Annotated in this window: 60 protein-coding genes (1 of these 60 running past the window's edge); 41 read left to right on the top strand and 19 right to left on the bottom strand. The window is 33.7% G+C overall.

All coding sequences use genetic code 11. The annotated features are described in order from the left end of the window. The 3 genes from EG242_RS08590 to EG242_RS08580 form a co-directional block, all read left to right on the top strand. A protein-coding gene (locus tag EG242_RS08590) for a hypothetical protein (RefSeq protein ID WP_124899483.1) crosses the window boundary here: on the top strand, positions 1 to 76 show its end. It extends 632 nt beyond the left edge of the window; the window shows 76 of its 708 coding nt (coding positions 633–708); the start codon falls outside the window, past its left edge; its stop codon occupies positions 74 to 76. A gap of 19 nt (positions 77 to 95) precedes the next feature. Continuing rightward, positions 96 to 419, top strand: a complete 324-nt coding sequence (locus tag EG242_RS08585) for a hypothetical protein (protein ID WP_124899482.1) — start codon at positions 96 to 98, stop codon at positions 417 to 419. Between the two features lie 550 nt (positions 420 to 969). After that, complete coding sequence (locus EG242_RS08580; protein ID WP_124899481.1) at positions 970 to 2,529, top strand: tetratricopeptide repeat-containing sensor histidine kinase; 1,560 nt, start codon at positions 970 to 972, stop codon at positions 2,527 to 2,529. A gap of 155 nt (positions 2,530 to 2,684) precedes the next feature. Here the strand turns inward: EG242_RS08580 and hflX are convergent, their stop codons facing one another. Further along, positions 2,685 to 3,911, bottom strand: a complete 1,227-nt coding sequence (gene hflX / locus EG242_RS08575) for a GTPase HflX (protein WP_124899480.1) — start codon at positions 3,909 to 3,911, stop codon at positions 2,685 to 2,687. Between the two features lie 244 nt (positions 3,912 to 4,155). Between hflX and EG242_RS08570 the strand changes: the two genes are divergently transcribed. From EG242_RS08570 to EG242_RS08560, 3 genes are all read left to right on the top strand, one after another. Then, positions 4,156 to 5,082: a PorP/SprF family type IX secretion system membrane protein gene (locus tag EG242_RS08570; RefSeq protein ID WP_124899479.1), complete on the top strand. Its 927-nt coding sequence runs from the start codon at positions 4,156 to 4,158 to the stop codon at positions 5,080 to 5,082. Positions 5,083 to 5,101: 19 nt separating this feature from the next. After that, on the top strand, positions 5,102 to 7,015 hold the full coding sequence (locus tag EG242_RS08565; protein WP_124899478.1) for an OmpA family protein: 1,914 nt from the start codon (positions 5,102 to 5,104) through the stop codon (positions 7,013 to 7,015). 114 nt (positions 7,016 to 7,129) lie between these two features. Beyond that, complete coding sequence (locus EG242_RS08560) at positions 7,130 to 8,383, top strand: hypothetical protein (RefSeq protein ID WP_124899477.1); 1,254 nt, start codon at positions 7,130 to 7,132, stop codon at positions 8,381 to 8,383. 54 nt (positions 8,384 to 8,437) lie between these two features. On the opposite strand, the gene EG242_RS08555 is transcribed toward EG242_RS08560, so the two are convergent. Continuing rightward, positions 8,438 to 8,947 carry an acyl-CoA thioesterase gene (locus tag EG242_RS08555; RefSeq protein ID WP_124899476.1) on the bottom strand — a complete coding sequence of 170 codons (510 nt, stop codon included), beginning with the start codon at positions 8,945 to 8,947 and terminating at the stop codon, positions 8,438 to 8,440. A gap of 75 nt (positions 8,948 to 9,022) precedes the next feature. Then, on the bottom strand, positions 9,023 to 9,949 hold the full coding sequence (locus EG242_RS08550) for an HU domain-containing protein (protein ID WP_124899475.1): 927 nt from the start codon (positions 9,947 to 9,949) through the stop codon (positions 9,023 to 9,025). 163 nt (positions 9,950 to 10,112) lie between these two features. On the opposite strand from EG242_RS08550, the gene dprA reads away from it, so the two are divergent. Then, complete coding sequence (dprA, locus tag EG242_RS08545) at positions 10,113 to 11,225, top strand: DNA-processing protein DprA (protein WP_124899474.1); 1,113 nt, start codon at positions 10,113 to 10,115, stop codon at positions 11,223 to 11,225. 111 nt (positions 11,226 to 11,336) lie between these two features. On the opposite strand, the gene trpS is transcribed toward dprA, so the two are convergent. Continuing rightward, complete coding sequence (gene trpS, locus EG242_RS08540; RefSeq protein ID WP_124899473.1) at positions 11,337 to 12,305, bottom strand: tryptophan--tRNA ligase; 969 nt, start codon at positions 12,303 to 12,305, stop codon at positions 11,337 to 11,339. Positions 12,306 to 12,398: 93 nt separating this feature from the next. On the opposite strand from trpS, the gene EG242_RS08535 reads away from it, so the two are divergent. Genes EG242_RS08535 through EG242_RS08525 form a run of 3 tightly spaced genes read left to right on the top strand, consistent with a single transcriptional unit; the run spans position 12,399 to position 13,747 of the window. Further along, entirely contained in the window at positions 12,399 to 13,151 is a 753-nt protein-coding gene (locus EG242_RS08535) for a lysophospholipid acyltransferase family protein (protein WP_124899472.1), read from the top strand. Beyond that, positions 13,129 to 13,443 (top strand): murein L,D-transpeptidase catalytic domain-containing protein, encoded by a 315-nt coding sequence (locus EG242_RS08530; RefSeq protein ID WP_124899471.1) that lies wholly within the window; start codon positions 13,129 to 13,131, stop codon positions 13,441 to 13,443. The genes EG242_RS08535 and EG242_RS08530 overlap by 23 nt, the downstream gene beginning before the upstream one ends. Further along, positions 13,409 to 13,747: a murein L,D-transpeptidase catalytic domain-containing protein gene (locus EG242_RS08525; RefSeq protein ID WP_124899470.1), complete on the top strand. Its 339-nt coding sequence runs from the start codon at positions 13,409 to 13,411 to the stop codon at positions 13,745 to 13,747. Before EG242_RS08530 ends, EG242_RS08525 begins: the two co-directional genes overlap by 35 nt. Before the next feature lie 118 nt (positions 13,748 to 13,865). Here EG242_RS08525 and EG242_RS08520 read toward each other — a convergent pair whose 3' ends face one another. The 3 genes from EG242_RS08520 to pnuC all read right to left on the bottom strand — a co-directional run bounded on the left by EG242_RS08520 (position 13,866) and on the right by pnuC (position 16,247). Next, positions 13,866 to 14,408, bottom strand: coding sequence for a hypothetical protein (locus tag EG242_RS08520; protein ID WP_124899469.1), 543 nt, complete (start codon positions 14,406 to 14,408; stop codon positions 13,866 to 13,868). Positions 14,409 to 14,656: 248 nt separating this feature from the next. Further along, complete coding sequence (locus EG242_RS08515; RefSeq protein WP_124899468.1) at positions 14,657 to 15,664, bottom strand: acyl-CoA dehydrogenase family protein; 1,008 nt, start codon at positions 15,662 to 15,664, stop codon at positions 14,657 to 14,659. Next, positions 15,657 to 16,247 (bottom strand): nicotinamide riboside transporter PnuC, encoded by a 591-nt coding sequence (gene pnuC / locus EG242_RS08510; protein WP_124899467.1) that lies wholly within the window; start codon positions 16,245 to 16,247, stop codon positions 15,657 to 15,659. The genes EG242_RS08515 and pnuC overlap by 8 nt, the downstream gene beginning before the upstream one ends. Before the next feature lie 195 nt (positions 16,248 to 16,442). On the opposite strand from pnuC, the gene EG242_RS08505 reads away from it, so the two are divergent. Then, complete coding sequence (locus EG242_RS08505) at positions 16,443 to 16,997, top strand: zinc ribbon domain-containing protein (RefSeq protein ID WP_124899466.1); 555 nt, start codon at positions 16,443 to 16,445, stop codon at positions 16,995 to 16,997. A 35-nt stretch (positions 16,998 to 17,032) separates the two neighbouring features. On the opposite strand, the gene recA is transcribed toward EG242_RS08505, so the two are convergent. Then, positions 17,033 to 18,040 carry a recombinase RecA gene (recA, locus tag EG242_RS08500; RefSeq protein WP_124899465.1) on the bottom strand — a complete coding sequence of 336 codons (1,008 nt, stop codon included), beginning with the start codon at positions 18,038 to 18,040 and terminating at the stop codon, positions 17,033 to 17,035. Positions 18,041 to 18,174: 134 nt separating this feature from the next. Here recA and EG242_RS08495 point away from each other — a divergent pair, with 134 nt between their 5' ends. The 9 genes from EG242_RS08495 to aqpZ all read left to right on the top strand — a co-directional run bounded on the left by EG242_RS08495 (position 18,175) and on the right by aqpZ (position 26,416). After that, positions 18,175 to 19,059 (top strand): L,D-transpeptidase, encoded by an 885-nt coding sequence (locus tag EG242_RS08495; RefSeq protein ID WP_124899464.1) that lies wholly within the window; start codon positions 18,175 to 18,177, stop codon positions 19,057 to 19,059. Positions 19,060 to 19,422: 363 nt separating this feature from the next. Further along, positions 19,423 to 20,475 carry a L,D-transpeptidase family protein gene (locus EG242_RS08490; RefSeq protein WP_124899463.1) on the top strand — a complete coding sequence of 351 codons (1,053 nt, stop codon included), beginning with the start codon at positions 19,423 to 19,425 and terminating at the stop codon, positions 20,473 to 20,475. 42 nt (positions 20,476 to 20,517) lie between these two features. Further along, positions 20,518 to 21,960 (top strand): T9SS type A sorting domain-containing protein, encoded by a 1,443-nt coding sequence (locus tag EG242_RS15050; RefSeq protein WP_235831891.1) that lies wholly within the window; start codon positions 20,518 to 20,520, stop codon positions 21,958 to 21,960. 89 nt (positions 21,961 to 22,049) lie between these two features. Beyond that, positions 22,050 to 22,463 carry a c-type cytochrome gene (locus EG242_RS08480; RefSeq protein WP_124899462.1) on the top strand — a complete coding sequence of 138 codons (414 nt, stop codon included), beginning with the start codon at positions 22,050 to 22,052 and terminating at the stop codon, positions 22,461 to 22,463. A gap of 129 nt (positions 22,464 to 22,592) precedes the next feature. Then, positions 22,593 to 23,048 (top strand): hypothetical protein, encoded by a 456-nt coding sequence (locus EG242_RS08470; protein ID WP_124899461.1) that lies wholly within the window; start codon positions 22,593 to 22,595, stop codon positions 23,046 to 23,048. Positions 23,049 to 23,165: 117 nt separating this feature from the next. Continuing rightward, complete coding sequence (gene trhO / locus EG242_RS08465) at positions 23,166 to 24,533, top strand: oxygen-dependent tRNA uridine(34) hydroxylase TrhO (protein WP_124899460.1); 1,368 nt, start codon at positions 23,166 to 23,168, stop codon at positions 24,531 to 24,533. A 134-nt stretch (positions 24,534 to 24,667) separates the two neighbouring features. After that, positions 24,668 to 25,249 (top strand): hypothetical protein, encoded by a 582-nt coding sequence (locus EG242_RS08460; protein WP_124899459.1) that lies wholly within the window; start codon positions 24,668 to 24,670, stop codon positions 25,247 to 25,249. 8 nt (positions 25,250 to 25,257) lie between these two features. After that, entirely contained in the window at positions 25,258 to 25,611 is a 354-nt protein-coding gene (locus EG242_RS08455) for an arsenate reductase family protein (protein WP_124899458.1), read from the top strand. Positions 25,612 to 25,684: 73 nt separating this feature from the next. After that, positions 25,685 to 26,416 (top strand): aquaporin Z, encoded by a 732-nt coding sequence (gene aqpZ, locus EG242_RS08450; protein WP_262673693.1) that lies wholly within the window; start codon positions 25,685 to 25,687, stop codon positions 26,414 to 26,416. A gap of 79 nt (positions 26,417 to 26,495) precedes the next feature. On the opposite strand, the gene EG242_RS08445 is transcribed toward aqpZ, so the two are convergent. Continuing rightward, the gene (locus EG242_RS08445) at positions 26,496 to 26,822 is read right to left on the bottom strand and encodes a hypothetical protein (RefSeq protein WP_124899456.1); all 327 of its coding nucleotides are present in this window, start codon (positions 26,820 to 26,822) and stop codon (positions 26,496 to 26,498) included. Between the two features lie 227 nt (positions 26,823 to 27,049). Continuing rightward, positions 27,050 to 27,613, bottom strand: a complete 564-nt coding sequence (locus tag EG242_RS08440) for a hypothetical protein (RefSeq protein ID WP_124899455.1) — start codon at positions 27,611 to 27,613, stop codon at positions 27,050 to 27,052. 200 nt (positions 27,614 to 27,813) lie between these two features. On the opposite strand from EG242_RS08440, the gene ileS reads away from it, so the two are divergent. From ileS to EG242_RS08420, 4 genes are all read left to right on the top strand, one after another. Next, a complete protein-coding gene (gene ileS, locus EG242_RS08435) occupies positions 27,814 to 31,215 on the top strand; it encodes an isoleucine--tRNA ligase (RefSeq protein WP_124899454.1) in 3,402 nt (1,133 codons plus the stop codon). A 12-nt stretch (positions 31,216 to 31,227) separates the two neighbouring features. After that, positions 31,228 to 31,614 (top strand): TraR/DksA family transcriptional regulator, encoded by a 387-nt coding sequence (locus EG242_RS08430; RefSeq protein ID WP_124899453.1) that lies wholly within the window; start codon positions 31,228 to 31,230, stop codon positions 31,612 to 31,614. 73 nt (positions 31,615 to 31,687) lie between these two features. Beyond that, a complete protein-coding gene (locus EG242_RS08425) occupies positions 31,688 to 32,284 on the top strand; it encodes a lipoprotein signal peptidase (RefSeq protein ID WP_124899452.1) in 597 nt (198 codons plus the stop codon). A gap of 59 nt (positions 32,285 to 32,343) precedes the next feature. Next, entirely contained in the window at positions 32,344 to 33,033 is a 690-nt protein-coding gene (locus EG242_RS08420) for a Bax inhibitor-1/YccA family protein (RefSeq protein WP_124899451.1), read from the top strand. A gap of 84 nt (positions 33,034 to 33,117) precedes the next feature. On the opposite strand, the gene EG242_RS08415 is transcribed toward EG242_RS08420, so the two are convergent. Next, positions 33,118 to 34,260 carry a cystathionine gamma-synthase gene (locus tag EG242_RS08415; RefSeq protein WP_124899450.1) on the bottom strand — a complete coding sequence of 381 codons (1,143 nt, stop codon included), beginning with the start codon at positions 34,258 to 34,260 and terminating at the stop codon, positions 33,118 to 33,120. Between the two features lie 90 nt (positions 34,261 to 34,350). On the opposite strand from EG242_RS08415, the gene EG242_RS08410 reads away from it, so the two are divergent. From EG242_RS08410 to EG242_RS08345, 15 genes are all read left to right on the top strand, one after another. After that, positions 34,351 to 35,106, top strand: coding sequence for a DUF3298 and DUF4163 domain-containing protein (locus EG242_RS08410; protein ID WP_124899449.1), 756 nt, complete (start codon positions 34,351 to 34,353; stop codon positions 35,104 to 35,106). A 5-nt stretch (positions 35,107 to 35,111) separates the two neighbouring features. After that, complete coding sequence (locus EG242_RS08405) at positions 35,112 to 36,581, top strand: oligosaccharide flippase family protein (RefSeq protein WP_124899448.1); 1,470 nt, start codon at positions 35,112 to 35,114, stop codon at positions 36,579 to 36,581. Beyond that, positions 36,578 to 37,012, top strand: a complete 435-nt coding sequence (gene dut, locus EG242_RS08400; RefSeq protein ID WP_124899447.1) for a dUTP diphosphatase — start codon at positions 36,578 to 36,580, stop codon at positions 37,010 to 37,012. Before EG242_RS08405 ends, dut begins: the two co-directional genes overlap by 4 nt. A gap of 103 nt (positions 37,013 to 37,115) precedes the next feature. Then, complete coding sequence (locus tag EG242_RS08395; RefSeq protein ID WP_124899446.1) at positions 37,116 to 38,126, top strand: sugar nucleotidyltransferase; 1,011 nt, start codon at positions 37,116 to 37,118, stop codon at positions 38,124 to 38,126. 58 nt (positions 38,127 to 38,184) lie between these two features. Further along, a complete protein-coding gene (locus tag EG242_RS08390) occupies positions 38,185 to 39,000 on the top strand; it encodes a DUF4292 domain-containing protein (protein ID WP_124899445.1) in 816 nt (271 codons plus the stop codon). A gap of 25 nt (positions 39,001 to 39,025) precedes the next feature. Further along, positions 39,026 to 40,318 (top strand): murein hydrolase activator EnvC family protein, encoded by a 1,293-nt coding sequence (locus EG242_RS08385; RefSeq protein ID WP_124899444.1) that lies wholly within the window; start codon positions 39,026 to 39,028, stop codon positions 40,316 to 40,318. Between the two features lie 2 nt (positions 40,319 to 40,320). Then, positions 40,321 to 40,854 (top strand): 3-hydroxyanthranilate 3,4-dioxygenase, encoded by a 534-nt coding sequence (locus EG242_RS08380; protein WP_124899443.1) that lies wholly within the window; start codon positions 40,321 to 40,323, stop codon positions 40,852 to 40,854. Between the two features lie 62 nt (positions 40,855 to 40,916). Further along, on the top strand, positions 40,917 to 42,437 hold the full coding sequence (amaB, locus tag EG242_RS08375) for an L-piperidine-6-carboxylate dehydrogenase (protein WP_124899442.1): 1,521 nt from the start codon (positions 40,917 to 40,919) through the stop codon (positions 42,435 to 42,437). Between the two features lie 10 nt (positions 42,438 to 42,447). Further along, the gene (locus tag EG242_RS08370) at positions 42,448 to 42,852 is read left to right on the top strand and encodes a DUF2059 domain-containing protein (protein ID WP_124899441.1); all 405 of its coding nucleotides are present in this window, start codon (positions 42,448 to 42,450) and stop codon (positions 42,850 to 42,852) included. Between the two features lie 108 nt (positions 42,853 to 42,960). Beyond that, the gene (locus EG242_RS08365; RefSeq protein ID WP_124899440.1) at positions 42,961 to 43,383 is read left to right on the top strand and encodes a hypothetical protein; all 423 of its coding nucleotides are present in this window, start codon (positions 42,961 to 42,963) and stop codon (positions 43,381 to 43,383) included. A 75-nt stretch (positions 43,384 to 43,458) separates the two neighbouring features. After that, positions 43,459 to 43,842: a YchJ family protein gene (locus tag EG242_RS08360; protein ID WP_124899439.1), complete on the top strand. Its 384-nt coding sequence runs from the start codon at positions 43,459 to 43,461 to the stop codon at positions 43,840 to 43,842. Positions 43,843 to 43,868: 26 nt separating this feature from the next. Further along, positions 43,869 to 44,027, top strand: a complete 159-nt coding sequence (locus EG242_RS14840; protein WP_158608858.1) for a hypothetical protein — start codon at positions 43,869 to 43,871, stop codon at positions 44,025 to 44,027. 1 nt (position 44,028) lies between these two features. After that, positions 44,029 to 45,243, top strand: coding sequence for a metallophosphoesterase family protein (gene sbcD / locus EG242_RS08355; protein WP_124899438.1), 1,215 nt, complete (start codon positions 44,029 to 44,031; stop codon positions 45,241 to 45,243). Positions 45,244 to 45,299: 56 nt separating this feature from the next. Further along, positions 45,300 to 48,338, top strand: a complete 3,039-nt coding sequence (locus EG242_RS08350) for an SbcC/MukB-like Walker B domain-containing protein (RefSeq protein WP_124899437.1) — start codon at positions 45,300 to 45,302, stop codon at positions 48,336 to 48,338. A gap of 38 nt (positions 48,339 to 48,376) precedes the next feature. After that, on the top strand, positions 48,377 to 49,240 hold the full coding sequence (locus tag EG242_RS08345; RefSeq protein WP_124899436.1) for a hypothetical protein: 864 nt from the start codon (positions 48,377 to 48,379) through the stop codon (positions 49,238 to 49,240). Positions 49,241 to 49,276: 36 nt separating this feature from the next. On the opposite strand, the gene EG242_RS14835 is transcribed toward EG242_RS08345, so the two are convergent. Then, positions 49,277 to 49,429 carry a hypothetical protein gene (locus EG242_RS14835; protein ID WP_158608857.1) on the bottom strand — a complete coding sequence of 51 codons (153 nt, stop codon included), beginning with the start codon at positions 49,427 to 49,429 and terminating at the stop codon, positions 49,277 to 49,279. 119 nt (positions 49,430 to 49,548) lie between these two features. Between EG242_RS14835 and EG242_RS08340 the strand changes: the two genes are divergently transcribed. After that, the gene (locus EG242_RS08340) at positions 49,549 to 49,734 is read left to right on the top strand and encodes a hypothetical protein (RefSeq protein ID WP_124899435.1); all 186 of its coding nucleotides are present in this window, start codon (positions 49,549 to 49,551) and stop codon (positions 49,732 to 49,734) included. Positions 49,735 to 49,837: 103 nt separating this feature from the next. On the opposite strand, the gene EG242_RS08335 is transcribed toward EG242_RS08340, so the two are convergent. The 7 genes from EG242_RS08335 to EG242_RS08305 all read right to left on the bottom strand — a co-directional run bounded on the left by EG242_RS08335 (position 49,838) and on the right by EG242_RS08305 (position 55,160). After that, positions 49,838 to 50,071: a VF530 family protein gene (locus tag EG242_RS08335; RefSeq protein WP_124899434.1), complete on the bottom strand. Its 234-nt coding sequence runs from the start codon at positions 50,069 to 50,071 to the stop codon at positions 49,838 to 49,840. 878 nt (positions 50,072 to 50,949) lie between these two features. Then, positions 50,950 to 51,450 carry an FKBP-type peptidyl-prolyl cis-trans isomerase gene (locus EG242_RS08330; protein WP_124899433.1) on the bottom strand — a complete coding sequence of 167 codons (501 nt, stop codon included), beginning with the start codon at positions 51,448 to 51,450 and terminating at the stop codon, positions 50,950 to 50,952. Between the two features lie 665 nt (positions 51,451 to 52,115). Continuing rightward, positions 52,116 to 52,496 (bottom strand): DoxX family membrane protein, encoded by a 381-nt coding sequence (locus EG242_RS08325; RefSeq protein WP_124899432.1) that lies wholly within the window; start codon positions 52,494 to 52,496, stop codon positions 52,116 to 52,118. A 148-nt stretch (positions 52,497 to 52,644) separates the two neighbouring features. After that, the gene (locus EG242_RS08320) at positions 52,645 to 53,277 is read right to left on the bottom strand and encodes a nitroreductase family protein (RefSeq protein WP_124899431.1); all 633 of its coding nucleotides are present in this window, start codon (positions 53,275 to 53,277) and stop codon (positions 52,645 to 52,647) included. A gap of 82 nt (positions 53,278 to 53,359) precedes the next feature. Next, positions 53,360 to 53,626 (bottom strand): hypothetical protein, encoded by a 267-nt coding sequence (locus EG242_RS08315; RefSeq protein ID WP_124899430.1) that lies wholly within the window; start codon positions 53,624 to 53,626, stop codon positions 53,360 to 53,362. A 3-nt stretch (positions 53,627 to 53,629) separates the two neighbouring features. Next, positions 53,630 to 54,193, bottom strand: coding sequence for a 5-formyltetrahydrofolate cyclo-ligase (locus tag EG242_RS08310; RefSeq protein WP_124899429.1), 564 nt, complete (start codon positions 54,191 to 54,193; stop codon positions 53,630 to 53,632). After that, positions 54,162 to 55,160, bottom strand: coding sequence for a succinylglutamate desuccinylase/aspartoacylase family protein (locus EG242_RS08305; protein ID WP_124899428.1), 999 nt, complete (start codon positions 55,158 to 55,160; stop codon positions 54,162 to 54,164). The genes EG242_RS08310 and EG242_RS08305 overlap by 32 nt, the downstream gene beginning before the upstream one ends. Positions 55,161 to 55,258: 98 nt before the next feature. Between EG242_RS08305 and uvrC the strand changes: the two genes are divergently transcribed. After that, entirely contained in the window at positions 55,259 to 57,055 is a 1,797-nt protein-coding gene (gene uvrC, locus EG242_RS08300) for an excinuclease ABC subunit UvrC (protein WP_124899427.1), read from the top strand. Positions 57,056 to 57,671 lie beyond the last annotated feature (616 nt).

The following is a 57,671-nucleotide window of genomic DNA, read 5'->3' as shown; positions in this document are numbered from 1 at the left end:
TGTATTTTATAGAGTAATTAAACCAAGTTTAAATCAAAGTATTAAAGAAACAGAAAAAAGATTTCAGTTTGCTTAAATTTGTAAAAATGTAATTTATGAGTCTTTTTAAATATTACAGAATAGCTTTTGTAGTAAGTTTTATAATCTTAATTATAGGATCGGTAGTTAAAGTCACCCATATAGAATTGGGTTTTTTAAACGGAAACAGTTTAATTACCATTGGCTTAATCTCATCGGTTATTTATATTGCCCTTGCGTACTTTATGATATTTAAATCAGAAAAAATGCCTGCTGGCGAAAAATTAATGTGGGTAATTTGTTTTGCTTTGGGTTTTATAGTAAACGTTGGTTTTATATCTTTTGCTACTGCATTGGTATTCTTTATTATAGGATATAAGAGATTGTATTTTAATAAATAATTCGCTATTTTTAACGCTTTTTTACTGTGTTTTTGAATTTTTTTAAGATTTAATTTGTTTTATTTTAATTTTTAAAAAGAATTGCGCTGTGTTAAAAAAATAATTAAATTTAGTGTATGAAATCACTTATACTTATAACTTTTCTGCTAAATTGTTTACTTAGTTATGCGCAAGTAACCACGTCTACTATTGATTCACTTAGGGTTGAGTTAAAGAAAGCTACGAATGATAAGCAAAGAATTGAAGTTTATAAATGGTTAGCTTATTATACATTAATAAATTTTTAGCATTAGCAACTCAAGAAAAATTAGAAAGCGAAATCTTATATGCTTATCAATTCCTAGGCAGTAGTTATTTAAATGATCAAAACTTTCAAAAATCCTTAGAGTTTTATTTAAAAGCTCATGATTTGTCAAAATCTGTAAAGAATAAGGACAAGCAAAGATTAGAAATCTTACAGAATATAGGTTATATTTATTACGAAATGTGAGATTTCGAAAGTGCTATAAGCTTATATTTAGATGCTCTTAAGTATTTTGAAAATAAATCTATGTATGAAAACGTCCCTTTTTTATATAATAATATAGGTATATTATTTCATCAACAAAGTGACTTTAAAAAAGCATTACATTATTATAAAAAAGGCATTGAATTGCTAAAAAAGCATCCCAATATTAATGTTAGTATTGACGCAATGTTAGAAACGAATATTGGTTTAACTTATTTTGAGTTAAATGATTTAGATAATGCGCAATTACATTATGAAAGATCTAATGAATACAATAAAAAATATAACGATCCGCGCATATATACAGTAAATATTGGTAATCTAGCGTCGGTTCATGCAAAGCGAAAAGAATATAAAATTGCAGAAAAATATTTTAATGAGGCAATTTTAAAGAGTAATGAAGCCAATAATATAGAATCGGCTGCGATTAATTATGGCGATTTAGGTAAAATGTATTTGGCAATGTCACGAGACAATCTTCAAAGCAGAAATAATTACTTACAAAAAGCAATAATTAACTTTAACAAAGCGCTAAAAATCTTTAAAGAATTAAATAATTTACGACGATATCAAGCATATGCGTTAAACCTTTCTCAAGCACATGAATTAAAAGGTGACTATATAAAAGCGATGGAGGTTTATAAAGAGCACATTGTTTATAAAGACAGTCTTTTTAATAGTGAACGCGATAGTAAGTTAAACAAAATTGAAATGCAATATGAATTTGAAAAAAAAGAAGAACTGTTGCGCGTTGAAAATGAAAAAGAGTTAGCTTTAAAAGATTTAAAAATTGAAAATGCAGCAAAACAAACTTGGTATCTTCTTATAGGTATTCTTCTGTTAACAATAATTGGTTCTTTATTATACTACCAAAATGGTATCAAAAAAGCACATAATTCTAAATTAATGAATCTTAATAAAGATTTAAGGGTTAGTAATCAAGTTAAAACACGGTTGTTAAATATTCTAAATCATGATTTAAGAGCGCCAATATCTAACATTATTAAACTAATTTACTTACAGCAAAACCCTAAATTTAAATTAGATATTAATGAGCAATACAACCTGCAAAAAGAAACTTTAACATCAGCAGAGAATTTATTAGACAATATGAATGATTTACTGATATGGGGTAAAGGGCAAAAGGTCAATTTTAAACCTAAATTTCAAGAAGTAAACCCCGGTATTGTTTTTAAAGACATAGCTGCTTTTTTTGTAAATTATAGTACCATTTCTTTAAGGTTCGAAAATCTAGATAAGTTAACATTAAAAACAGATGAAGATTATCTAAAAACAATTATGCGAAACCTAACCTCGAATGCAATAAAAGCAGTGGAGGCAACCCATAACCCCGAAATAGTTTGGAGATTATATACAGAAAATAATGGAGTTGTTTTGTCAATTTCTGATAACGGAAAAGGCGCGGAACAAAACCAATTTAAGCCTCTTTTTAACGAAGATTTATTAGTAGGAATTAATACAGGTTTAGGTTTGCATCTTGTTCGTGACATTGCCAAAATACTACAAGTTAAAATTACTGTAAGTACACACGTAGAAAAAGGAACAACGTTAAAGATTATTTTTCCTTCCTCTTATTCATAAACTATAACATGACAAATAAAACAAGAATAAAAAGAGGAAGTCTCATTAGTGGTGAAGCTTCCTCTTTTTATTTTTAATCAACAAAAAATAATCTAAATCACTGTATTTTCCTATTGACTTTTGTGTTTCTTCTGAAGTTGTGAAACGATTTCTTTTTATTCTTCTGTTGCATCGTTTTCTGTATACTCAGGATAAAGAAAGTTATTGTACGGAAAGCGTGTAATATGAATTTGTCTTACCGCTTCGTATACCTTATGGCGTAATTCTTCAAAATTTTCTTTTTCTGTAGCTGATATAAAAACGGTATTGTTTTCGCCAACTTTACTCATCCATGTTTTTTTCCATTCATTAATAGAGTAATGTTTAGACGATCGTTCAATCATTAAATCTTCTTCATCAAATTTTTCAGCTTTGTACGCATCAATCTTATTAAAAATCATAATAGTTGTCTTGTCATCACTTTTAATATCCTTTAAAATTTGATTTACCGATTCAATATGATCTTCAAATTCCGGATGCGAAATATCTACAACGTGTAATAACAAATCTGCTTCGCGTACTTCATCTAAGGTCGATTTAAAAGATTCTACCAATTGTGTAGGTAACTTTCTAATAAAACCAACTGTGTCCGATAGTAAAAAAGGCAGGTTTTTAATAACTACTTTTCTAACAGTAGTATCTAAGGTTGCAAAGAGCTTGTTTTCTACAAAAACTTCACTTTTTCCCATGGCATTCATTAAGGTAGATTTTCCTACATTGGTATAACCAACCAATGCCACGCGCACCATAGCTCCACGATTACCGCGTTGCACAGCCATTTGGCGATCAATTGTGCGTATTTTTTCTTTTAATAAAGCAATACGATCTCTAACAATACGTCGGTCAGTTTCAATTTCAGTTTCACCAGGTCCACGCATACCAATACCACCACGCTGGCGCTCTAAGTGTGTCCACATACCCGTTAACCTAGGCAACAAATATTGAAATTGGGCTAATTCAACTTGCGTTCTAGCGTATGACGTTTGTGCACGCTGGGCAAAAATATCTAAAATTAAATTGGTACGATCTAATACCTTACAATCTAATTGTCGTGATAAGTTTTTTTGCTGGGCAGGCGTTAACTCATCATCAAAAATTAGTGTATCAACCTTGTTTTCTTTGATGTAGATTTCAATTTCGTCTAATTTTCCAGTACCTACAAATGTTTTAGGGTTTGGTTTATCCGTTTTTTGCGTAAACCTTTTAACCACTTCCCCACCTGCGGTCTGTGTTAAAAACTCTAACTCGTCTAAGTACTCATTAAGTTTTTCTTCGGATTGGTTTTGGGTGATAATTCCCACCAATACGGCTTTTTCGTAATTAATTTCTTCTTTTTCTAACATTATTTTTTTTAATGAGATATATAGGTTTAATGCAAATTTATTAAAATACCACGTAATAGTTTGCTGTAAGTTAATGCTATAGTTGTTTTTTTTTAAATATTGAAAAAAATCTTGATTATATTAAATTAATATTGTTATTTTAGTAATTTCTTAACAGAGGCTGTTTTGAAGAGAAACAAAAGCATTAATAAAAGTTGAAAAATAAAATTATATTTGTAATATTGAAAACATAAATATGTCCTTTATGAAAATAAATAAAAGTATTGTTGCGGTAGTTTGTATTCTACTAGGAAGTTTTAAAGGGCTTGCTCAGCAAGATCCTCACTATACACAGTATATGTACAATCAAAGTATATTAAACCCAGCGTATGCGGGTATAAATGATTATATGTCAACAGGTATTTTGTATAGATCGCAATGGTTGGGAATGGAAGGTGCTCCACAAACGGCAACCGCATTTTTACATACGCCAGTTGCAAAAAATCTTGGTGTTGGTTTGTCTTTTATGAATGATAATATAGGTCCAGTTACCGAGAATTCTGTTAATGTAGATGTTTCTTATACCATTCGTTTAGGGCAAGGTCACAGTTTAGCATTAGGTGTAAAAGGTGGTGTTACAATGCAAGAAATAGGCTTGTTTAGTAAAATTAATAATACATTACCTGAACAAAATGACATAGTTTTCGCTGAAGATAGTAGCTCAACATTATTCAATGCAGGTGTAGGTGCTTTTTATTTTACAAATAAGTATTACGCAGGTTTTAGTGTTACTAATTTATTACAAAATACTTACTTAGAAAAGAATAACAAGAAATTTGGAACAGATGTAGCACACATGTTTTTAACAGGTGGTTATGTGTTTGATATAAATAACCAATGGAAGTTTAAACCATCTACTATGTTAAAAATGGCTGTAGAGTCTCCTGTTTCTGTTGATATATCTGCAAATGCTTTATACGATAATAAGTTAGAAATGGGTGTTACGTACCGTTTACAAGATTCGTTTGGTGCAATGATTAATTACAGAATTACACCAAAATTAAGAGTGGGGTACGCTTACGATTATATTACATCTGATTTAAATTACTCAACAAGCGGTTCTCATGAAGTAATATTATTGTTTGATATCTTCTACAAGAAAAAAGTATCTAGTTCACCACGTTTCTTCTAACAGCTGCTAAATAATAATTATGAAAAAAATATACTTATCCCTTTTATTAATAGGTTCTTTATATACAGCGCAAGCACAAAACACAGCATTTATCAGTACACCTGAAGAGCGTTTAAAGCATGCCGACAATTTATTTAAAAGATATGAATTTGTTGAAGCAGCAGAGCACTATAAAAAATTAGTGCGCGGCGAAAAAACCGATGCTTATGTGGTAGTACAGTTAGCTGAAACCTATTACAATTTATTTAATACCGTAGAATCTGCGAAGTGGTATGCAAAGGCAATTGAATTAAACCCAAATCAAGATGCCGAAGTTTACTATAAATATGCACAAATGCTTAAAGCAAGTGGGCGTTACGATACTTCTAACAAAATAATGAAGAAGTTTGCCGATTTAAAACCGGAAGACTCACGTGCTATTGATTTTATGCAAGATCCAGATTACATTCCTGCATTAAGAAGCCAAGAAGCACTTTTTACCTTTGAAGACAGCAGAATGAACCATTCTGAATTTTCTGATTTTGGTGGATTTTTAACTACCGATAATACATTTTATTTTGCTTCTGCACGCGATGAATCTAAAAAGAAATATGGTTGGAATAATCAACCTTTCTTGAATGTATACGCTGCAACCTATGTGTCCGATGAAAATAAATTCAAAGACATTAAACCAGTGGGTGAATTAAATACAAAACATCACGATGGACCAACAACGGTAACAGCAGATGGGCAAACGATGTTTTTTGCTACAGAAAGTTTCCGTGGCGGAAAGTTTGAAAGAGACAAGAAAAACCGTTTAAAGAAAGGTAAAGTAAGTGTTTACCGTGCAAAGTACAATGGAAAAAAATGGACAGATATTGAACCTGTTCCATTTAATTCACCACACTATATGGTAAGTAACCCAGCTGTTTCACCAGACGGTAAAATGTTATACTTCGCATCTGATATGCCTGGAACTGTAGGTGATATGGATATTTGGCGTGTTGCTTTAAATGAAGATGGTACTTATGGGACTCCTGAAAACATGGGAACAATCGTTAATACAGAAGGTCGTGAATCATTTCCGTTTGTATCAGATGATGATAAATTAATATTCGCATCTAACTCACACAAAGGTTTTGGTGGTTTAGATTTGTATATGTTTGATTTAACCGATCCAAATGCAAAAGTGCGCAACATTGGTGACCCAATTAATACAGCAAAAGACGATTTTCATTTATCTTATTATTCAGACAAAGGAATTGGTTTCTTATCAACAAACCGTGTAGGCCGTGACGATATTTATAAAGTGCGTCCTGTTTGTGTTACCGAAATGGTAATTACAGTTAAAGATCAAAAAACAGGAGCTATCTTAAAAGATGCGCAGGTTGCAATTTTAGATTATGATAAAAATGTAATTGAAACACGTTTTACAGATGCTTACGGAATTGTACGTTATGATACCGACTGTAACAAAGTTTTTGCTTTACAAGTAACTTCAGAAGGCTACGAAAGTAAAGATGTAGAGCTACAGAAATGGGGAGATGGTAAATATCCGATCGATGTGGAGTTACGCCCAATTGAAATGTTGATTAAAGATGATATTAAAATCATTTTAGGTGATATTTATTTCGAATTCGATAAATCGAACATTACACAACAAGGTGCGTTTGAATTAAACAAATTAGTTCAAATTATGCAACGTAACCCAAATATGAGAATTAAAATTGAAGCACATACCGATAATAAAGGTAGCGATGCTTACAACTTAAGATTATCAGAAGATCGTGCACGTGCTACAAGACAGTATGTTATATCTAAAGGTATTAATGCTGCTCGTTTAGAAGCTCGTGGATATGGAGAAAGCGTACCAAGAGTTGATTGTGGTGCAGATTGTACACCAGAACAAGACGCAATGAACCGTAGATCAGAATTTATTATTACACAAAAATAGTAACAACCTATTATTTAGTTAAAAAGACCTCATTTTTTGAGGTCTTTTTCTTTATTTAAAGTTTTGGCACAGTACTTGATATTTTGTATATATAAAACATAAAACAATTTAAAAATGAAAATATTTAGATTCGCATTAATAGCAATAGCAATGTTAACAACAAGTGTTGGTATTGCGCAAAACAACAGGGGTAATGCAACTGTTGTAGCTCAGAATTACGATATTTCTGATAATTTGGATTTGCAGGCAGTAGCATCTATTTTTGGTGAATCTAGAGATTTAGAAGATTTTGAGCGTAGAATAAACGATCCATCGGCACAAATATCAAACCTAGATTTAAATAACGATAATTATGTTGATTATTTACGTGTGGTTGAAGTTGGTGAAAGCGATGTTCGTGTAATTGTAATTCAGGCAGTTTTAGGTCAAGATCAATTTCAAGATGTGGCAACTATAGAAATGGAGCGTCAACGAAATAAAACAGTGCACGTACAAGTAGTTGGTAACTCATACATTTACGGACCTAACTATATTTATGAACCTTTTTATCATACAACACCAATGTTTTTTGATATGTTTTGGTTAACAACTTACCGTCCGTATTATTCACCTTGGTATTGGGGGTATTATCCAACATATTATTCATATTGGCGACCAATGCCGGTGTTTAGATACCATAGCCATATCTATTCGCACATTAATCACAGAAACAGATATTCTTACACAGATAACCGTAGATTAGTTCGTGCAGATCGTATGTATAGCAATGTAAGAGGGAATTCTTTAGAGCGTCAAAACCCTAACAGATCTTTTGCAAGCCGTAATGAAAATGTATCAAACCGTAGAGCTTTAGAAACTACAAGAGATAATTCAAGATCCAGAAATAATATAACTGAAGGAAACTCAAGAGGAGTAAACAGAAGTGAAAATGTTAGTAGAGTTCAGAATGCAGATAGTAGAACTATTTCTTCAGGAAGAGCTACAACTGTAAATTCAGGAAGACAAAGAGTTTCAAGCGAAGAGTTTTCAAGAAACAGATCTTCTAATGCAACATTAAGATCAGACAGAGCAACTATTCAAAATAATAATAGTAGAATTAGATCTGGTAATTCAACAATAAGCAGAGAAGCTGCTCCGGCAAGCTCTAGAATTGAACGTTCATCACGTATTTCATCACAACCAAATAGAAGTTTTAGCCAACCAAGTTCTTCATCTTCTTCAAGCAGAAGTTCGGCTCCATCAATGAGTCGTAGTTCATCACCAAGTATGAGCAGATCTTCAGCTCCATCTATGAGCAGAAGCAGCGGAACATCAGGTGGTAGCAGTAGAAGTTCATCAGGTGGCGGAATGACTAGAGGGGGTAGATAAATAAAAATTATTCAAAAAATTAAGAGTGCTGAAAAGCACTCTTTTTTATTGTATTTAACTGAATAAAGCTTTTAGTTCTGTAGCTTCACTAGGTTTCATTTTACCTGCTAAAACAAGGCTTAACTGTTTTCTACGTAAAGCTGCTTCAAAGCGACTAATTTCTTCTTCGGTTTCTGGTGTTATCGTTGGTATTTCAATTGGCGCACCCATTTCATCAACAGCAACAAAGGTATAAATAGCTTCGTTTGCTTTTTGGCGGTTACCCGATTCGCGATCTTCAATCCAAACATCAAGAAAAATTTCCATAGAAGTTCTAAAGGTTCTAGAAACTTTCGCTTCAATAGTTACCACACTTCCTAAAGGAATACTTTTGTTAAACGCAACATTGTTTACAGATGCTGTTACACAAATTCTACGCGAATGTCTACGTGCGGTTATACTTGCGGCACGATCCATTCGGGCAAGTAATTCGCCGCCAAATAAATTGTTTAAAGGATTTGTTTCACCCGGAAGTACTATATCGGTTAAAACAGTAATGGAATCTTTAGGAGTTTTAGGCTGCATATTAATTTTTTTACAAAAGTAGCAGAAAATAATCTAATAGTATATTAAAAAAGACCCAGAAAGGGTCTTTAAATATTAATTTTCAATAAAAATCCAAGCGTCTTTATTTACTTTTTCATGTATTTGTCGTAAATCTTTTTGCGCTTCTTCTTGCGATGTGTAGCTGTTGTAAACTACTTGGCGCATATTGTGTTTAGATTTTGATAAATATTTTGCATTTGTGTAACCTTTTGCCTTAAGTTCGTCTGTTAAAATCTGCGCTTTAGCTTCGGTTTTAAAAGCGCCAGCAACAATGTGAAAAGGTTTGTTAGGCTTAGTAACTTCAGCAACTTTTTCTTTAATAATTTGCGGAGCCTCAATTACAAAGGTTGCCTGTTGTAACTTTTGTTCAATTTGAGTTTGAACATCTTTTTCAACGGCTATTTTTTTCTCTTGATATACTTCATATTCTTGGTAAGTTGATACCGAACTATACAAACCAACTGCCGCGGCAACTACTGCTGCATAACGCATCCATTGTAAACGTGGTTTGTTTTTGGTTGTAGTTGCTAATTCAATAACTTTAGTTTCGGTTTGTTGCTCACGAGTTAAAGCGGTTGCCATAACTGCGGTTAGTCCAAAAGAAGCTGTTAAATAATTAGTAGATCCAACTGGTTCAAACTGAATTTTTTGTTCGCTATTTAAAGAAAGTTCTCCAATGTTTTTAAGGTAAACAACTTTTTTATTGCTTAAATCGTCTTTCCATAAAGCACTTTGTTCTTGTATTAAAACAACAGCCTCGTTAAAAGAAATATGCTCTTCTAAGGCAATGTGGTTTGCCAATAAACCGTCGTTTTGTTGTAACAAGCTGTTAAACAACAAGGTTTTCTTTGGTGGCGCAAACGTATTGCTTGTTTCGTTATAGCGTGCAGAAACAGTTTCGGTAATAAAAGCACCAAAACCAGGTACCGTTACGCACTGGTAACGATATAATAATGCTGAAATATGTTTTTCGATCATCATAAGGCAAAAATAACCAATCAATACATTTTAAAGAAATTTATTCACAAATGTTATTAACAATTTTTGGTTTTTGTTGATAACATTTTAAGGCTGAATGCATTTCGTATTTATCAAATTTAAAAAAAGATTTATATTTATAAAAGAATGATAATCAAAAAAGTAAATGAATCAGTTAACTTTAACATCTTACCTTAAACTACTGGCTTGCGATGGGGTTGGTGTATTGTCTGCCCGAAAATTGCTTGATCTTTCTAAAAATGTAAATAGTTTGTTCGATGCGAGCAACAAGCAGTTTTTTGCAGATTTTAATATTCCGAAATCAATACAGAATGCCCTTTTAAAGTTTGATAAAAATGATTTGATTGAAGCAGAAGCAAAGTTTATAGAAAAGAACAATATTCAATGTGTTGGAATTTTAGATGATACCTATCCGAAACTTTTAAAGGAATGTGCCGATGCGCCTATACTTTTGTTTTATAAAGGCGATCTTTCTCTTTTAAATAATAATTGTTTGGCGATTGTTGGAACTCGAAAAATATCAGCCTACGGAAAAGAAGTTACATCAAAATTAATGGAACATTTGCAACCTTATAAACCCACAATTGTAAGCGGAATGGCTTATGGAGTTGATATCGCGGCTTATCACGAAGCTAAAAAATTCAATTTACCAACTGTAGGAATTATGGGAACCAGTTTTAAAAAACTGTATCCTGCAATGCACAAGAATTTTTATAATGATTTATTTAGTAACGGATTAATTATCACCGAATATGCCGGTTTTAATATGTTGGTACCAGAATTATTTACACGCCGTAACAGAATTATTGCCGGCTTATGCAATGCGACGGTAGTTATTGAAAGTGCAGAAACAGGTGGATCGTTATCAACTGCCTATTTTGCCAACGATTATGCTCGGGAAGTTTATGCTGTACCGGGAAAGATAAACGATGATTTCAGTAAAGGCTGTTTACGATTGATACACGAAAACCGTGCACAACTGCTTTATAATTTTGATCATTTAATTGCCGATTTAAATTGGAATACAACTGCAGAACCAAAGAAACAAGCGGAAGTTAAAAAAGAAATCAACCTAAATGATTTTACAGCATTGCAACAAACTATTTTAAAGAGTTTACAAAATGAACCGTTGCATATTGATGAACTTGCTTTACAAACAAACTTGGATATGTCTGTTTTAAACGCTGAATTAATGATGCTGGAACTAAACGGAATCGTTGTGGGTTTACCCGGAAAAGTTTTTAAAGTAAAAGAATAAAATTCAAATAACTCTGCCAAAGTTTTAAACATTGGCAGAGTTTAAGCTTTAGAATACTAAAAATCCCAGACATTGAATTGTCTGGGATTTTTGTTTTATACAAAATCTATTTTAATACCCCAACTTCTCTCTAACTCGGTTTAAGGTTCCGTTTGCAATAACAGCGGCTTTTGCAGCACCTTCTGTTAAAAACTGGTCCACTTCTTCCAAGTTGTTCATATAGTACGTATATTTTTCGCGTATGTCCTTAAACTTATCACATATCAATTCAAACAAGGCTTGTTTTGCATGTCCGTAACCGTAATTCCCACCTAAATAATTAGCACGCATTTCCGCAGTTTGCTCTGGTGTTCCTAATAACTTGTAAATAGCAAATACGTTGCAGGTATCAGGGTTTTTAGGTTCTTCTAACGGAGTAGCATCAGTAACAATTGCCATAATTTGCTTGCGTAGCTTTTTATCGTCTTCAAAAATATTAATGAAGTTGTTGCGACTTTTACTCATTTTTTCGCCATCAGTTCCGGGAACGGTCATAATATCGTCCGAAATTTTAGCATTCGGTAATACAAACGTTTCTCCCATTTGGTTGTTAAATCGCGATGCCACATCACGCGTAATTTCCAAATGTTGTAATTGGTCTTTACCAACTGGCACAAATTCGGCATCGTACAATAAAATATCAGCAGCCATAAGCATTGGGTAAGTAAACAAACCGGCGTTTACATTTTCCAAATAACTCGATTTATCTTTAAACGAATGTGCCAACGTTAAACGCTGAAACGGAAAAAAACAGCTTAAGTACCAGGTAAGCTCACAAGTTTGCGGCACACTCGATTGTTTGTAAAAGGTAACACGGTTGGTGTTTAACCCACAAGCAAGCCAGGTTGCAGCCACACTGTATGTATTTTCTTTTAATATTTTAGCGTCTTTAATCTGTGTAGCCGAATGTAAATCGGCGATAAACAAAAACGTTTCATTTTCAGGATTATTTGCCATTTCAATAGCAGGCAAAATAGCTCCTAAAAGATTTCCAAGGTGTGGGGTTCCGGTACTTTGAACTCCTGTTAATACTTTTGCCATTCTTTTAAAATTAATTTTTACAAATTTAAAAGTTTATAACGTTAGTTGTTAAAATTATTTATTTATTAATTTGCAGTGTCTAACAAAAAAAACATGAACTTTTTAAAGAACACCATCTGGTTTTTATGGAAAATATGGTTTTACCTAATTATATTGGTGGTAATTGTGGTGCTTTCACCTTTTTTAATCATTTCATTATCAACCGATAAATTTTACCGATTCTTTTTCTTTTTAGCGAGAATTTGGGCGTATGCGGTGTTTTACGGAACAGGTTTTAGAAAATCTATCGTTACCAAACAACATTTCAATCCAAACAAAAGTTATATGCTTACGGCAAACCATACTTCGATGATGGATATTATGCTGATGCTTATTCTAGTTAAAAATCCGTTTGTTTTTGTTGGAAAGAAAGAACTGGCAAAGTTGCCCATTTTTGGATATTTCTATAAAAGAGCTTGTATTTTGGTAGATAGAACAAGTTCGGTAAGCCGACAAAAAACTATGATTGCTGCGGCACAAAAGCTGGCAAGTGGTTTAAGTGTCTGTATTTTTCCCGAAGGCGGTGTGCCACATGACGAATCGATTGTTTTAGATGATTTTAAAGACGGAGCTTTTCGTTTGGCGATCGATTTTGGAATTCCGGTGGTTCCTATGACGTTTATCGGGCTAAAAAAGATGTTTCCTTTCCGATTTTTTGCAGGATATCCTGGAAATGTGTTCATTTACCAGCATCCATTTGTTGAAACCAAAGGATTAACCCAACGCGATAAACCCGAATTAAAAGACCAAGTGCGTGAATTGATCTTACAACCTTTATTAAAGCATGAAAAAAATAATCATTCGTAGTTTAATAGCAATTGTTTTATTAGCTGCTGCTGTTTTACTAGTACTTAAATTTGTTCGACTGCAACACGAAGTTTTAAAAGAAATGGCTGTCAGGTTTATATTGAACTCCGATAAAGCAAAAGATTTCCTAAACCAAAATCCCGATTTTAATCAAGACGTTGTTTTCTTGGCAGATATGGCTATTAAAAGTCGGTACAACCGCTTTTATGTGTACGATGTAAAGAACGACAGTATTTTGCACAAAGGTTTGGTGGCTCATGGAAAAAGGATCGAATACCGGAATCTACGATGAACTGCAGTTTAGTAATGTAGAAGGCAGTAATATGACATCGTTAGGAAACTATAAAGTGGGAGTAGATTATGTAGGCAGATTTGGAAAGTCGTACAAACTGCATGGTTTAGATAAAACCAACGACCAAGCGTTTGCACGTTACGTGGTTTTACATACCTATACTTTTATGCCGCACGAAGAGCAATTGGTGCCCATTATTAATAGCGAAGGCTGCCCAATGGTAAGTAACGAAACCTTTAAAATTTTAGAAAAGATTATTGATAAAAGCAAAAAACCTATTTTGTTAAGGATTTATTATAAGTAATGCGACTAGTCATCCTGAACTTGATTTAGGACCGCACAAGAAAGAGATAAACTTCATAAATCTTTCTATGTAGGCGCAAAGTCAGGAGACTTTGCGTAGCGGGGAGTTTTGTTTTTTATTAATTTCCCTCACCTTCATTGTTCATATCAAGTTTTCCAATATTATTGTAAATTATTGGTTCTACGTCAAAAGTCACTGGAATATTATGCGGTTTGCCTAATAAATTTGTCCCTCTATGAAATTTATTATTGCTAATTGTCACATCGTTTTCATACCAACAATCAAAAAAGTTTACAAAGTCTTTAAAGTCGTTGTTAGTTATGATTACCGGATTTCCTGTCTTGTTATGTCCACCTGCTTGAAAGTCTAAGTAGTTGGCAAAAGTGCAATTGTCTATTGTCAGCCCGCCCAAAAAGTAAGTAAAAACGAATTGGCAGTTTTTGAAATGGCAGTTTTTCAGTATTACTGGTTTGTCAAAATGCGTAACACTACCAGAAAAATATTCTATAACGCAATTCTCAAATACAACTTCTTTATACCAAGTGTCTGATGTTTCAATTTTTAGCTCTCCGTCAACATAACAGTCGGTCAAAGGTCTTCCGTCTTTTAATAAGTCAGTCGCCCTTTCGGTTGTTATGTTATGTTTCGGTTGTGTTGCCATATTAATTCTGCTAACTCTCAAATATACGCAATTATACCTTTTTTTGATTAAAAAACTTTACATAACCTTAAAAATAGCATATTTAATGTGAGATGTTTAGTCATTTTTGTTAGTAGCATGCACTCGGGTGTTGCAAAATACAAATCGGGTGCTGCAAAACACAAATCGGGTCGGTAGCAATGCAAATCGAGTGCTAAAAAATACAAATCGGGTGCTACAAAATATAAATCCAGTCAGTAGCAATATAATTAAGAATACACTTTTCTAAAATTAGCATGTTGTGTTGCGGTAAAATAATCGCGAAATATTTGATGAATAGGTTCGTTTGTGTGCGATGCTTTAATACCTAACTGAAAATACAAATCTAAAATTTTGTGCGATATATTGGCGACCAACGTTTCAGCAAACTGATGAATTTCGGTTTGAATTTCGTCTGCTATTTCTTGCTGTTTTTCTAAAAGAGTTTCAATTTTATCTGCAAATAAATACGTTTGATTTTCTTCTGAAATAACATTGTTTCTAAAGTCTGATAAATCTAAGAGAGGTCTTATTTTTTCTGCTTCGTCCAAAAAATGTTCAGCCATTCCCAGATAATTTACCAGTAAGGTTAAATCGGCAAAAATGCGAAACGGAATTCGATCTAAAACCGCATCGGTATAAAATTCGTTATAAATAAAACTGTGATTGGCATCAACCAAAACGTTCTCAACCGTAAACGAAAACGTTCCGGTAGCCTGCATTCCCATAGCTTTCCAATCGGCAATAATTTCTACCTGATCTTTCGGAATAATAAAAGATCGAATCAATTCTTTGCCATTTTCATCTAAAACCGGCTGATCGTTCTCTATAACCACAGCATTCAATGTAAAATGACTTAAATGCGGCGCGCCAGTTGCAAACGTCCATCTGCCATTAATTAAGTAAAGGTGGTTCAATTTTTTAGCAGTTCCGCCAATAGCTCCGCTTCCGCCAAAACATGTAAAATGATCTTTAAAAAGTTCTTTAGCAATTTCGGGTTTCAGGTTTCGTGAAAAATAATTGGCACCGGCACATAAAGTAACCATCCAACCTAAACTACCATCAATAAAAGCCAATGATTTTAAAAGTTGTAGTCCGTTGGTAAAGTTCAAACCCAAACCGCCATACATTTTAGGAACCCAGATTTGCAGCCAGCGTTCTTTATAAATATGATTGATAACATCGGCAGGAATTTGCTTTGCTCCCAATAACTTTTGCTGAATGGTGGAACTATGCATTTTTTTGCTGCTTTAAAATTTTGTACCAATTTATGTATCCAAAAATGGCAACCATAAACAAAAAGGCGGTTAAGGCAGCATACAAATACAGTTCTTTATGAATTAAAAGCGGCACAGCGAGAAAGTTACTAATGTTTAGCAGTACCCAGTTTTCTATTTTGCGTTTCGCCATAAGCCACATTCCTGCCCAGGCAAAAGCGGTTACCAAAGAATCCCAAAGCGGTACATCGCTGTTTGTGAAATTGGTTAGAAAAATATAGAAAATTAAAAAGGCAGTAACGACAATACCTGCCGATTTATATTTTTCGGTAGTTGTAGTAAACGAAATTGGCGTTTCGGATTGTTGTTTGCCAAATTTCCAGAACAGCCAACCGTAAACACTCATTACCAGATAGTAAAAATCAAGGGTAAACTCGGCATACAGCTTGGCGTTGAACTTAACAAACATAGCCAGAACAATACCAGCAATTCCAAAAAGATAATTGTGAATGTTGTTGCGTTGTGCCAGCAAAACCTGCACAACCGAAAAAAATACACCAAACCATTCTAAAAGGCTGGTTTTACTTAAAATTTCCTGCATCATATAAATAAATTAAATGATGAGATGATAAAGTTACAATCCCTACGCCGGCATTATCCGGATCAGGTGTAGAACTAGGTTCTTGGGTATCATCTCAGCCAATAATAATCGGCACCCCATTGCTGGCTCAAAATTGATGATTTTTTCTGGATTGAGAAAGGTTTTTACATATATATTAAATACTTTTGCAAAAAAAACATGAGTAATATTTGTACAAATTGTGATACGGAGAATAGTTTTGATGCTAAATTTTGTAAAAGTTGTGGGTATTCTTTGCCAAAACAAAATCCGATAGAAGAAGTTATACATCCCAAAACAGAGAAGAAAGTTGTTAAAAAGAAATCGAATTTGCTTGTTGTAATAGGCACTGTATTAGGTTTTTTTGCAACATTTTTTCTGGTTCAATTTTTCTTTAATAATGATAATTCTATTGATAAGGAGATGAAAGCTGTGGCAGACGAACTTAATAAAACCTGCCCCGTACAAGTGGATGAATATACTGTTTTAGAAAATACGGTGGCGTTGCCAGGAAAGATTTTCCAATACAATTACAAGTTGATTGGTTTAGATAAATCTGAAGTTAATCTAGATACTGTACGTAAATATGTGTATCCAGGTATTTTAGAAAATATCAAAACAAATCCCTCTATGGAACCTCAACGAAAAAGAGATGTTACCTTTAAATATTATTATAAAGACAAAAATGGTGCTTTTGTTGACGAATATGTTGTAAAACCAAACGATTACAAATAAAAAAATTCCCTTTCAATTGAAAGGGAATTTTTGTTTTATGAACTTTGTTGTTCTTTAATATGTGCTTTAATACGGTCTTCTAATTCTTCCTGAAGTTCGGGATTGTCTTTAATTAACGCTTTAACGGCATCACGACCCTGACCTAATTTGGTATCGCCATAACTAAACCATGATCCTGATTTTTTAACGATTTCAAAATCAACAGCGATGTCTAAAATTTCACCGGTTTTCGATATTCCTTCGCCATACATAATGTCAAATTCTGCGGTACGGAAAGGCGGCGCCACTTTATTTTTTATGATTTTAACCTTAGTACGGTTACCCATTACATTGTCACCGTCTTTAATCTGTGTTGATTTACGAATATCTAAACGAACCGATGCGTAGAACTTTAACGCATTACCACCCGTTGTAGTTTCTGGGTTTCCAAACATAACGCCGATTTTTTCACGCAACTGGTTAATAAAAAACACGGTACAGTTAGTTTTAGAAATGGTTCCGGTTAATTTACGTAAGGCTTGCGACATTAAACGGGCGTGTAATCCCATTTTAGAATCACCCATTTCGCCTTCAATTTCACTTTTTGGCGTTAATGCAGCAACAGAGTCAATTACCACAATATCAATGGCACCTGAACGAATCAAGTTTTCGGCAATTTCCAATGCTTGTTCCCCGTTATCAGGTTGCGATATAATCAAGTTATCAATATCAATACCTAATTTCTGCGCATAAAAACGGTCAAACGCATGCTCGGCATCAATAAAAGCGGCAATTCCACCAGCTTTTTGCGCTTCGGCAATGGCGTGTAATGTTAAGGTTGTTTTACCAGACGATTCCGGTCCGTAGATTTCAATAATTCTTCCACGCGGATATCCCATTACCCCTAAAGCAAGGTCTAATCCTAATGATCCCGACGGAATTGCTTCTACTTCTTCCACCGCACTGTCGCCCAATTTCATTACGGTTCCTTTTCCGTACGTTTTGTCTAATTTATCTAATGTAAGCTGTAAAGCTTTCAATTTTGCTTCTTTATCTGCACTCATATTCTTTTCTATATTGTAAAAGTAAAAATACCTTTTTTTATTGAATTATAAATTGATTTGTGAATTTTAAATAATCAAATTTTGGTAAAACAGCTGTTTTTTGTAACTTAACAACTATAATTAAAATTTAAGCTATGAAAAAGACCATTTTAATTACTGCATTAGCAACATTTGTAACTGTTATTGGTTGCAAAGATACAGCAGAAGAACGACAAGAAAAGTCGTTAGAAAAAAAATTAGAGCGTAAATATGATAAAGCGCAAGATTACACCTACACCAATTGGGTTTTAAAGAGTAACGATTCTGTTCGAAAAATCTTTAAAGAAAAATTCACCTCGCAGCAACTTACAACAATTGTAGCATTAAATCGTGTTGATAAAAGCACGTTTGCTTCGGTTGATACTTTGTTGATTCCTGATCAGTTCGATGATGATTTCTTGGCATATTCGCCTTTTCCGTACACATTAAGCAGTGCGAAAGATGTAAAAAAGCTGGCAATTTTCTCATATCCTATTCAAGCCTACGGATTGTATGAAAACGGCGAATTGGTAAAATGGGGACCATCGAGCATGGGATCGAAACAGCATAAAACACCAGAAGGACTTTATTTTTGTAATTGGAAAGGCGAAGAAACCGTAAGTACGTTTGATGATGAATGGATTTTACGTTGGAATTTTAATTTAGATAACGAAGAAGGCATTGCGTGGCATCAATATTCATTACCTGGTTATCCCGCGTCACACTCATGTTTACGTTTGTTAGAAGCCGATGCAAAATGGATGTACGATTGGGCTGATGAATGGATTTTAGCCGATAAAGAAACAGTAAAAGCCAAAGGAACGCCTGTGATTGTTTATGGAAGTTATAATTTCGATGGAAGAAAACCTTGGTTAGATTTAGCAAAAGACAGTCATGCAAACGATATTTCGGCTGAAGCTTTAAACGGAATTGTAGGTAAATATCAGGCTGAAATTCTAAAAGAACAGCAAAATCGTGAGGCAGTTTCTGCATCAAAATAATAGTTTATAATTGGCAGTCAGTGGTCATGCTGAACTGGTCACTGAGCCTAGTTGAAGTGCAGTATGACAAAAAAGAGTTATTATAACCGGTTGGGTGTAATTCAAAATAAAAAAAATTAACCACATAGACGCATAGAATTATAACTAATTGGTAAGATGAGATAGAAAATAATACTTTTTTTTTACATAGTTTGCTATGCGAAAAGTAAAACGTCTATCATGATCTTTTAAAACATAAGAAAAATCTATGTTTCTATATGGTGGAAATAATTACACCCAATGGGTTAATATAATTTATTTTTAACGAACGAAAATCTTATTTTAACAATCGGTTTTTTTATTAATTTCGTATAAAAATTAGAAATGAAAAAAATTATTGTTTTACTTGTAACTGTGCTGTTTTTAGCGGGTTGTAAAAAAGAAGTGGAGACACAAGATTCAGAAATTGATTCTACTACCATTCAGCAGAATATCGAAACAAAAGTAGATTCTATCGCTATAAAAAGAAACGATTCTATTCAATTGGCAAAGAAAGATTCTGTGGCAGCGGTTAAAAAAGCCGAGTTAGAGAAAAGTAAAAAATCAAAAAAATATGCCGTTTACAAAGGCGATGCGTTTAGTTATTGGCCAATAAAAGCCAGCGATTCGTTGCGCAAACTTTTTTACAACACGTTTACTAAAGAGCAACAATATACCATAGCGGCATTAAACCGAATTGATACCGACCATATTAAAACGCGCGATACCTTAATTGTACCAAACGAGTTCAAAGCAACTTTTATGGATTACACTCCGTTTCCACGTAAGTTAGATAATTTAGCGGAAGTTCCTAAAACAGTAATTTTCTCGTACCCAATACAAGCTTATGCCGTGTACGAAAAAGGAAATCTTGTTAAATGGGGACCAACAAATATGGGTAAAAAATCGGCTCAAACTCCGCGAGGGTTGTTTTTTACCAATTGGAAAGGACGTAAAGTTACAAGTACCGTTGATGATGAATGGATTTTAAACTGGAATTTCAACATAAGTAATTCCGGTGGTGTGGGTTGGCATCAGTATGCGTTACCAGGTTATCCGGCTTCGCATTCTTGCTTACGTTTGTTAGATGCCGATGCTCAGTGGCTGTACAATTGGGCAGATCAGTGGGTTTTGGCTGATAAGAAAACCGTAAAAGTTAAAGGTAATCCGGTAATTGTTTTTGGCGATTATAAGTTTGGTGTAAAAGGTATCTGGCATCAATTGGTAGAAGATCCTACCGTAACTACCATTTCAAAAAGTGCTTTAGAAGCTATTGTTGAGCCTTATTTGGCTGAAATTTTTAATCAACAAACCATCCGTGAAGAGTATAACAAATCTAAATCAGGTGCTAAACCTAATGCGGATACTTTAAAAATTGTTAAGGATACTATTAATTAATTTGTTATATTTATGGTTTATTAACCATTTAATTAACAAATTATGAAATTAAAATTATTTTTCTTTTTATTAATTCCTTTCTTTTCTATTTCACAAGTTCAAATAGGAAAAGATATGAACGGAGATGTCGCCTCTGAATCATTTGGTGGAACTCTGGCTCTTTCTGATGATGGTAAAGTTGTAGCTGTTAAAGCTGCCAGAAAAACATTAAGTAACCCTAATAACCTTCAACTTACTTATGTAAGGGTTTTTCGAAATGTAAATGGGAGTTGGACTCAAATTGGCAATGATATTGATGGTGAGCGTTTTGGTCTAGTTTCTCTTTCTGCAAATGGTAGTGTTTTAGCAATTGGGTTACCCAATAGTTCGGTTAATGGCACCAACTCAGGTCAAGTACAGATTTACCAATTAAACACGTCTAATGTTTGGATAAAAAAAGGACAAGATATTGACGGATTGTCAACTAATGACTATAACGGAATTGGTGTATCACTTTCAGCAGACGGAAATGTAATTGCTATTGGTGCAAATGCAGCACCGCTAAATAAGGCTGGTTATGCAAGAGTTTTTAATTACAATGCTGGTGTATGGTCTCAAGTTGGACAGGATATTATTGGTGAGGCAATTGGTGATAGAAGCGGAATTAGCGTTTCACTATCTGAAAATGGAAATACTGTGGCTATTGGTGCCGATGTGAATGAGTCAAATGGCAATGCCGGAGCTGGACATATTAGAGTTTACAGAAATGAATCAGGAACATGGGTAAAACTAGGACAGGATATTGATGGTAAAGCTGCTACTGAACTTTTTGGAAGAAATGTGTCAATTTCTGCAGATGGAAATACTGTGGCAGGAGGAGCTCATATGGGGATCTTAAATGGAGTTCGAATTGGATTAGCCCGTGTTTATGAATATAATTTAGGTTCTTGGAAGCAAGTAGGTCAAGATATTCCGGTTACACCTACATATGGGGAGATTAAAGTATCTCTTTCTAGTAATGCTAAAACAATAGCTATTGGGGCAAATAGGCATCAACCATCAGGTGTTGTGAAAATTTTTCGTAATATATCTGGCAATTGGTTAAAAGTTGGAAATGATATTGAAGGTGTTAAACCAGGTGATCAAATGGGAATTAGTGTTTGTCTTTCATCTGACGGTAATACTGTAGCGGCAGGGGCTGTTTCGAATGATGATAATGGTTGGGATTCAGGTCTGGTAAGAGTGTTTGATTTAACAACAGCATCATCAAACAAATTTGTATTAGATAGCTTTAATATATATCCAAACCCAACATCAGATATCTTGAATATCAGTTTAGAAAATAACATAGTTTTTGAGAAAGCCGTTCTTTATAACAATTTAGGTCAAATTGTAAAAGAAACTAATCATGAAGTTATCAATGTTAGTGAGTTAGCAAAAGGAATCTATTTTGTTGAAGCAACAACCAATCAAGGAAAAGCCACTAAAAAAGTCATCATAAAATAATACGGGTTAAATTAGATTAAATTCAAATTACATTGCTGAATATATAGGTTAAACATGTTTTTGTAACTTTAGTAAAACAATTATTAGTTATGAAAAAGAATTTAATTTATATATTCAGTTTTTTGTTGGTGGGCTTTGTATTAATGTCTTTCAACAACAATTTCCGTACAGAAAATTATGAGAAAATATCTAAAGACGGTTTTAAAAACCTGAAAATCCTTCCGAAAGATATTTCAAAAGACAGTTTAATGTCGTTAATGAAAGGCTATAACAAAGCATTGGGCGTAAAATGCAATCATTGTCATACCATGGATAAATCATCAGACGATAAACATGAAAAAGAAATTGCCCGCCACATGATTAAGTTCACAAACGAGCTAAATGCAAAAGAATTTGCGCCAATTGGCGATCAATATAAAAATGCCATACAATGCGCAACCTGTCATCGCGGATCTACAAAACCAATGAATGATACCAAAGCTTTTATGGAAGGTAAAAAGTAAGTAATATTCTTTTTATTTAGAAAAAGTTTAATAACTATATAATAAAATTTAAAATCCACTGAATAGTTTTTGTTTTTCAGTGGATTTATTTATTACATTTACATCTATAAACTTGTAAATAAACAGATTATGAAAAAAAGTACATATATATTTGGGTTTTTTTTAATGCTTTTCTTGGGCGTATTTTTTGTTTCTTGCGATTTTTTAGATGATCATATAAAAAATCCAATAACAACAACCTGTGATAAAAGTGCTGTTGAAGATGCTGTAAAACTTAATCAAATTTCAACAAGTAATTATACAATTACTAATGTGATTTTAAACGGCGATTGTTTAGAGGTTACCATTTCTTCAAGTGGATGTAATCCTGATAATTGGACAATGAATCTTGTAGGTGCAAAAAGTTTAGCCGCAGTATCACCTCCACATATAGGTGTAAAAGTAGAGTTGATAAACAATGAGGCTTGTTTGGCAGTTTTTCAAAAGACAGTTTCATTTGATTTAACAGATTTTCAATGGGTAGGACAAAATAAAGTACAATTAAATATTGATGGATGGAAAACTCCAATTCTTTATCAATACTAAAAACTTTAAAATTCTATAATTTTCGTCATTTGAACTTTAGAAATTTAAATCATAACTTTGCAACCAGATTCTTCCATTTAGAGTCTGGTTTATTTTTATCACTTAAATGTTTATAGCATGCAACTGTATAACACCTTAAGCGCCGAACAGCGTGCGCAGTTAATCGAAGAAGCGGGACAAAACCGTATTACCTTATCTTTTTATCAATATGCAAATATTGAAGATCCTAAAAAATTCAGAGACGATTTATTCATAGTTTGGTCTAGGTTAGATGCTTTAGGACGAACCTACGTTGCATATGAAGGAATCAATGCACAAATGAGTGTTCCTGCAGAAAATTTCGAAGCGTTCAGAGAAACTTTAGAAGCCTATGATTTTATGAAAGGAATTCGATTGAATGTTGCGGTAGAGCAAGACGATTTATCGTTTTTAAAGTTAACAGTTAAAGTACGTAATAAAATTGTTGCCGATGGTTTAGATGATGCTGCTTTTGATGTTACCAATAAAGGTATTCATTTAAACGCCAAGGAATTTAATGAAATGTTGAACGATCCCGATGTGGTTTTGGTAGATTTCCGTAATCATTACGAAAGCGAAGTGGGTCATTTTACAGGAGCCATTACGCCCGATGTTGATACTTTCCGCGAATCGTTGCCCATTATAAACGATCAATTACAAGATCAAAAACAAAGCAAAAAATTATTAATGTACTGTACCGGCGGAATTCGTTGCGAAAAAGCCAGTGCGTACTTTAAACATCAGGGCTTCGAAAATGTTTTTCAGTTAGAAGGCGGAATTATTGAATATGCGCGCCAAGTAAAAGCAGAGGGTTTAGAAAGCAAATTTATAGGCAAAAATTTTGTGTTTGATCACCGTTTGGGCGAGCGTATTACGAATGATATTATTGCCAACTGTCACCAATGTGGAAAACCATGCGATACCCATATTAATTGTGCAAATGAAGCATGCCATTTACTATTTATTCAGTGTGATGAATGCCACGAAAAAATGCACGGATGTTGTTCTGATCCCTGTTTAGAAATCATTCAGTTACCCATAGATAAACAAAAAGAAATACGTAAGGGCATCCAAAAAGGAAATTTAATCTTTAAAAAAGGAAAGTCCGATGCGTTGAAATTCAAAAAAGAGCGTAATGTTTTTGAAGAAGTTGTTCCGGTAAAAGTAGCAACTGTATCCGAAATCCGTAAGAAAAAGCACGAGCGTAAAATATTGATTGGTCAGGGTGCGCACTATTTTACAAAAGCAGCGATAGCCCAATTTACTATAACAAACAGTGAAGTAAAAGTAGGCGATGAAGTATTAATTACAGGTCCATCAACCGGAGAACAGCGTATGGTTTTAAATGCTTTTAAAGTAAACGGACTAAATGCAGAAACAGCAAAAACCGATGATAAAATTACATTTGCCGTTCCGTTCCGTATTCGTTTGTCTGACAAACTATATCTTATTAAAAAAGAGAATTAATAAAGCTAATTTCAGTTCTCTGTCATTCTGAATGTAACAAAGTGGAATGAAGAATCTTTAAAAATAAGAACATAACAGATAAAAATATTTTAAAGCAAGTTGGTATTTACTAACTTGCTTTTTAATTTATAATAATGGATTTAGAAGATATAGCCAAACATTATGAAAAAATGTCGGACAGCCAATTCATCAACCTTATTACTACAAGAGGTTCCGGTTTACGTCTTGAAGTTTATGATCTTATAAAGAAAGAAATAAAAAAAAGAAATTTGAATCCAAAGTTATTTGATAGCATAGAGGTTCAAAACAAAGAATTTTCCATTGAGGAAATAGAATATTACGCAGAACTACTTCGCAATTTACCTTGTACTGAATGTGGGTCAACACATCAAAAATTAAATGGCACTATTATTTATACAGTAAAGAGTTTTATTTTGTTTTCAATCAATAATACTGAATGTTTTATTGCTTGTCCACAATGTTTAAATAAGAAAAATAATAAAGCAATGCTTTCAACATCTTTGCTAGGTTGGTGGGGGTTTCCGTCGGGATTTTTTAAAACACCTGTATATATTTATAGGAATTACAAAGTTAAAAAAGAAAATAAGTGGAATATACCCAATAATGCACTACTTTCATTTACTTTAGAAAACATAGGAAAAATCCAAGCTTACAAGGATAATAAAGAAAAACTTATAAAAATTATTAACTCTTAATTATAAAAATGAAGAAAATCTACTACCTAAAAACCTGCGATACCTGCAAACGAATTTTAAAACAGATTAAAAATTTAGATCAATTTGAATTACAAGAAATTAAAACCAATCCAATTACCGAGAAACAACTCGAAGAAATGTACGCTTTAACAAACAGTTACGAAACATTGTTTAACAAGCGCGCCCAATTGTATAAAGAATTAGGCTTAAAAGATAAAAACTTAACCGAAGCCGATTATAAAAAATATCTTCTAGAACATTATACCTTTTTGGCTCGTCCGGTTATAATTTTTAATGACCAGATATTCGTAGGAAACAGTGCTAAAACCATCGAAGCAATGCTGCAAAAAGTCAACAATTAAACAGTAGCATATTCTTGCTATTTTGCAGATACAAACATTGATTTTCTATTTTAAAACAGTAGTTTTAACAAGAATTTTAGAAAAATCAAGTTTTATGGAAAAATTATTTGCAGAGTTCTTCGGAACTTTCTGGTTAGTATTTGGTGGCTGCGGTGCAGCAGTTTTTGCGGCTGGTGTACCAGAAATTGGTATTGGTTTGGCGGGTGTTTCACTGGCGTTTGGTTTAACCGTTTTAACAATGGCGTATGCCGTAGGTCACATTTCGGGCGGACATTTTAATCCGGCGGTTTCTTTCGGATTGTTTGCAGGCGGTAGATTTCCGGCTAAAGATTTACTTCCATATATTGTTTCGCAAGTATTGGGTGCATCAGCCGCAGCAGGTTGTTTGTATTTAATTTTAAACGGAGCTGGAGCTTTTAGCACAGAAGGAGCTGGAGCATTTGCCACAAACTTCTACGAAATGGAAGGATACGCAGGAAGAAGTTACAGTATGGCTGCTGCTTTTTTAACAGAATTCTTGTTAACAGCTTTTTTCCTAATTATTATTTTAGGAGCTACCGATAAATGGGTAAACGGTAAATTTGCTGGTATTGCTATTGGTTTGGCGTTAACGTTAACGTTAATTCATTTAATTTCTATACCCATCACCAATACATCGGTAAACCCGGCACGATCTACCTCACAAGCGCTTTTTGTACAAGGTGAAGCATTGTCGCAACTTTGGCTATTTTGGACAGCACCAATTGCAGGAGCTATTATTGGTGGTTTGCTTTATAAATTTCTGCTTCAAAAGAGCGAAGAATAAAATATTTAATAGCTTTATCATTTATATTGCTAATAAATGTTGAACACAAAATCCCAAACAAATGCTTGGGATTTTTTAGTTAATCTACACGTTTGTACCAATTTGTGTTTGAGTATTGAACATACTCAATTCCTTTTTCTTTGGAAAAAATAGCAATTCTTGGACCTTCGTCATTTCCAGAGTAACCATATGCCACAATTGCATTTTGATATAAAACATTTTTAAAATAAAAATCTGTAAAAGCATTTACTGGAATTTCATAAACGTCAAAAACGTATTTTGGATAATTATTTTCTCTTTGTTCAAAGCTATATGAAATTTTATCGGTAGTTGTACTGCGTATTTTTACATTAAAGATAAAATTGTTAAAAGATATTGTTGTGATATAATCTTCGTTGTCAGACATTTCACATTCTTGTCCAGGTGTTGATGGTATGAATCGTTCAGTTTTTTGTTCAGTGATTTTACCTTCTATTATTATACCGTTTTGGTTTTCCTATTTAATGGTTTGATTAATAGAATAAGGATTTATTTCTTTTGCCTCAGGACTTAAGCTAGTATAGCAAGGTTCATATTCTCTTCCACAACTAAAAGAAATCATTACTAATATTAAGAAAAGAATTTTTTTCATGTTTATTTAATTTGTTTTAACCATTTGCCATCTCTGAATAAAATAAACTCAATGCCGTTGTTCTTACTGTAAATAATTTTATTAATATCCCAAATTGAATTTTCATCAGTATTTATATTTGGTAATACTAAAACGTTGGTAAAAGTAAAGCCATTTAGTTCTAATGATTCCGTTACATCATTAAACTCTTTGCCATTTGAATCTAATACATTAAAATTATAGCTTACATAATTAGATATTGATATCGATAATGAAGATTGTCCAATTTCAAATTTTCCTCTATAGTTACCAAAGTTAAATAATTGTTCACCACTTTCAACAGTAAAATATCCACAACCTTCATCATCTCCAGCATCAAATTTCTTTATTGATATATCTCCTTGTTCAAAAGAAATAACAACTTCTTCTTGATTTTGATTTAAAAAACTCACATTCCTTTTAGTAACATCAAGATATTCTTTACTAGCGTCAGTCATTAAAGAGCGGTTATATTCATGAGGTACACATTCTTTTTCACAGCTATTAAAAAGAAATACCAACAGCAAAAAAAGCATTATTTTTTTCATAAAAGATTTTGTCTAAATTTTATTACAAATAAATGAAAAATTTCCTATCATAATTTTTTTCGTCACCAAATAACATATAAATGTATTATTCCCATACTATCAATCAATTAAAAAACAAGAACCTTAAACATAGAAATTAAAATAATACATTGTTTAACCTAAATTCCTTAAATTCGCACATTGAATTTAAAAACAGTATCATGAGCACCAAATTCACAGAGTATAAAGGATTAGATTTACCAACCGTAGCAACCGAAATGTTACAGTATTGGAAAGATCAGTCCATCTTTGATAAATCGGTTACTTCTCGCGAAGGCAACCCATCGTTTGTGTTTTTTGAGGGTCCGCCTTCTGCAAACGGAAAACCTGGTATTCACCACGTTATGGCTCGTGCTATTAAAGATATTTTCTGCCGATACAAAACCCAAAAAGGTTTTCAGGTTAAGCGTAAAGCTGGTTGGGATACCCACGGTTTGCCTGTTGAATTAGGTACCGAAAAAGAATTGGGAATTACCAAAGAAGATATCGGAACAAAAATATCGGTAGAAGAGTATAACGAAGCGTGTAAACGTACTGTAATGCGCTACACCGATTTATGGAACGATTTAACTGAAAAAATGGGTTACTGGGTAGACATGAACGATCCGTACATTACCTACAAACCCAAATATATGGAAACCGTTTGGTGGCTTTTAAAGCAAATTTACAACAAAGATTTGCTGTACAAAGGTTACACCATTCAGCCGTATTCGCCAAAAGCGGGTACAGGTTTGTCGTCGCATGAGGTGAATCAGCCAGGATCATATCGCGATGTTACCGATACTACCATTGTTGCGCAGTTTAAAACCATAGAAAATTCGTTACCTGAATTTTTAAAAGGATTTGGACAAATCGATATCATGGCTTGGACAACCACACCGTGGACGTTACCGAGTAATACCGCATTAACTGTTGGTCCAAAAATCGATTATGTGTTGGTAAAAACATTCAATCAATATACTTTTGAACCTATCACGGTAATCTTAGGAAAACCTTTAGTAGCAAAGCAGTTTGCAGGTAAATATATTGCTGTTGAAACCGAAGCTGAACTAGCAGATTACAAAGAAAATGATAAAAAAATTCCTTATTTCATTGTAAAAGAATTTAAAGGAATTGATTTGGTCGGTATTCGTTATGAGCAATTGTTGCCGTACACATTGCCGTATCAAAACCCTGAGAATGCTTTCCGTGTAATTGCAGGCGATTTCGTAACAACCGAAGATGGAACGGGTATTGTACACACCGCGCCTACTTTTGGTGCAGACGATGCTAAGGTTGCCAAAGAAGCAACACCAGAAGTACCGCCAATGTTGATTTTAGACGATGCCGGAAACGCAGTGCCGTTGGTAGATTTGCAAGGTCGTTTTGTTGCACAAATGGGCGACATGGCAGGAAAATATGTTAAGAACGAATATTACAATGATGGCGAAGCACCTGAAAAATCGGTCGATGTTGAAATTGCAATCCGTTTAAAAGAAGAAAACAAAGCCTTTAAGGTAGAAAAATACGTACACAGTTATCCGCATTGTTGGAGAACCGATAAACCGATCTTATATTATCCTTTAGATTCTTGGTTTATCAAGGTTACCGAAGTGAAAGATAAAATGTTCGATTTAAATGAAGAAATCAATTGGAAACCTAAAGCAACAGGTGAAGGTCGTTTTGGAAACTGGCTTAAAAATGCCAACGACTGGAATTTATCTCGCTCACGTTATTGGGGAATTCCGTTGCCAATCTGGAGAACCGAAGATAAAACTGAAGAATTAATCGTTGGATCGGTAGAAGAATTGGTTGTCGAGCTTGAAAAAGCAATGAAAGCAGGCGTTCAAACTCAAAATCCGTTCGATGGTTTTGTGGTGGGCGATATGAGTGAGGAAAACTATGATAAAATCGACTTGCATAAAAATGTGGTTGATGGTATCACACTGATTTCTCCATCGGGTAAACCAATGAAACGCGAAACCGATTTAATTGATGTTTGGTTCGATTCTGGTGCCATGCCTTATGCACAATGGCATTATCCGTTTGAAAATAAAGAATATATCGACAATCACGAAAACTTCCCTGCTGATTTTATCGCAGAAGGAGTTGACCAAACACGTGGTTGGTTTTATACATTACACGCAATTGGAACGTTGGTTTTTGGCGAAAAAGCGTATAAAAACGTAGTATCGAACGGTTTGGTTTTAGATAAGAACGGTATCAAAATGTCTAAAAGTAAAGGCAACACCATTGATCCTTTCCAAACAATTGCAGATCACGGTCCCGATGCTACGCGTTGGTACATGATCATGAATGCCAATCCGTGGGATAATTTAAAATTCGATTTAGACGGAATTACCGAGGTTCGTCGTAAATTCTTCGGAACGTTGTATAACACCTATTCGTTCTTTGTCTTATATGCAAATATCGACGGATTTACCTACAGCGAAGACGAAGTTCCTATGGAAGATCGTCCGGAAATTGACCGTTGGATTTTATCAGAATTAAATTCGTTGATTAAAACGGTTGACGAAGCTTATGCAGATTACGAGCCAACTAAAGCAGCACGCGCTATATCTGATTTTGTTCAGGAAAACCTGAGTAACTGGTACGTTCGTTTATGCCGCCGCCGTTTCTGGAAAGGTGAATACGCACAGGATAAAATTGCTGCTTACCAAACTTTGTACACTTGTTTAACTACAGTTGCAAAATTGTCTGCACCAATTGCGCCATTTTTTATGGACAAGCTTTACAAAGATTTAACACAGGCAACTGCAAAAGAATCATTTGAATCTGTACATTTGGCCGATTTTCCTATTTACGATGAAAAAGTTGTTAATAAGTCGTTAGAAAGTAAAATGGAAAAAGCGCAAACCGTATCATCTTTAGTATTATCATTGCGTAAGAAAGAAATGATTAAAGTACGCCAGCCGTTACAAAAAGTAATGATTCCTGTTTTAGACGAAAATCAAAAGGTAGAAATTGAGGCAGTTGCAGATTTAATCATGGCAGAAGTAAATGTGAAGGAAGTAGAATTGTTAAACGATGCTTCGGGAATTCTGGTAAAACAAATCAAACCGAATTTTAAAGCATTAGGTCCACGTTTCGGAAAAGAAATGGGGAATATAGCAAAAGCTATTCAAAATTTTACACAGGAACAAATTAGTGAGATCGAAAAAAACAACGAAATATCTTTGGAAATATCAGGAAATCTGGTTAAATTAACAAATGAAGATGTTGAGGTTTCATCACAAGACATTGAAGGTTGGTTAGTAGCAAACGCAAACGGAATTACAGTTGCTTTGGATATTACCTTAACCGACGAATTAAAGAAAGAAGGAATAGCGCGCGAATTGGTTAACAGAATCCAGAATATACGTAAAGATTCAGGGTTTGAAGTAACCGATAAAGTAAAAATTAAAATGCAGCAAAACTCGGTTATCCAAGAAGCCGTTACAGCAAACATTGAATATATTAAGGCAGAAACACTTACAGAAACGCTTGAATTTGTTGATGATTTGAAAAATGGTACAGAAATTGAGTTTGACGATATGATAACCAAAATTAGTGTTTCAAAATAAAATTGTTTAGTTATGGAAAAGGAAAATGTACAAGTTAGATACGCAGACGCAGATTTAGCTGAATTTAAAGAAATCATCTTAAAAAAGATAGAGAAAGCACAAGCAGATTTAGATTTGATTAAAAGCGCTTATATGAACGATTTAAATAATGGTACCGATGATACATCGCCTACATTTAAAGCGTTTGAAGAAGGTAGCGAAACGCTTTCTAAAGAAGCAAACTCGCAATTGGCAACCCGCCAGGAAAAGTTTTTACGCGATTTGCGAAATGCTTTGGTGCGAATTGAAAACAAAACCTACGGAATTTGCCGTGTAACCGGTAAATTAATCGAAAAAGAACGTCTTAAATTGGTTCCGCATGCTACAATGAGCATGGAGGCTAAATTACAGCAACGTTAATTTATAAAACGCTCTTAATTAAGAGCGTTTTTTGTTTTAAATAACTTACATTTGTGCAAAATTTTTGCATATTATGTCGTTTAACAAGGCTTTATTTTTAGCGATTGTAGTTATTATTATCGATCAAATTTCAAAGATATATATCAAAACCAATTTTGCAATTGATGATTTTGTAAAAGTAGGAGGTTTTGATTGGTTTCAAATTCGTTTCATTGAAAACGACGGAATGGCTTGGGGAGTTGAACTTCCGGGCAATTACGGTAAGTTGTTGTTAACTTCGTTCAGAATTATTGCAGTTGGCGGAATTTTGTACTGGTTGCATGATTCAATAAAAAAAAGAGGTTCAAATATCTTAATTGTTGCTATTGCCTTGATTTTAGCGGGTGCGGTTGGTAATATTATTGATTCTGTTTTTTACGGTGTAATTTTTAACGACAGCCACAGCCAAATTGCAACAATGTTCAGCGATCAGCCTTACGGAAGTTGGTTTCACGGTAAAGTGGTAGATATGTTCTATTTTCCTATTTGGAAAGGTTATTTGCCAGATTGGTTGCCTGTTTGGGGCGGGAAGCACTTCACTTTTTTCAACGCCATTTTTAATGTTGCCGATGTAGCCATTTCAGTAGGTGTTGGACTATTAATTGTGTTCAATCAAAAAGTTTTTAAATAGGATTTCTGCTCAAACAGAAATCTTTTTTTATCTTTAAAAAAATAAACTAAATAAATTTTATGGAAGCATTTCAGTTAGCCGCACAGGCAACCAAGAAAGAACAAGCTATTTTTTATAAAAAAACCTACCTTAATTTGGCGTTAGGTTTGGTAGCCTTTGTAATTTTAGAAACTATTTTCTTACGTATAGAACCTTTGGTAGATTTCATGTTAAGCTTAACACAAGGTTATTTATGGTTGGTTTTATTAGGCGGATTTATGGGCGTTTCGTATATCGCACAAAAAATGGCTTATAACGATACCAGTTTGGCAAAGCAGTATTTAGGATATTTTCTTTACATTGTTGCACAGGCAATTATTTTTGTGCCGATACTTTACATTGCTATTTATTACACCGGAAGTTACGAGTTGTTAACGCAGGCAGCTATTATTACAGGTAGTTTATTTTTAGGATTAACCTTTGTGGTATTTAGTACAAAAGCCGATTTTTCTTTTTTAAGAAGCATTTTAGCGATTGGATTTTTCGTAGCAATAGGCGCAATCGTTGCCGGTATGTTGTTTAATTTCGATTTAGGCTTATGGTTTTCTGTCGGAATGATCGTTTTAGCATCAGGATCTATCTTATACAACACACACCAGATTAAAAACGACTTTGGAACTAACCAATACATTGCGGCAGCTTTGTCTTTGTTTTCGTCGTTAATGTTGTTGTTTTGGTATGTACTACGTTTGTTAATGAGTAGAAATTAACGCACATTAATCTTTTCAATTAAAACATAAATGTCCCTAAAAATTTCAATTTTTAGGGACATTTTATAATTAATGATTTTTATACTATTTCAAAGCCTGATCAATATCGGCAATTAAATCTTCAATATCTTCCACACCAACACTTAAACGTACCATATCGTCGGTAACGCCAATTTCTGCTCGTTTTTCTGCGGGAATTGATGCGTGTGTCATTAAAGCAGGATGGTTTGCTAACGATTCTACACCACCTAACGATTCTGCCAAAGTAAACACTTTCAATTTCTCTAAAAACGAAATAGCATCTGCCTTTGCTTCCGATTTAAATGTAAACGAAACCATTCCACCAAAACCTTTTGTCATCTGCTTTTTAGCCAAATCGTGTTGCGGATGCGATGCCAAACCAGGATATAACACCTTATCAATTAATGGATGTTGCTCTAAAAACTCAGCAACTTTTTGTCCGTTGAAACAATGGCGTTCTACACGTAAATGCAAGGTTTTAATTCCGCGCAAAACCAAGAAGCATTCTTGCGGACCTAAAGTTGCACCGGTTGCAAACTGAGTAAAATGTAATTGTTTGCCTAATTCTTCGTCTTTAATAATCAAAGCTCCGGCAATAACGTCCGAATGTCCGCCTAAATATTTTGTAGCAGAATGCATTACAATATCTGCACCCAAATCTAACGGTTTTTGCAAATACGGAGTTGCAAAAGTATTATCAACCGCAAATAATATCTTGTGCTTTTTGGTGATCGTTGCAATAGCTTCGATATCTGCCAGTTTCATTAACGGATTCGTAGGTGTTTCAATCCAAACTAATTTGGTTTTATCGTTAATTTTTGACTGAAACAACTCTAAATCGTTCATGTCGATAAAATGAAACTTAATACCTAAATCCTGATAAAAACGAGTGAATAATCTATACGTTCCACCATATAAATCGTCCATTGCGATAACTTCATCATTCGGTTTCAACAAGCGCATAACGCAATCAATTGCTGCTAAACCAGACGAAAATGCCAAACCGCGTGCACCGTTTTCAATACTTTCTAAAGCGTGTTCTAAAGCAGTACGTGTAGGATTGTCGGCACGGCTGTATTCATAGCCTGTATGAACGCCCGGACTAGTTTGTGCAAAGGTTGATGTATGATAAACCGGCGGCATTACCGCACCGGTTGATGGGTCGTGATGCTGCCCGCCGTGTATAACTTTGGTGTTGAATTTCATAATTTTTAATTTTAAAAAATATGAACAAAGATACCACTTAAAACCGACTAAAATTTATAGATTTGTTTAAAATTAGAAGCGCTTTTTTTAATGATAAAATATTTACTATTTATTTGTTTATCAATAGGTTTTGTAAGCTGTAAGGAAGAAATTCCGTTACAGATTACTACTAAAACCTACGATCTAAAATCTGAATTGGATTGTTCGGTTGGAAATTGCACGTATGTTCATTTTGAAATTCCTTCGGTATCGGGCAACCAAGCGGTTTCAAAAGCTATGAACGATCGTTTTTTTAAGTTTGTTGAAAGTATTGTGGCTTTTCAGAATGATAAAAAAACCAGTTCGTACGATACACTTGCGATAAATTTCGTACATAATTACAACGAAGTTTACAGAACATATCCTGACAATGCTGTTGCGTGGGAAGCCAATTTTAAGGTGAATCATAAAGCGGTATCGCCTAAAGTTTATCAAGTGGTTTGGGATTATTATATTTTCACGGGTGGCGCACACGGATTACAGGCTGCAAAGGTTTTTTTGTTTGATTTATCTACAGGTGATACCATTCCAAAGAAAGATTTGTTCATTAATTATGAAGGATTTAAAAGGTATGCCGAAACCGAATTTAAAAAGCAATTGAATATTTCGGGTAATTTGAACGATGCTGGTTTTACTTTTGAAAATAGTAAGTTTAAACTTCCCGGAAATTTTTATCAAACCACAAATGAATGGATCTTACATTACAATCCGTACGAAATTGCGCCGTATGTACAAGGATCAACCGTTATAAAACTGCCTAAACAACAAGTAGAACGTTTTTTAAACCCACTTTACTTTAAAAATTAATTATTTTGAGCGTTTACAAAAATCTGTTTAAAACCACTTTAATCTACGGAATAGCCACGGTTGTTCCTAAAATGATTGGTTTTTTTATGGCTCCACTTCATATTGATTGGTTGCCTAAAGATGCTTATGCCGATTATACATTGATTTTTTCGTGGATGATGTTTTTTAACGTGGTGCTTTCTTTTGGTATGGAAACGGCTTTTTTCCGATTTTATAACAAGCAAGAAAATAAACCAGAAGTTATAAATAACACCATTTTATTTTTAATGGCTGTTTGCGCTGTATTTTTAATTAGCGTGTATGCTTTTAAAAGTTACATCGATACTTATTTTGGGATTTCACCTACTGTTGTAAGTTACCTTTTCTGGATTTTGGTTTTAGATAGTTTAGCGGTCATTCCGTTTGCTATATTGCGCGCACAACAACGACCAATAAAATACAGTTTTATAAAAATTACAAATGTTTTAGTAAACACAACGCTATCGGTACTGTTTTTATACGTTATACCTAAATCTTTAGAAAACAATCAAAGCTCCTGGTTACAAAACTATTACCAGACAGATTTTCAGGTTGGGTATTTATTCTTATCTAACATAATTGCCAGTTTAGTTACAATTTTACTGCTTTCTAATTACTATTTAAAGTTGCAGTTAAAATTCAACAAAAAGCTTTGGAAAGAAATGGTTATGTACAGCTTTCCGGTTATGATTGGCGGGTTGGCATTTGTTGTAAATGAAACGTTTGATAAAGTTTTTTTAGAAGAATTACTACCCGAAAGTTTTGTAGATTTAGGATTGGCAAGTTATGGAGCGATCTATAAAATTGGTGTTTTTATGGTTTTGTTTCGTATGGCTTATTCGTTGGGAATTGAACCTTTCTTTTTTAGTTATGCTAAAAACGATGATGCTCCTGTAAAATATGCAACCATTACAAAATATTTTATCATTTTCGGAAGTTTTGCAATGATTACAATTGTTGTTTTTGCTGATCTAATCAAGTTATTTTATATACCGAAAGAAGAATACTGGTTTGCTATGGAAATTGTTCCGTACATTATTTTAGCGAACCTCATGTTGGGTATTTACACCAATTTATCAGTTTGGTACAAAATACAAGACAAAACTAAAATCGGAGCATATATTTCGGTTTTCGGAGCCATTGTAACAGTTGTTTTAAATTATATCTTAATTCCAAAAATTGGTTTAATCGGATCTGCAATAACTACTTTAGCTGCTTACGCAACAATGATGTTTATTTCGTTTGTGTTGGGACAAAAATCGTATCCAATTCCGTACGATAAAAAAGCAATCGCACTTTATTTAGGAACCGCCGTTTTGTTTTCTTTTGGATACTTTTACAATTTCCGAGAGAATTATTTCGTGGGAATAACATTCATTCTTATATTCGTAGCATTGATTTATTACAACGAAAAAGTAATGATTCAACGTATATTAAAATCTGTTTTAAAAAAATGAAAATAAATATTATCAATAAATCGCAACACGCCTTACCAAGCTACGAAACCATTGCTTCGGCAGGTATGGATTTGCGTGCAAACCTAACACAGCCAATCGTTATAGAACCTATGGATCGAGCCTTAATACCAACAGGTTTGTTTATGGAATTGCCAATTGGTTACGAAGCACAAGTGCGTCCGCGCAGTGGTTTGGCATTAAAAAAAGGAATTACCTGTTTAAATTCACCAGGAACAATCGATGCTGATTATCGTGGAGAAGTCGGTGTTATTTTAGCCAATTTATCAAAAGAAACTTTTGTGGTAGAAAACGGCGAACGCATTGCACAAATGGTAATTGCAAAGCACGAACGTGCAGAATGGGTAGAAGCAGTAGAATTATCAACAACAGAACGCGGTGCAGGCGGATTTGGAAGTACCGGAGTAAAATAAAACACTTATCCTGCGAGGTTTTTAAAACCTTGTAGGATTTCAAAAATTATATGCCTAAAAAGGTCTGTTAGACCTTGCAGGAAATTCAAAACTAAAAAAGAAAATGAAAATAATCGTACCAATGGCAGGTCGTGGTTCACGCTTGCGTCCACATACATTAACAACGCCAAAACCATTAATTCCAATTGCAGGCAAGCCAATCGTTCACCGTTTGGTAGAGGATATTGCCAAAGTAATTAATCAGCCAATCGACGAAATTGCGTTTATCATCCACAAAAGTTTCGGTAAAAACGTAGAGAAAGATTTAATTGCAATTGCAGAAAAATTAGGAGCTAAAGGAACTATTTGTTATCAAAACGAAGCATTGGGGACAGCACATGCTATTTTATGTGCCAAAGAAAGTATGCAGGGACCAATTGTGGTTGCGTATGCTGATACATTGTTCCGTGCCGATTTTACATTAGATGCTTCTGCTGATTCCGTTATTTGGGTGAAGGCTGTGGAAGATCCATCGGCGTTTGGAGTAGTTCAATTGAACGATAAAAACGAGATTGTTGATTTTGTTGAAAAACCAACAGAATTTGTTTCTGATTTAGCAATTATCGGAATCTATTTCTTTAAATCTGCCGAAAATTTACGAAGCGAATTAGAGTATCTTTTAGATAATAAAATTGAAAAAGGCGGCGAATATCAGTTAACCGATGCTTTGGAAAACATGAAACAGAAAGGTTTGCGTTTTGTTCCGGGTAAAGTTGATGAATGGATGGATTGCGGAAACAAAAACGTAACGGTTGATACCAATAACCGTATGTTGAACTTTTTGCATAACGATAATGAAAACCTAGTGGCATCAACAGCCATTATAGAAAATTCAACTATTATTCCACCGTGTTATATTGGCGAAAATGTAGTTCTTAAAAACGCAACTGTGGGACCAAATGTTTCTTTGGGCGATAATTCTAAAGTAGAAAACGCTACCATTAAAAACAGTTTGATACAAACCAACGCCACCGTAAAAAATGCCGATTTAGACAATGCAATGATTGGTAATTTCGCAAGCTTTAACGGTAAGTTTACCAACATAAGTATAGGCGATTACAGTGTGTTAGAATAATCATAAAAAAATCCGTGTTCGCGGATTTTTTTGTTTCTTTATAGTTTTAATTTCAAGAATGAAACAAATTTTTATCATATTAAGTATTGCTTTTTTTGCGGTTTCGTGTAAATCGTCAAAGAAAAATACGTCTGCACCGGAAAATCAAACCGAAAATACTGCGGAATCTATTATTGCAGAACCAAAACCCGAAAACACCTCAAAAAAAGCAAATAAGAAAGCTATTGCCGAAATCGCCGTTGATCATTATGCCTTGTTTAACGATTTTAATACGTTAAGTATTACAGCCGATGTTGATTATAAAGACAAAAACATGGATCAGTCGCCAACAGCTGATATTAAGATTCAAAAAGGAAAACAAATTCTGATTAGCGTAAGAGCACTTTTTGGTGTCACTGTTGCAAAAGTTTACTTAACACCTGAACGTGCCAGTTATTACGAAATTACGGGATCGCATTACGATGGCGATTATAAATTTATTAAAGACTTTTTAGGAACCGAAGTTACTTACGAAAACGTTGAAAACTTGTTGTTAGGTAAGGCTTTTTACGATTTAAACACAAACGATTATCAAAAAATAAAGAGTAATGAATTAGAGTTAAAACTGAACCAGTTTTTAATGCGTTTGGTCTTGGGATCTAAAAATCAGGTAGCATCAACAGAAGTTACCGAAGATAACGTTGCCGATAAACTGGTTATTCAATATCCGTCGTATCAGTCAAGCGAGAACATCTATCTTCCAAAAGAAATAAAGATTCACGCAATGCGTAAAGACGATGTACAAATCAGGATCGATTACAAAAAAGTTTCGGTAAATCAATCGGTTGATTTTAAATATAAAATCCCAAGTGGTTCCAAAGCAATTAAAATTTAGTTATTTTTGAACAAAATTCAATGTAATGCGCCGCATTTTATCAGTTATACTATTATTATTTTCCGTTACCACCTTCGCACAGCAAGATTACGAAGCACAACAGCGTAAATTAGAAGAACGTAAAGCCCAAATATTAAAAGAAATTAAAGAATACCAAACCCTGCTTAACACCAATAAAAAGCAGGAACGTAATATTTTGGCGGAATTAAACGAACAAAACAGAAAAATAAAACTTCAAACCGAATTAATCAACAATTCGCAAAAACAAATAAAAACCTTAGCGAACGATATATATGTGAACACATTGGCATCAAACAAATTAAGACGCGAATTAGGTGTTTTAAAAGATGATTATGCAAAAACCATCGTGAAATCGTACAAATCTCGATCGGAACAAAACCGCATCATGTTCATTTTATCGAGTAACAATTTTTTACAGGCATATAAACGTATGCAGTATATTAAGCAGTACGCAAAATACCGCAAATCACAAGGTGATGAAATTCGATCTAAATTCGAAGAGTTAGAACGAATTTCTGCTCACATGGAATCGCAAAAAAACAAACAGGAAAAAGTACAAAACGATCAACAAGGTCAGCGTAAAGAATTAGAGGTTGAGCGCGGAAAACAAAGCGAATTAATGGCGTTAGTTAAAAAAGACGGAAAAAAGTATTCTGACCAAATTCGCAAAAAACAACAAGAAACAAAGAAAATTGACAGAGAGATTCAAGCAACTGTTAAAAAGATAATTGAAGAAGAAAACCGTAAGCGTCGGGAAGAAGAGGCGCGAAGAAAACGTGAAGAAGAAGCTCGAAACGCAAAATCGGGTACTAAAACAACAACCAAACCTACGGTAACGAAAACAAGTACTGCCGGTAAGTTTGATATGACACCTGAAGAAAAAGCCTTGGCAACAAGCTTTAGCAATAACCGCGGACGTTTGCCTTGGCCGGTTGAAAAAGGATACATTTCCTCGCGTTACGGAACAGTGAAACATCCCGAATACGATATTGAATACGAAAACCACGGAATTGAAATTAGTACCGAAAAAGGATCTACCGTTCGTAGTGTATTTGAAGGTGAAGTTTCGCAAGTTCAGGTAATCGGAAATTCGCGTACGGTGTTTATCCGCCACGGAGAATATATTTCGGTATACCAAAACCTTGCAACGGTTAGTGTATCAAAAGGACAAAAAGTATCAACCAAACAAAAAATCGGAACCGTTGGAACCAATTTTGAAGGGGCTTCGGTTTTAAAATTCCTTATTACCAAAAACAGTGATTACAACAACCCGCAATCGTGGTTAAGCGCTAAATAATTATGGAAATGAAGAAACCTTTTAATTTAAAAAATTGGATCGATGAAAACAGAGGGTTGCTAAAACCGCCTGTTGGAAACAAGAATATTTATACAGAATCGGGCGATTTTATTGTAATGGTTGTAGGCGGACCCAATGCCCGTAAAGATTATCATTACAATGAAACCGACGAGTTCTTTTTTCAGTTGGAAGGAAGTATTTCAGTCGCAGTTCAAACCGAAAATGGTAAAGAAGTAATGCAGTTGAATGCTGGTGATGTTTTTCTTTTACCAGCTAAAACACCACATTCACCAATTAGAACAGAAGGATCGGTTGGCTTGGTTGTAGAAATGAAACGCACAAACGCAGATGCTAAAGACGGATTGCTTTGGTTTTGCGAAAACTGTAACGAAAAACTGTACGAAGTTTATTTTCCGTTAGAAAATATCGAAACCGATTTTCTGCCTCATTTTAAATATTTCTATACGTCGGAAGATTTGCGTACCTGCAAAAAATGCGGAACGGTTATGGAAGCAGACGAGCGTTTTGTTGGTTAATCCACATAATTTTAGTATCTTACAAAAACTATATAAAAACAGAATATTATCATAAAAAAGCAATGAAAACAATTTTATCGCAATTAGGCTTAAACAGCACAAACCTGGGTTCATCAACAGGAACACAGTGGTTTGCAAACGGATCAGAAATTTCATCATACACACCTGTAAACGGCTCGTTAATCGGCACGGTTCAAACATCATCAAACAGTGATTACGAAAAAGTAATGAGCACTGCCGAAAAAGCTTTTAAAGAATGGAGATTGGTTCCTGCACCAAAACGTGGCGAAATTGTACGTCAGGTTGGTGATGCATTACGCGAAAACAAAGACGCTTTAGGTAAATTGGTTTCGTACGAAATGGGTAAAAGCTTACAAGAAGGCTTAGGTGAAGTTCAGGAAATGATCGATATCTGTGACTTTGCAGTAGGTTTATCTCGCCAGTTATACGGTTTAACAATGCACTCAGAACGACCAATGCACCGCATGTATGAGCAGTATCATCCGCTTGGAATTGTAGGAATTATTTCTGCATTTAACTTCCCGGTTGCTGTTTGGGCTTGGAATGCAGCTTTGGCTTGGGTTTGTGGCGATGTTTGTGTTTGGAAACCAAGTTCTAAAACACCATTATGTGCTATTGCATGTCAGAATATCATTTCAAAAGTATTCGAAAAAAATAATGTACCAGAAGGAGTTAGCTGTTTAGTTACAGGAAATGCTTCGGGCGATTTAATGAATAACGACAAGCGCGTACCGTTGGTTTCTTTTACAGGATCAACACGTATTGGTCGTCACGTATCAAAAACAGTTGCAGAACGTTTTGGTAAAACTATTTTAGAGTTAGGTGGAAATAACGCCATTATTGTATCAGAACATTCAGATTTAAGTATGGTATTGGTTGGTGCCGTTTTCGGAGCAGTAGGAACTGCCGGTCAACGTTGTACATCAACTCGTCGTTTAATTGTTCATGAAAGTGTGTACGACAAAACAATCGAAACATTGAAAAATGCTTACGGACAGTTGAGAATTGGCGATCCTTTAGACGCTGCAAATCACGTTGGTCCGCTTATTGATACAAAAGCTGTTGAAGATTATTTAAAAGCAATTGAAAAAGCAAAAACCGAAGGTGGTAAAATAGTTGTTGATGGCGGTGTGGTTGAAGGAGCTGGTTACGAAAGCGGTTGTTATGTAAAACCATGCATTATTGAAGCTAAAAATGATTTCGAAATTGTTCAGGAAGAAACTTTTGCGCCAATTTTATATGTAATGAAATACAGCACAATTGAAGAAGCTATTGATATGCAAAATGGGGTACCACAAGGATTGTCATCGGCAATTTTTACAAATAATTTACGTGAAGCAGAATTGTTTTTATCGCAAGCAGGATCTGACTGTGGTATTGCAAACGTAAACATTGGTACATCGGGTGCAGAAATCGGTGGAGCTTTTGGTGGTGAAAAAGAAACAGGTGGCGGACGTGAATCTGGTTCTGATGCTTGGAAAGTGTACATGCGCAGACAAACAAATACCATTAATTACGGTACCGAATTGCCATTAGCACAAGGAATAAACTTTAATTTATAAAATACAGCACATGAAAAATTTATTTATAGCTGCAACAATGTTGTTATCGGTACAGTTTGTATCGGCACAGTCGGCAGATATTAAAAAGGATGCTATTGAAGCCATTAAAATATCAGGAGCAGCAGCTGGAATCACAGCAGTACTAGAACCAATAATGGAACAAATGCCAGAAGAAAAACGTGCAGATTTTAAAAAAGAATTCGAGGCTGCCTTACCAAGTTTATACGAAAGTATGGCAAATTCTATGATTAAATATTATTCGCACGATGATATAAAAAAAATGTTAGAGTTCTATAATTCGCCTGTAGGTTTAAAGATGCAGAAAAACGCAAAACAAATCACGAAAGATCAAATGAAAGCGGGTGAAGAATGGGGAATGCAACTTCAAGGATTGTTAATGAAATACATGCAATAATTATAAAAACGAGGTTTAATAAGCCTCGTTTTTTGTTTTAAAAATGTTAAGTTTTGTTTGTTTAATTTAAAAAAAGTGTAATTTAGTTTTCTATTTTAAATTCAAATCATGAAAAAGTTTATTTATGGAACATTAATGTTCTTTGCAATACAAACAGGAATTGCACAAACGAAAGATGCCCAAACTTTAGTAACTAACATGGGTGTTAAAGCACAAATTGAAGGAATTAAACAACAAATTTTACCAATAATTACTACCGAAAATGTTGAAAATTTTAATAAAGATTTTGATGCAATGGTAACTGATTTTGTTAGTAGATTTTCTAAATTAGTTGATGAAGGTTACAAAGCTTCTGATATTCAAGAGGCAAATAAAAAATTTGCCGAAAGCAAAGAAATTGCTCAAATTGTACCAATAGATGCTCCTAGTTTGGAGCAAAAGATAATGGCACTACAAGCAGAGGCAAATGTTACAATGGAAGGTTTGGTAATGAAATATGGCGATCCAGAAGCGTTACAAGCAGAAGAATAATTTAATTACTATTTATACAAAGAGGTTATTTTTTAACCTCTTTTTTTATGCGTATTTTTGAACAAACAATATACTATGAATTGTCCGTGCTGTTCCAACAAACTTTATACAGAGTGTTGTAAACCTTACCACACTAAAGAAAAATACGCGCCCACTGCCGAAGCTTTAATGCGTTCTCGCTTTTCTGCATTCGCCATTCCAAATGGCGACTATTTAATGACCACCACTTTACCAGCAAAGCGTAAATTTCATACTAAGGATGAATTACAGGAATGGGGCGAAATCAATCAATGGATTAAACTGGAAATCGTAAATGTTCCTACAGTAAACCAAGTGGAATTTAAAGCTTTTTATATCGATCAAAATCAAAAAGAACAACTGCATCATGAATTATCGGTGTTTCAAAAAATGAATGATCGTTGGTATTATGTTTCGGGCGAATTTCTAAACGACAATTAATGTCTTAACCTGAATGTATATTTGATATGGGAAGAAGAAACGAAACCAACCGATTGGCACACAAGAAAAAGGTCGATCAAAAAAAGAATAAAGCAAGCAATGCCGATGCGCTTCGAAAAGAAAAATTAAAGCAGATTCAGCAACAATTCAACCAGCAAAACAACGAAGATTTACAAGAAGAGTAACATGAAAATTCTGCATACAGCCGATTGGCATTTAGGAAAACGTTTAGATGGTTTTAGTCGATTTGACGAACAGATCGATGTTATGAATGAAATCGTGGAAATTGCCGATCGTGAAAAGGTAGATTTGATTTTGGTTGCTGGTGATTTGTTCGATGCTTTTAATCCGGCGGTTGAAGCGGTTGATTTGTTCTACAAAACTTTAAAGCGACTTACAAACAAAGCAAAACGACCTGTAATTGCTATCGCTGGGAATCACGATTCGCCCGATCGTATCAATGCGCCCGATCCTTTGGCGCGTGAATGCGGAATTGTGCTGATTGGTTATCCAAACGAAAAGGTAAATCTGTTTGAATTGGATCATTTTAAAATCGCACAATCTACCGAAGGTTTTATTGAAATAAATATAAAAAATATTGATTTTCCAATCCGAATCATTCATACAGCTTATGCAAACGAAATTCGTTTAAAACAGTATTTTGGCGAAGAAAAAGAAGAGCAGTTAAACAGTGTTTTAAAAGATCAATGGACTAAACTTGCCGATGAGTTTTGTGATGACAAAGGTGTAAATCTACTACTTTCGCATTTATACATGAACAAACGTGGAGCATCACTTTTAGAAGAACCCGATGGAGAAAAACCCATTAAAGTTGGCAATGCAGATATGGTTTATTCCGATTGTATTCCGCCGCAAATTCAATACACTGCGCTTGGTCATTTGCACGCGTTTAACAACATTGGTACAGCCGAAAAACCCGTTGTATATTCTTCTTCACCATTGTGCTACAGTTTTAGCGAAGCTGGTCAAACCAAATATGTATCTATCATAAATGCGCAGCCAAATCAAGATGTAAATCTTACGAAAATAAATCTGACAAAAGGAAAAGCCTTGGTTCGTAGAACCTTTCAACTGGTTAATGATGCTATAAACTGGTTATTGATAAATCCGGATACGTTGGTAGAACTAACGATGGAAACCGATACTTTTTTAACAACCGAGGAACGAAAAGCCATTTTTCAGGCACATTCGGGCATTGTTCATTTAATTCCGAAGGTGAAAAATAGTGGGTCAAATGAAATTTCAGCAAAAGAAATAAACCTAAATCAGGATATTAAAGATTTGTTTAAAGATTATTTCAAGTCTAAAAACGCACAACAGCAACCAAATGATGAATTAATGGATTTGTTTAACGAAGTTTTAAATAATCAAGAAAAATAAAAGTGTCTTTATTCTATCATCTTTAATCTTTGTTCAATCGCTTACACAACTAATTTATGATACCAATTAAACTTACAATAGAAGGTTTGTATTCTTATCAAAAAAGGCAAACTATTGATTTTGAAAACCTGATAAATGCAGGTTTGTTCGGTATTTTTGGATCGGTTGGTTCGGGGAAATCTTCAATTCTAGAAGCCATTACCTTTGCGTTGTATAGCGAAACAGAGCGTTTAAACAAGCTTGATAAACGGGGATACAACATGATGAATTTAAAATCGGACAGAGCTTATATTTGTTTTGATTTTTATAATTACGAAGACAAGATATTTCGTATTACTCGTGAATTTAAACGAAATTCTAAACGTTTTGATGATATTAAAACAGCAACTGTTGTTTTGTACGAAAAGATAAATGACGATTGGATTCCGCTAGACCACAGTAATACACAAAAAGTTATTGGTTTAAGTTACGATAATTTTAAACGAACCATCATTATTCCGCAAGGTAGATTTAAAGAATTTATTGAATTGAAACCTACGGAAAGAACAACGATGATGAAAGAGATTTTTAAGTTGCATCGTTTTGATCTGTCTGATAAAGTTTCGGTTTTAAACAGTAAAAATCTTACCGAATTAAATCAGTTAGAAGGAAAATTATCGGGTTACGATGAAGTTTCCGAAGTAAATATTTCCATTTTAAATGAGAAACTTACTGCTGAAACTGAAATTCAAACCGAAAAACAAGCGGTATTTAAAGCTATAAACGATAAATTACAGCATTTAAAAAGTATAAAAACCGATTTTGAATTGTTGCAAAACAAGCAAAATCTGTTTGAAGCATTCAACAATCAAAAACCAATAATCGATCAAAAAAAATCGGATTTAGAAATTTACGAGCGTGTTTACAAAACGTTTAATCAGTTGTTGATTGATAGTAAAAAAACCGAGCGTGACCTTCAAGAAAAAACCGATCAATTAGTAAAAGACCAAACATTTTTACAACATTCACAAGCAGAATTGCTTAAAATTGAAACTGCCATCAACGAACTAAAACCCTATGTTGATGATATGCCAAACAAGCGTTTACAGGAAAATGATTTAGGTTTTATTGCTGAAATACTTCAGTTTACTATTGATGTTGTGGAGTTGAAAAAACGAACTTCTAACGGCGAAGCTAAAGTTCATGAAATAGCGCAAATTGTTAATCAACTTCATCAAACCATAAAAGAAACTGAAAAAGAAATAAACGACTTTACTAAAAACCAGATTGAAACTACTGTTTTAATCAATGTTGGCGATTGGTTTAACAAAAAACAACATTTAGCAAAAGAGTTGAATCTGCAAGCAGAAAAAAGTAATCAGTTAAAAAGTGATATTCAATTAATTAAAAACGAATTAATCAGTGATAAAATTGATGTTTCAACTTTTGAAAATGATGTAAAAGCTTTAAACGATACATTTTCGCAACAAAAGAAGGAATTAAATACAAAACTGCAATCGTTTCAGGTACAGCAAGAACTGACACATTTTACACACAACTTGCACAACGGCGAGGCTTGTCCGCTTTGTGGATCGTTAGAACATCCTGAAATTTTAACGTTGAATGATGTTGCTTCCAATTTAAACGAAATTGAAATCGAAATAAATTTAATCGAACAAAAGCAGAATAATTCTGCTGAATTTGCTAATAAAATTCGACAAAAAATTCAGAAGTTAAGCATTCTTGAAGATCAATTTTTAAAGGAAAACAATCATTTTGAAGATTTGAAAAGTCAAATAGTTCAACACAATATCGGCTTTATTTGGACAGATTTTAACGCAGATAATTTTGATGATTTTCAACATAAGAAACAAGCATCGTTTGATTTAACAAAGCAAATTGAAAGTAAAAACAAATTCATTTCTGAACAAAGATTAAACTTAGAAAATCAGCAGGAAACAGCAGAAAAATATAAAAAAGCGTTAGAGAAATTTAAGTTAGATGAAGCGGAAAAGCAAGCGCAGATCAATCAGAATTTAAGCAATTTAAAAACGCTTGTTTATGCCGATTTTAGTATGTTTTCTGTAGCAGAAATTAAACAAAAATTAAAAGATTTAAAAGGATTCAATCAAAAAACGGAAGCCGATTTTAACCAATATAATCAGCAGTTTAATCAGTTAAACACACAAATTCAGGTTCAAAAAGCTTCAATTTTATCAACTGAAAAACAATTGTTCGATCTTAATAAAAATCTGGAAGAATTAAACGATTTATTCAACAAAAATCTGATCAATCAAAATATCGAAAACAAAGAAAAAGTTGTCGAAATACTTCATTTAAATCTGAATGTGGAATTTGTTCGAAATGAAATTGAAGAATTTACGGTTGCTTACAAAACATTGAGCAATGAAATCCAAAACTTAGAAGCGAAGTTAAAAAACGAAATTTTCAATGAAAATGATTATTTGCAACACGAAAAAGATTTTGAAACTGCCGAAATCGATTTAAAAATCGCAACCGAAAATGTTACCAAAACCAACGCAGAAATTAATCGATTAACAAAAGCTTTCAGTGAGAAAAAAGAACTTTTAACAGCATTAGATCAACTTAAAAAACGAGCAGAAAATTTAAAAACAATGAGCAACTTGTTTAAGGCTGCCGGTTTTGTTCAATATGTATCATCGATCTATCTTAAACAATTGTGCGAAAATGCTAATGTGCGTTTCCGAAAAATGACGCGAAGCCAACTGAGTTTACAGGTTAACGATGCAAACGAATTTGAAGTGATTGATTATTTAAACGAAGGCAGAACGCGCAGTGTGAAAACGCTTTCGGGTGGGCAATCGTTTCAGGTTTCATTGAGTTTGGCGTTGGCGTTGGCAGAAAGTGTGCAGGCAAATTCTTTAGCAAATAAGAACTTTTTCGTTATCGATGAAGGTTTTGGAACGCAAGATACCGAATCGGTTAATATTGTGTTTGAAACCCTTAACAATTTGCATAAAGAAAACCGTATTGTAGGAATTATTTCGCATGTGGAAGAACTAAAAGAGCGCATTCCCGTTGCTTTACAGATCACTAAAACCGATGAAGACGGAAGTTTAATTCAGTTTGTTTAGATTCATGTTTATTGTATATTTGTAAGAAACATTTAATTATGAAAAACATTTTTTTAACAGGTTTGTTTGCCTTTACATTTTTATTTGCATCTTGCGAAGATTCTTCTGAAACTGACATACATAATGAAGAAATAATAGAAGAGAATGATACAAATGTAGATAAATTATACCCTTCAAAGGTAAATGTAACTTCATTAGAAACAGTTCAGTTTTATTACACTGTAAAGACAGATGGTTTAGCTAAAAGAGATTTGTATGATTCTATTACATTTTCGGTCTCGGGCATAGAAGAAGAATTTCGTGTTTTTAGAATTGGCTATGAAGATCCTAATGATCCTATTGGCAATCCTGCAGAATATCAAGTTGAAAACTGGTACCACACTTTTATAAGTATTGGTGCGCACGAAGCTAAATTAATAGGATATAAAAACGGAACAAAAAAAACATTAGATGCAGTTACCTTTGGTGTTACTAATCCAAATGATTTTTTTAATATAGATTGGAGCGACCCACAAACCAAAAGTAATAGCTACACAAATTCTATCAATAATTTTGTATTAAATGTAAGCTCTAAATATGCTGGCAGCGTAGTTAATAGAAAAAAAGTTGCAGGAGCATCTTACTCTTGGAAATATAAATCTTGGCCTTATACACAACAAGAGTTTGAAAAAGGAAGAGATGTTCTTTACAATGCCATGGTAAAATTATATGGTGAACCAACTTATACAAAACAAGACGATTTAGTAAAAATATTTAATGATTCTTTTGTGGATAAAATTGATGAATTAGATGATATTGAATGTATTTGGATTACAGAAAAAAACAAAATAGCACTTTTATCAACGCTTCGTTTTAATGAGTTTCAAAAATTTTATGAACTTTACGCTCAAGAAAAAGAATAACATTTACACCCTTTTAAGGGTGTTTTTTTATGTAATTTATTCCCACCAAAAAGCTTCTTCGGCAGCTAATGCAGATTTGTTTTTTCGTAAGTATGCATTGTTATAGGTTTCCCAACCTTTATTGTTGTACTTTTCATTGGGACTGACTTCACCTGCACCTAAATCAAAATCGGCAGAAACATCGGGCACGCGGAAATCTGCCCATTTACAAATTTTTGCTTCTTTGGTTTGATAATCAGTCCAAGTGCCTACAAAAATATTGTTGATGTAACTAGCACTAAATAAACCTGTTAAAAAAAAATGCTTATGTGGTGCCGATTAAAAGTCAGTTTGAACAATCCTGCAATTATTTGGCGTTGAAAGAATTGGGCGTAAACAGAAGCGAAGATTTAAAGGTAGGTAAATTAAAAAGCTGGTTATACAGCAACGATATTGTAGATATTTCGTTTAAAGATGAAACCGATCTGCTTATTGAAATGGTTTTAAACACCTAATTCTATAAAAGTAAATTGTCATTCTGAACGAAATAAAATGGAGTGAAGAATCTCATCTAAAAAGGTATTCCTCCTATTGTCGAAATGACAAAAAGCTAATCTATTACAGCTTATTTTTCTTTAAGTGTGGATAAATTTTAAGATATAAATGCTCTACTTTTTCGCGAGCCCATGGCGTTTTACGCAAAAAAGTCAGCGATGATTTTATGCTTGGATTTTTTGTAAAACAATTAATAGGAATTTCTTTACCCATTGCATCCCATCCATCAAAAAACGCTACCATTTCTTCTAAAATAGTTTGAAGTTTCATACCGTGTAATGGGTCTTTATGTGTCATTTTTTTTATTCAAAGATAGGTAAACTTTCGCTTATTAGTAAATATCCATTCTAATTAAAGGCAATACACAAACCTTTGTTTGTTATAAGTTAAAAAAATATTAAATTGCACTAAAATATTTTGATTTTAACATACAAACTTAAGTAAGTGATGTTAACAAAATTACTAAATAACTTAAATGCAGGGTATTTACCAAATAATTGATTACGCAACTTATCTTTCACCTCTTGTTTTGCTTTCTGGTATAATATGGCAATTTAAGAATTACAGGTTTTTTACTTCTCCGTATAAAATTGTATTTGTTTATTTGACTTTACAGTTTCTTATTGATGTTTTCAGTAGAGTTTATTCCTATTTTTTTTTATCGAATCTTATATTTATTAGTATAGCAAACATCATTGAATTGCTTTGTCTTTTTGGTTTTTTAAAAGTGTCTTCTAGTAATTTACATAAAAATTATAATTTGTTCTTTGCTATTGTATTACTTTATAATATATATGAGATTGTAACTATAGATTACTATGATTTTAAATCGTTCCACACCTATTCAAGAACTGTAAACTGTATATTTTTGTTATTTATTACAATAAATAAAGTAATAAATAATTTAAAAAAAGAAATAATCCATAAACGCGTTAAAGTTAAATTATTTTTAATATTATTCTTTACTGTTGGCGCCATATTAAACTTACCCATTAACTTGTTGGTTAATAATGACAACCTCATGGTTTATATTTTTTGGCTAATACACGTTGTAAACTATATTATGTTATATATCGTTTTAAATAATTATCTTAGTAATTATAACAAAGTGAATCAAGTTAAATCGATTATAGATTAGCAAAAAAAAGCCTTACAAAGTGTAAGGCTTAAATATATTAATGTGTTTCGGTACCGTCAATTCCGTGAGCATGTCCGTGTTCTAATTCTTCTTCCGTTGCAGGGCGTGTGTTAATCACTTCTACATTAAATTCTAAAGTTTTTCCAGCCATTGGGTGGTTTAAGTCGGCAACAACTGCGTTATCTGTTACTTCAACCACAACAGCGCGAAATTGGTTTCCTTGATCGTCAGTTAAGGGTAACATTGCACCAACTGGTGGTAAGCCCGACTCACTAAACATATCTAAAGGTAATTGTGCAACTGCATTTGGATCTTTTTCACCGTAACCTTCTTCAGGTGCAATAGTAAAAGATTTTTTATCGCCAGCACTTAAACCGTTCATTTCGTTTTCAAATTTAGGAATCATCATACCTACACCGTGTAAATAGGATAATGGGTTTTCTGCAGTTGTTTCTTCTACAAATACTTTTTCTCCGTTAGCTTCAATTGTATGAAGTTTGTAGTTAACTGCAACTACATGGTTGTTTTCTATTGTCATTTTTTTGTTTTTTGTGAGATAAGATTCTCGTTACTACAAAGATATACTTTGTTATTTTTCTTTTGACTAAAGATTAGTTAACAATAATTATTCCGAATACATTTTCGCCCATTTTTGACGTGAATGAATGCAATTAAAGTGACGGAATGGCAGAATTTATTTGCGCACAACTAATATTTATTGCAAGAAAGTTTTGTTATTTATACAAACAAGATGTTTGCGCTAGCGTGGAGCATAATCATCTTTTTTATAAAAATTAGATGATTTTAAATAAGTATCAACAAACAGATAGAGTTTTAAGTATTATTATTGCTTGCTGTTTTCTATTTTGGGTATTAGCTAAAATCTCATTTTTATGAGATTTTGTTTTATTGGGTTTTTTACAAAATGGGTGCTTTACTCACAATATTTGTTACCATATTAGGTACAATTTATTTTTTAGTGAAATGTGTTATGATAGATCTTATCTAAATAAAATTTATTTTTATTGTTTTTTTCTTGGAACTCTTACATTGTTTAAAGTATATCATTAAGTGTACTTACTTTTTTAAGAAATAAATAAACTAAAAAGTCCCGCATTTGCGGGACTTTTTACAACTAAACTAACCAAAATAAATTTTCTTTTTCATAACTTATGTTGGTTAATCAATAAGTGTGCCAAAGTGCTATTTTAATAGAAAAACTAAAAATATAGCAGGCATAAAGTATATGACAATAGTTCGTGCACCGTCGTAATCTTTTGCAATACGCTGACCTAATAATAAAAATAACAAGGTAATACAAGAAACAATTCCCGAGTATAAAGCAATTTCTTTACAATCGTTAAATAAAAACCAGATTCCTGCTAATGCTAAAATTCCTGCAATAATTTCGAGAATCAGGATAATTCCTAACGAAAACGGAACTTTATCGCCTAAAAAAGTATTTGCAAAATGCGATTTTAACCAACCAACATTTCCCTTCCAATCAATTATTTTATCGTAACCCGATTGCAAAAAGGTAACCGCCAAAAACAGTAAAATAAGTATTTCTGTAATATAGTTCATATTGTTTTGTTTTTAGGTAAAGATAAAATTTTTTGTGATTCTAATACCAAATCATCAGAACTTGTATCATTCACAACTAATATTTTGTGTATAAAAAAAGTGATTAGGATTTTTCCTAACCACTTTATAATATATCTTTAAAACCGGTTTATTTAATTTCGGTAACAAATTTTTCTTTTGGCCGACGCACTTTTTTCATACCTTGTAACCAATCGCCTTCTGTAGCGCGATAGCCTAATGCCAATATGGTCTGCGATTTTAATCCTTTTGCTTTTAATCCTAATAATTCATCTAAATCATTATTTACAAAGCCTTCCATTGGCGTAGCATCTACTTTTAACATAGCTGCTGCTGCAATAGCGGTACCAAAACCTATATAAGCTTGTTTTGCTGTATGTGCTGCCTGTTGCTCTTGGGGCATGCCTAATAATTGTGCTTTTAAAGTAGCTTTGTATTCATCGGTTGTGTTTAATGGCAACCCACGCTCGGTATTCATATGGTCAAAAATACCATCAATACGTCCATCGGTATATTTATCCCACGAAGCAAATATTAATAGGTGAGATCCATCAATAATTTGTGATTGTCCGTATGCTATAGGTTGTATTTTTTCTTTTAATTCTTTGTTGCTTACTACAATAATTTCGAAAGGTTGCAAACCCGATGACGTAGGCGCTAAATGCGCTGCTGTAACAATTTGTTGCACGTTATCGTCGGCAACTTGTTCTCCGTTCATTTTTTTTGTAGCGTATCTCCAGTTTAACGCATTTATTAATTCCATAGTTTGTTTTTGTTTTTATACTACAAAGATAAGAAGCCTAATGTTTATTGTGCTTAATATAGGTTAATAAAAAAAGGCGAAATTATCTTCCGCGTTTGTGATTGTTTTTTTTCATGTGGTTTGGCTTACCCGTTTTTTTATAATGTTTCTTTTGTTTTTTTGGTGTATAGCGTTTTGCCGATTTATCGCCGTGTAACTTTTTATGCTGCCCAGGCGGTATGCGTTTATGTGTGGTGCGATGCGATGAAGGTGTGTGTACTACGCAACTTGTTAGTGATAACGAAAACGCCATAAGGATCATAAATATACCTAAATAGCGAGCTGTTCTGCCTAAAAATAACTTTTTCATAGATTAAAACTTTATTGTATTTGTTGGTGTAATACAATAATCGAGCCGTATATCTTCTGAAAAAACATTTGAAATGACAGGTTCCGGATTAAAAAATGAAAAACCTATTTTTACTACATTAGGTTTGCATTTTGATAAAAACAAATCGTAAAAACCTTTGCCGTAACCCACGCGGTTTCCAAAAACATCATAAGCTAATAATGGAACAAAAACAACATCGATCTGATTATCTGCAACCGAAAATCCGTTTTGTGGTTCGGGAATATTCCATTCGTTCTTTTTAATGGTTACATTATCAGTCAATAAAACATGATTCATTGTTCGGGTTTCAAAATCAGATTTTGAAACAATCACGTTTTTGTCTTTTCCGTTTAAAATATGCAGCAGATAATCTGTCTGAACTTCTTTATGCTCGTGTATCGTTAAAAAAACATGGTAATTTTCAAAATTCCAGATAGGTAGTTTTAAGGCTTGATTTGCAATTTGCAGACTTAAATCTTCAATTACATCAAAACTTAAATCATTCCGTAATTCTTTATATTTCTTGCGTAATTCTTTCTTGGTCATTTTTTAATTTAGTTGAAATATGATAAACAGCATCGCCCTGAAAGACAATAGCAGCTTGGTTTTTACAAATTATATATCCATCGTTAGGTGCTAAAATGGGTTCTTCTACCAAACCATACGGGTCGGTTATTTTTCCTAGTTGTGTACCGGCTTTTACTAAGGTTCCCGGACGTACAAAATTATGCAGTAAACCGGAATATTGTGCCCGAATCCACGTAGAATTTTCTATACAAACCATTTCGCGGGTCGGTTCTTTTACAGCAAAATTGTTGTTAAGCATCTGCAGTTTATCTAAAAAACGGATGGTTCCTTGCAGACCTTCTTCAATTACATCGTTATTGATATCTAATGCTTTTCCACCTTCAAACAAAATATATTTCTTGCCTAATTTATCGCACGCTGCACGGAAAGAACCTTCGATATTGTTTGAATGTAGAATAAAATGCGTAGAAAAAGCTTCTGCCAATGTATCTAATTCTTCATTGTTTGGTTCGATACGAATCTGCGGTACATTAAATCGACCGCGACCACCGGCGTGAAAATCAATGATATAATCAACTGTAGGGATAATATCCTGCATAATTCGGTACGCAAAACGGCTTGCTAAAGAACCCGATTGCGATCCTGGAAAAACTCGGTTTAAATCTCTACCATCAGGAAAATCTCGCGATTGATTTACAAAGCCAAACACATTAACCAACGGCACACAAATAATGGTACCACATTTCGGGTAATTGATTCCTTTACTAATCAGTTGTCGTACAATTTCAATTCCTGTAAGTTCATCACCATGAAGTCCAGCAATAAGTAATACGGTTGGTCCGTCGTAAACAGATCGTGAAACAATAATCGGAATCTTTAATTCCGTCATTGTATGTAGTGTTGCAATGTTTAGTTCAATGGTTTTTGTTTCGCCCGGTATAACCGATTTGCCTAAAATTTCAAAATTACGGGTAGTAAAGTGCATTTATTAAATTTTATGAAAATCATAACTTAAAGATACTTTTTTAATCGATAACAATTACAAAAACTTAATGTAAATTTGTTGTGCAACCCAATGCCGCTATGACAACAAATTCCGATATTTCTTTACAATTGCAAACATTACCCCAACTACCAGGTGTTTATCAGTATTTTGATAAAGATCAGAAGTTATTGTATGTGGGTAAGGCAAAGAATTTAAAAAAGCGGGTGGCATCGTACTTTAACAAAACGCACGACAATGCGCGTTTAAATGTTTTGGTTCGAAAAATTGTGGTTATTAAGCACATTGTTGTTAAAACCGAGACCGATGCGCTGTTGTTGGAAAACAATTTAATTAAAAACCTGCAGCCGCGTTACAACATTTTATTGCGTGATGATAAAACCTATCCGTGGATTTGTATTAAAAACGAACGTTTTCCAAGAGTTTTTTCTACCCGCAATTTTATTAAAGACGGATCTGAATATTTTGGACCATACACCAGCGGTAGAACTTTGCATACCTTGTTAGATTTGATTCGGGAATTGTATCCGTTGCGAAATTGCAATTACGATTTAAGTGTTCAGAATATAAAAAACGAAAAGTATAAGGTTTGCTTGGAGTATCATATTGGGAATTGTTTGGGACCTTGCGAAGCACATGAAACCGAAGAAGAATACTTGCGTAAAATTCAAAATATCCGTCAGCTTTTAAAGGGAAATTTTAAGGAAAACCTGAAAGAATTTAAGCAGTTGATGTTGCAGTATGCTTCGGAAATGAAGTTTGAAGAAGCACAGGCGATTAAAGAAAAAATGCAGATTTTAGAGAATTATCAGGCGAAATCTACCATTGTAAATCCAAAAATTACAAATGTTGATGTTTTTTCTATTGTATCAGATGAAACCATGGCGTACATAAATTTCCTGCAGATTGCGCACGGGGCTGTTATCAGATCACATACTTTGGAATTGAAAAAGCGTTTGAATGAAACCGATGATGAATTATTGGTTTTGGGAATTGTTGAAATTCGCGAGCGTTTTAAGCTATTGACAAAAGAAGTTATTGTTCCGTTTGAAGTTGATTTAGGCGAGAAAATATCCATTACCGTTCCAAAATTAGGCGATAAAAAACAGTTGTTGGAATTATCTGAACGCAATGCACGTTATTACAGATTAGATCAGTTAAAGCAGATAAAAATTGTAGATCCGGACAGGCATACCAATCGGATTATGGCGCAGATGAAGTCTGATTTACGATTGAGTAAAGAACCACGACATATTGAGTGTTTCGATAATTCGAACATTCAAGGAACAAATCCTGTGGCGGCTTGTGTTGTCTTTAAAGATGGCAAGCCAAGCAAAAAGGACTACCGACATTTTAATATTAAAACCGTAATAGGTCCCGATGATTTTGCGTCGATGGAAGAAGTCGTTTTTCGTCGGTATAGAAGATTGTTGGATGAGGGCGAACCATTGCCCGATTTAATTATTATCGATGGAGGTAAAGGTCAGTTGGGTGCTGCCTTAAAAAGTCTGGATATTTTAGGCTTACGCGGAAAAATTGCCATTATTGGTATTGCAAAACGTTTGGAGGAATTGTTTTATCCTGGCGACAGTGTTCCGTTGTATCTGGATAAAAAGTCTGAAACCTTAAAAATTATTCAGCATTTACGAAACGAAGCACACCGTTTTGGAATTACCTTTCATAGAAATCAACGCAGTAAAAATGCGATTGATAGTGGTTTAACAACCATTCCGGGCATCGGACCAAAAACCATGGAAAAATTAATGATTCAGTTTAAATCAATTAAACGTTTAGGCGAAACTCCTGAAGAGGAAATCGTGAAAGCAGTAGGTAAAAGTAAAGCCCAAAAGGTAGTCGATTATTTTAAAAAGAAATAATATTGTTTATCAGAATTCAAATAATAGTACGCAGATGACACAGATTATAGGTTTATCACGTAAAGATTGAAGATAAAAAGATCATAGTTAATCAGTGTTCAAAGCAATAGCACGTAGATGACACAGATTTTGCAGATTATAGGTTTATCGCGTAAAGATTGAAGATAAAAAGATCATAACTAATCAGCGTTATCAGTGTTCAAATAATAGTACACAGATGACACAGATTTTGCAGATTATAGGTTTATCACGTAAAGATTGAAGATAGAAAGATCATAGTTAATCAGTGTTCAAAGCAATAGTACGCAGATGACACAGATATTGCAGATTATAGGTTTATCGCGTAAAGATTGAAGATAAAAAGATCATAACTAATCAGCATTATCAGTGTTCAAATAATAGCACGTAGATGACACAGATATTGCAGATTATAGGTTTATCACGTAAAGATTGAAGATAGAAAGATCATAGTTAATCAGTGTTCAAATAATAGCACACAGATGACACAGATTTTGCAGATTAAATTTTTAGCTTTGTGTATAAAGTTAAATAAATTAACCCGTAGTGCATTATAGAAAAAGTTGCTCAAAAGATTAAAAATCAGTATATTGTATTG

It is taken from the genome of Paenimyroides viscosum (assembly GCF_003858535.1).
Lineage (GTDB): Bacteria > Bacteroidota > Bacteroidia > Flavobacteriales > Flavobacteriaceae > Flavobacterium > Flavobacterium viscosum.
Note: the sequence above shows the minus strand (reverse complement) of the source record. Positions and strands in the feature narration are given on the sequence as shown.

Bases quoted from the DNA above. Each gene is read 5' to 3' on its own strand.
- EG242_RS08585 (WP_124899482.1), top strand. From the start codon at position 96: ATGAGTCTTTTTAAATATTACAGAATAGCTTTTGTAGTAAGTTTTATA.
- EG242_RS08580 (WP_124899481.1), top strand. From the start codon at position 970: ATGTATGAAAACGTCCCTTTTTTATATAATAATATAGGTATATTATTT.
- hflX (WP_124899480.1), bottom strand. From the start codon at position 3,911: ATGTTAGAAAAAGAAGAAATTAATTACGAAAAAGCCGTATTGGTGGGA.
- EG242_RS08570 (WP_124899479.1), top strand. From the start codon at position 4,156: ATGAAAATAAATAAAAGTATTGTTGCGGTAGTTTGTATTCTACTAGGA.
- EG242_RS08565 (WP_124899478.1), top strand. From the start codon at position 5,102: ATGAAAAAAATATACTTATCCCTTTTATTAATAGGTTCTTTATATACA.
- EG242_RS08560 (WP_124899477.1), top strand. From the start codon at position 7,130: ATGAAAATATTTAGATTCGCATTAATAGCAATAGCAATGTTAACAACA.
- EG242_RS08555 (WP_124899476.1), bottom strand. From the start codon at position 8,947: ATGCAGCCTAAAACTCCTAAAGATTCCATTACTGTTTTAACCGATATA.
- EG242_RS08550 (WP_124899475.1), bottom strand. From the start codon at position 9,949: ATGATGATCGAAAAACATATTTCAGCATTATTATATCGTTACCAGTGC.
- dprA (WP_124899474.1), top strand. From the start codon at position 10,113: ATGAATCAGTTAACTTTAACATCTTACCTTAAACTACTGGCTTGCGAT.
- trpS (WP_124899473.1), bottom strand. From the start codon at position 12,305: ATGGCAAAAGTATTAACAGGAGTTCAAAGTACCGGAACCCCACACCTT.
- EG242_RS08535 (WP_124899472.1), top strand. From the start codon at position 12,399: ATGAACTTTTTAAAGAACACCATCTGGTTTTTATGGAAAATATGGTTT.
- EG242_RS08530 (WP_124899471.1), top strand. From the start codon at position 13,129: ATGAAAAAAATAATCATTCGTAGTTTAATAGCAATTGTTTTATTAGCT.
- EG242_RS08525 (WP_124899470.1), top strand. From the start codon at position 13,409: ATGGAAAAAGGATCGAATACCGGAATCTACGATGAACTGCAGTTTAGT.
- EG242_RS08520 (WP_124899469.1), bottom strand. From the start codon at position 14,408: ATGGCAACACAACCGAAACATAACATAACAACCGAAAGGGCGACTGAC.
- EG242_RS08515 (WP_124899468.1), bottom strand. From the start codon at position 15,664: ATGCATAGTTCCACCATTCAGCAAAAGTTATTGGGAGCAAAGCAAATT.
- pnuC (WP_124899467.1), bottom strand. From the start codon at position 16,247: ATGATGCAGGAAATTTTAAGTAAAACCAGCCTTTTAGAATGGTTTGGT.
- EG242_RS08505 (WP_124899466.1), top strand. From the start codon at position 16,443: ATGAGTAATATTTGTACAAATTGTGATACGGAGAATAGTTTTGATGCT.
- recA (WP_124899465.1), bottom strand. From the start codon at position 18,040: ATGAGTGCAGATAAAGAAGCAAAATTGAAAGCTTTACAGCTTACATTA.
- EG242_RS08495 (WP_124899464.1), top strand. From the start codon at position 18,175: ATGAAAAAGACCATTTTAATTACTGCATTAGCAACATTTGTAACTGTT.
- EG242_RS08490 (WP_124899463.1), top strand. From the start codon at position 19,423: ATGAAAAAAATTATTGTTTTACTTGTAACTGTGCTGTTTTTAGCGGGT.
- EG242_RS15050 (WP_235831891.1), top strand. From the start codon at position 20,518: ATGAAATTAAAATTATTTTTCTTTTTATTAATTCCTTTCTTTTCTATT.
- EG242_RS08480 (WP_124899462.1), top strand. From the start codon at position 22,050: ATGAAAAAGAATTTAATTTATATATTCAGTTTTTTGTTGGTGGGCTTT.
- EG242_RS08470 (WP_124899461.1), top strand. From the start codon at position 22,593: ATGAAAAAAAGTACATATATATTTGGGTTTTTTTTAATGCTTTTCTTG.
- trhO (WP_124899460.1), top strand. From the start codon at position 23,166: ATGCAACTGTATAACACCTTAAGCGCCGAACAGCGTGCGCAGTTAATC.
- EG242_RS08460 (WP_124899459.1), top strand. From the start codon at position 24,668: ATGGATTTAGAAGATATAGCCAAACATTATGAAAAAATGTCGGACAGC.
- EG242_RS08455 (WP_124899458.1), top strand. From the start codon at position 25,258: ATGAAGAAAATCTACTACCTAAAAACCTGCGATACCTGCAAACGAATT.
- EG242_RS08445 (WP_124899456.1), bottom strand. From the start codon at position 26,822: ATGTCTGACAACGAAGATTATATCACAACAATATCTTTTAACAATTTT.
- EG242_RS08440 (WP_124899455.1), bottom strand. From the start codon at position 27,613: ATGAAAAAAATAATGCTTTTTTTGCTGTTGGTATTTCTTTTTAATAGC.
- ileS (WP_124899454.1), top strand. From the start codon at position 27,814: ATGAGCACCAAATTCACAGAGTATAAAGGATTAGATTTACCAACCGTA.
- EG242_RS08430 (WP_124899453.1), top strand. From the start codon at position 31,228: ATGGAAAAGGAAAATGTACAAGTTAGATACGCAGACGCAGATTTAGCT.
- EG242_RS08425 (WP_124899452.1), top strand. From the start codon at position 31,688: ATGTCGTTTAACAAGGCTTTATTTTTAGCGATTGTAGTTATTATTATC.
- EG242_RS08420 (WP_124899451.1), top strand. From the start codon at position 32,344: ATGGAAGCATTTCAGTTAGCCGCACAGGCAACCAAGAAAGAACAAGCT.
- EG242_RS08415 (WP_124899450.1), bottom strand. From the start codon at position 34,260: ATGAAATTCAACACCAAAGTTATACACGGCGGGCAGCATCACGACCCA.
- EG242_RS08410 (WP_124899449.1), top strand. From the start codon at position 34,351: ATGATAAAATATTTACTATTTATTTGTTTATCAATAGGTTTTGTAAGC.
- dut (WP_124899447.1), top strand. From the start codon at position 36,578: ATGAAAATAAATATTATCAATAAATCGCAACACGCCTTACCAAGCTAC.
- EG242_RS08395 (WP_124899446.1), top strand. From the start codon at position 37,116: ATGAAAATAATCGTACCAATGGCAGGTCGTGGTTCACGCTTGCGTCCA.
- EG242_RS08390 (WP_124899445.1), top strand. From the start codon at position 38,185: ATGAAACAAATTTTTATCATATTAAGTATTGCTTTTTTTGCGGTTTCG.
- EG242_RS08385 (WP_124899444.1), top strand. From the start codon at position 39,026: ATGCGCCGCATTTTATCAGTTATACTATTATTATTTTCCGTTACCACC.
- EG242_RS08380 (WP_124899443.1), top strand. From the start codon at position 40,321: ATGGAAATGAAGAAACCTTTTAATTTAAAAAATTGGATCGATGAAAAC.
- amaB (WP_124899442.1), top strand. From the start codon at position 40,917: ATGAAAACAATTTTATCGCAATTAGGCTTAAACAGCACAAACCTGGGT.
- EG242_RS08370 (WP_124899441.1), top strand. From the start codon at position 42,448: ATGAAAAATTTATTTATAGCTGCAACAATGTTGTTATCGGTACAGTTT.
- EG242_RS08365 (WP_124899440.1), top strand. From the start codon at position 42,961: ATGAAAAAGTTTATTTATGGAACATTAATGTTCTTTGCAATACAAACA.
- EG242_RS08360 (WP_124899439.1), top strand. From the start codon at position 43,459: ATGAATTGTCCGTGCTGTTCCAACAAACTTTATACAGAGTGTTGTAAA.
- EG242_RS14840 (WP_158608858.1), top strand. From the start codon at position 43,869: ATGGGAAGAAGAAACGAAACCAACCGATTGGCACACAAGAAAAAGGTC.
- sbcD (WP_124899438.1), top strand. From the start codon at position 44,029: ATGAAAATTCTGCATACAGCCGATTGGCATTTAGGAAAACGTTTAGAT.
- EG242_RS08350 (WP_124899437.1), top strand. From the start codon at position 45,300: ATGATACCAATTAAACTTACAATAGAAGGTTTGTATTCTTATCAAAAA.
- EG242_RS08345 (WP_124899436.1), top strand. From the start codon at position 48,377: ATGAAAAACATTTTTTTAACAGGTTTGTTTGCCTTTACATTTTTATTT.
- EG242_RS08335 (WP_124899434.1), bottom strand. From the start codon at position 50,071: ATGACACATAAAGACCCATTACACGGTATGAAACTTCAAACTATTTTA.
- EG242_RS08330 (WP_124899433.1), bottom strand. From the start codon at position 51,450: ATGACAATAGAAAACAACCATGTAGTTGCAGTTAACTACAAACTTCAT.
- EG242_RS08325 (WP_124899432.1), bottom strand. From the start codon at position 52,496: ATGAACTATATTACAGAAATACTTATTTTACTGTTTTTGGCGGTTACC.
- EG242_RS08320 (WP_124899431.1), bottom strand. From the start codon at position 53,277: ATGGAATTAATAAATGCGTTAAACTGGAGATACGCTACAAAAAAAATG.
- EG242_RS08315 (WP_124899430.1), bottom strand. From the start codon at position 53,626: ATGAAAAAGTTATTTTTAGGCAGAACAGCTCGCTATTTAGGTATATTT.
- EG242_RS08310 (WP_124899429.1), bottom strand. From the start codon at position 54,193: ATGACCAAGAAAGAATTACGCAAGAAATATAAAGAATTACGGAATGAT.
- EG242_RS08305 (WP_124899428.1), bottom strand. From the start codon at position 55,160: ATGCACTTTACTACCCGTAATTTTGAAATTTTAGGCAAATCGGTTATA.
- uvrC (WP_124899427.1), top strand. From the start codon at position 55,259: ATGACAACAAATTCCGATATTTCTTTACAATTGCAAACATTACCCCAA.